Raw genomic sequence first — 57,671 nt, 5'->3', positions numbered from 1 at the left:
CTGCTCGTTCTGCGTTAACTGCGGGGCAAAGCCGCCGCTGGTTGGTGGCGCCAGATGCAACGTGCGTGGCAAACGCCATTGATCCCAGGCGCAACGATGATGTTCTTCTGACCAGTCTGTGGCATGAGGCTGTACCACCTCCACGTTCAGCCACAGCTCGCCTGGGCGGTGGATCATCGGCAACTTATCCAGCAGGGTGACCGTGGTGCTGCCCTGTGGCGGCAGGTTGAGCAGCAGGCTACCGCTGGCTCGTTCTACGCCGTCCAACTCCAGACGCCAGTTAAGCTGTTCATTGTCGGTTGCCCGGAACAGGTATTCGCTGGTGATGGTGAGTGCCAGTTGCTGGGCATCAAACTGGAACTGGAAAAACTGCTGTGCGCGTTGCGCTTCGAACAATGCTGGGTGGGGGCTGCGATCGGGGAAGACCAATCCGTTGAGGCAGAACTGACGATCGTTGGGGGTATCGCCAAAGTCGCCTCCGTAGGCCCAATAAGCTTGGCCGCTGTCATCTGTGCGGGTTAAGGCCTGATCGACCCAGTCCCAGACAAAGCCGCCTTGCAGGCGCGGATGCTTGCGAAAAGCCTGCCAGTAGCGATCGAAGCCGCCAAAACTGTTGCCCATAGCATGCGCATATTCACACAGGATTAACGGGCGGTGTTCATCGGGCATGCCGATCCACTTTTTGATCGACCATTTGGGCACCGCCGGGAAAGGCTGATCCTGATCGACGCGGGCATACATCGGGCACACAATATCCGTGGCCGCCGAATTGGCACCACCCCCCTCATACTGCACTGGACGAGTAGGATCCTGGCTTTTCACCCAGCGGTACAGTGCATCATGATTGCAACCGTGGCCGGACTCGTTGCCCAAGGACCAGATGATGATGCAGGCATGGTTGCGATCGCGCTGCACCATGCGCGTAACGCGCTCGCTCATGGCGGGCAGCCAGAGTGGATCGTTCGAAAGCCGGTTCATTGGCTGCATGCCGTGGGTTTCAATATTGGCTTCGTCGACCACATACAAGCCGTAACGATCGCACAGTTTGTACCACAGCGGATGGTTTGGGTAATGGGAACAGCGCACTGCGTTGAAGTTATGCTGCTTCATCAGCAGGATATCCTGGCGCATGGTGGCTTCATCCATCACCTGGCCATGTTCTGGATGGTGCTCGTGGCGGTTGGTGCCCCTGATCAACAAGGGTTGACCGTTGAGCTTCAGCAACCCATTGCTGATGGCAACCTGGCGGAACCCGACGTCATAGGCTTCCGCCTCTATCAGTTCACCGGTTGTGGAAAGTAACAGGATCACAGCACGATACAGCTCCGGCGTTTCCGCGCTCCATAGTGCGGGTTGTTCCACGGGCAAACGCAGAGTCGTGCGATCGTCATAAGCGCCGCGCTCATCAATAATTTCACTGCCGAACCTCTGCGTCTGCTCGACAATCAGGGTTTCATTGCGCCACAGCTGTACCTGAACTTGATGTTGCTGGGGCTGATTGGTTTGCACCTCCACCACCAATTCCCCACGGCGGAAGCTGTCGCTCAGTGGCGTGGTGATATGGATATCGCTCAGGTGAGCGGCGGGTTTATGCAGCAGGCTGACGTCGCGGAAAATCCCGCTCATCCGCCACATGTCCTGATCTTCCAGATAGCTGCCGTCGCACCAGCGCAGCACCATCACCGCCAGCCGGTTTTCCCCGGGTTGCAGCACAGCACTGAGGTCAAATTCGGCAGGCAGACGGCTGTCTTGCGAATAGCCGACCCAGTGGCCATTGCACCACAGGTAAAACGCCGAGTTAACGCCGTCGAAAATAATGCGGGTTTGACCACTGGCCAGCCACTCGGCATCCACGCTAAAGCTGCGGGAATAGCAGCCGGTCGGATTATCTTCGGGTACCAGCGGCGGATTTACCGGGATTGGATATTTGACGTTGGTGTAAATCGGGGCGTCGTAACCCGCTAGCTGCCAGTTGGCAGGGACAGCTAACCTGTCGGCATCCGGCAGATCCTGTTCCAACCAGCTTTCTGGTACTGCCTGAGGCCGCCCGAAATAGTTGAACTGCCACTCGCCGTTGAGCAGTTGTTGGCTCGGGCTGGCAGCATCTTCCCGGGCCGCAGTGGCATCACGCCAACTGGCAAACGGAGGATGTGCCGGTAGACGTTGGTAATGAGTGCAGGCAGGGTTTTGCCAATCGCGGCGGGCGAGGATTTCCGCCAGGGTAAAACGGGAGTTAGCATGCATGTGGGCATTTCCTGAGCCGGTTCAAGCCAAAAGGTTAAGCGTTTACATTGCTGACAGCATTACCCGACGGCGCGCGTTTGCAAAGCGATAGAAGAGAAGAAGCAGAGCGAGATCACATCAGTGCCGTAAATGCAGTGATATCGAGATAGGAGTAAGGGATGGACATCGAAAAATACCCCGCCCGTAACGACGAGCGGGGGGCAATTCAGCTTACTCGTCGGCGAGGACAAACATGCCGAACGGATGGATTTGCAGGAAATAGCTGTCGCCCGGTTCGGGCTGTAACTGCGTAGCGTTTACCTGCAGCAGCAGCGACTGATCGTGCCAGTTCACCAGCACCTCATACTGAGGCCCCATGTAAGCCACTTTACTGATGGTGCAGCGCTGGCTCGGTTCCCCATGTTGGCTGAGGGTAATCGCTTCCGGGCGCACGCCCACGGTACATTGCTGCAAACCGGGGGCAAACCCTTGCGGGCGCGGCACCGGGTAGCCAAAGATCTCTACGCCGCTGCTGGTTACCTTGGCTGGGAAGATGTTGGCATCGCCCATGAATCCGGCCATAAAGCGCGAGGCCGGGTAACGGTACAGCGTTTGCGGCGCGCCAATCTGCATGATTTCTCCTTTGTTCATCACCAGCACGGTGTCGGAAACCGCAAAGGCTTCGCTTTGATCGTGGGTGACGTAGAGTGAGGTGATGTTGAACTGCTGCTGCAACTCGCGGATCTTCTCACGCATGCTGCGGCGCAGGTTGGCATCCAGGTTACTCAGCGGCTCATCGAACAGCAGCACCTTGGGTTTGAGGATTAGCGCACGTGCCAGAGCGACGCGTTGCTGCTGGCCGCCGGAGATCTGATCGACATAGCGCTCTTCAAACCCCTCCAGATCGACCAGCATCAGGGCTTCACGTACCCGATCGCGGATCTCCGCCTTGGGTCTTCCCAGCATTTTCAGGCCATAGCCGATGTTATCCCCCAGCGACATGTGGGGGAACAGCGCGTAGGACTGGAATACCATGCAGATGTCCCGCTGCTGAATGGAGCGATCGGTCACGTCCTCGCCGTCGATAAAGATCTGCCCGCCACTGGGTTTCTCCAGCCCGGCGACCAGACGTAGGACCGTGGTTTTACCGCAGCCGGAAGGGCCAAGCAGCGTCACCATATCCCCACGGGGGATTGCCAGGCTCAGGTTTTCAATCACGGTGTTGTTGCCAAACCGCTTGGCGACGTTTTTCAGTTCAACAAAGTGCTTTTTATCTTGAATGTCAGACATGTTGTTCATCCTTCTCCGCCGGGTATCAGGCCGCATTCCGGGCTTTGGAACGCGCGACCCGCGCTTCGCCAACCAGGGCATCAAACAGGAAAATAATCGCCAGCATCACTACGATCAGGATCGATCCGTAGGCAATGGCCACGCCATACTCGCCGTCCTCGACCCGGTTAAGGATGTAGGACGTCGCGACGCGCGTATCTGGCGTAACCAGGAAAACAATGGCGCTCACGGTGGTCATGGCACGGACAAAGCTGTAGACCAACGCCGAGAGGATCGCCGGGCGCAGCAAGGGCAGCAGGATATACACTATGGTGCGTAGGGAACCGGCACGCAGGCTTAGAGAGGCCTCATCCAGCGACTTGTCCAGTTGCCCCAAACCTGCGATACCCGCGCGGATCCCCACTGGCACGTTGCGCATCACCATCGAAATGATCACGATGGCTGCCGTTCCGGTCAGGTAAACCGGCGCGCTGTTAAACGCCAGAATGTAGGAAACACCGGCCACGGTTCCTGGCACCGCGAAACACAGCATGGTGCTGAACTCGATCACCTTCTTGCCTTGGAATTGCTGGCGTACCACGATGTAGGCAATCAGCAGGCCGAAAATGGCAGTGATCGGTGCGGCAATCCCGGCATACAGCAAGGTGTCGATCAGGGAAGGCCATGCGCCGTCGCTGAAGCCTTGGCCGAACAGCTTGCTGAAGTTGTCCAGCGTCAGCGTGTAGTCCACGCCCCAGTTAACGGTAAAGCTGCCGTAGAAAATGCTGCCGTACAGCAAGATGTTGAAGGCGATCCAGACATACAGCATCAGCGAGACGCCCCACACCAGCGTCACCGGCAGCGGCTGAACGTCGCCGTGGTTGGATTTGCCGGAAATGGTCACGTAGGAACGCTTGCCGATCCACATGTATTGTACGCAGAACACCAGCAGCGAGAACATCAGCAGCACCACGCCCAGCGTACTGGCTGCCTGATAATCAAGCTGCGCACCGGTAATGTAGAAGTAGATCTGCGTGGCCAATACGTCGAAGTTGCCGCCGAGAACCAAGGGGTTACTGAAGTCCGCCAACGATTGAACAATGACGATCAGGAACGAGTTGGCCAGTGCCGGTTTCAGCAGCGGCATAAACACCTGGGTAAAGGTCTGGAAGCGGTTGGCGCGCAACGTGTAGGACGCCTCTTCCAGCGACGGATGGATGGTCTTGATAGCCCCATCAAGGATCATAAATGACATGGGCGTAAAGGCCAGCACCTGGGCCAACCAGATCCCGGTAAAGCCGTAGAGCCAGTTGGTATTGGTCAGGCCAAACCAGGTCACCATCAGCTCGGTGATGTAACCGGAGCGGCCCATCATCAGGGTGACGCCCAAGCCAACCACAAACGGCGGTGTGACGATTGGCAGGATCGAGAAGATACGGCCAATCACCGCCGAACGGCGGGCGATACGCGTGGTATAAATCGCCAGCACCATGCCGAAGAAGGTACAGCCAATCCCGACGGCCACGGACAGCAGGAAGGAGTTCCAGATCACCTGCAGGATATGCGCCTGCCCGAGCGTTTGCATAAACGCCAACGGGGCGAAGGCACCGGCCTCATCGGTGAACATTGGGATAAAGATGGCGATGCTGGGGTAAATGATAAACAGCACGATCAGGGCGATCACTGCCACCAGTGAACCGAGTACGAAGCGATCGCCACCCAGCCATTCCAGCCTTGAGAGCGCAAGGGTGATCACTGCGCCCATTGCCACCAGCAGCGGCAAGGTAGCGAACCCCATCCCGGTACCGGTCGCGGCGGCGCTGATAAATACTAATAACCCACAGGCCAGGGCGTAACCGGCATCAAACAGGTGGCGGTTGCGTTGCTCGCGGCCAGTGGCAATCTGCGGGCGCACAGCCAGCAGCAGCGGGGCGGCAAACCACAGCACAGCCAGGCCTGCATGTGACCATCCGTAGGCCGCCAGCAGCTCTTCGCTGGTCGCCTCCAGCAGCCCGTAGTCCAGGCTGTAGGAAGGCAGTAGGGCGAAACCTGCCAGCGCCAGCAGCAACCAGTAGAAAATGTGATCCCGCCCCTGCGCCGTGCGCAAGGTGATGGTTTCAGACATGATATTCCCCGGAATAAACGAAAATGAAGCGGGCGTAGAGCCTACGCCCGATAGATGCTGGATGGGATCAGTGGCCCATCTTCACGTCGTTAACCCATTTGGTGATCAGCTTTTTACGCATGTCGGAAGCGCCGTAGGTATCCATGTCGTAATCGATCAGTTTCAGTTGATCCAGCTTCAGCGAGTTAGGGGAGGTCTCTGCCGTGGTATTGGTCAGGATCTGGTAAGACTGACCCTTCTTCCAGGAAAGCTCCTGAGCTTCTTTTGACAGTGCCCAATCCACGAACAGCTTGGCGTTTTCCATATTGCGGGCGTTCTTGAGGATGCTGATGCCGCCGATTTCATAGCCAGAACCTTCGCACGGGGAAACTAGAGTCAGAGGGGCGCCTTTCTCTTTTTCCAGCGAATAGTCGTGTAGGAAGCCAATGCCGATCGTAGTTTCACCGCGCGCGGCGTTACGGGCCGGGGCGATGCCGGACTTGGTGTACTGTGAGATATTGCCGTTCAGCTGTTTCAGGTAATCAAAGGCGGCTTCTTCGCCCCACAGCTGCGCAAAGGTGGCCAGCGCGGTGTAGGCCGTGCCGGAGCTTTGTGGATCGGCGATTTGGATCTCCCCTTTGTAGATCGGGTTGGTCAAATCCTTCCAGCACTTGGGTTCAGGCAGGTTTTTCTCTTTCAGACGATCGGTGTTGACGCCAAAACCGAGAATGCCGATATACACCGCAGAGGAGTAGTTGCCTTTACGTTTGGCCGGATCGCGGAACTGCGGCATGATTTGCGCCAGGTTCGGCGAGGCGTAAGCCTCCAGTAAATCCATTTCGCCAGCCTGCGATTGAGGATCCAGCGTGCCGCCATACCAGACGTCAGCCTGTGGGTTTTTCTTCTCCGCGTCTACCTTGGCCAGGGTGCTGCCAGAGCCGTTGCGGATAAAGCTGGTCTTAACGTCGTATTTCTCCCCGAAGACTTTGGCTTCTTCCTCGCACATGGCGTTGGTGGCGCTGCAATAGATCACCAGACGGCCTTTGGCCTGCACGGTTCCGGCCAGGGCAGTCAGCGCCAGCGTGGTGGCCAGCAGGGTGTTGAGAGGTGTCAATTTCATGGTGTTGTCCTTTTTGTTGTTGTCTTTGTAGGGTAAAGCAAACCAATTTCCCCTCACCCCAACCCTCTCCCACAGGGAGAGGGAGCTGATCCGGTGTTGCTATTGGGTGCGAGGATCAATCTGTGGCATTTTTTTCCTCTGGCTCCAGTCCCTCCGATCTGACGTCAGACGCAGAAGATAATATGTTGCACACACGGTCCCCTCTCCCTGTGGGAGGGGGTTAGGGTGAGGGGGATTGCACCGACTAAAATCCCTCATCACCCTGTAAAAATCATGTCTTACTGTTGTCGTATCTGCCCGGCCATCAACAGCGGCATCAACAGCAGGCCGACGCAGGTGGCCGCCAGTGCCAGCAGGGCAAAAAAGCCATACCAGCCGTAATGCTGTAACACCTGCGCCAGCGGCCAACCGGCCAGCGCGGCCCCCAGGTAGGCGAACAGACCAAGAAACCCGGTCACGGTACCGGCCGCGTCCTTGTGGCAGTGCTCCGTGGCGGCCAGCCCGATCAGCATCTGCGGCCCAAACACAAAAAAGCCGAGGCCGAAAAAGCAGGCTGAAAGCAGCCCGTAATGGTGCAGCGGGGCCAGCCACAGAGCGGTCGTCGTCACAAACAATCCGATGGAGAACAGCAGGATCATCGGTGCTCGCAGGCCGCGAAACAGCAGATCCGATCCCCAACCGGCAAACAGCGCGCCAAACAGCCCACCCAGTTCAAACAGTGACAACGTGGCGTTGGCCTTCATCAGGTTGACGCCGTGGCTCTCCGCCAGCCAGATGTTGCCCCAATCGTTCAGCGCAATACGTATCAGGTACACCAGGATGTAAGACACACCGAGCAACCAGATGGTCGGATTGCGCAATATGGTGTCAAACAACATCCGCCGCATCGGCATCGCGGGGCTTTGCTGCTCTTGCCACAGCTCCAGCGGATCGCGTCGCCAGTGGCCTACGCTGGGTAATCCTTGCTGCTGCGGTTTGCCGCACAGTTGCCAGCACAACCACAGCCCAATCAGCATCCCGATGGCTCCCGGCAGCAACAGCGCAGCTTGCCAACCGTAGTGCGAAGCCATATATCCGGACAGCAATGGCACGGCCGCACCGCCCAGGCTGATCGATGTATTCCAGGTGCCCCACCAGAAGCCACGCTCGTTGCGCGAATACCAACTGGTGAGCATCTTGGCGCAGGGCGGCCAGCCCCAGCCCTGAAAGAAACCGTTTAACGTCCAGACCACCAGCAACGCCGTCAGCGAATGGCAAAAGGCAAACACGATGTTCAGCACGCCGGTGATAAATAGCCCGACGCCCATAAACCAGCGCGCCTGACTGCGATCGCTGACGATGCCGGAGACAAACTTCGAGCCGCCGTAGGCCAGGTAAAACAGCGTACCCAGCAGACCGATATCCCCTTTGTCCAACCCCAGTTCGAGCTGCATCACCGGCATCGCATAGCTGACGCTTTTGCGTGTCAGATAAAATGCGCCGTAGCCGACGATCATCGAAAACATCAGGCGTGGTCGCCAGTAGCGGTAACGTGCGCTGATTTGCTCTGCGGTTAACGTGGCCGATGCCATGAGGTCCTCCAGACAGTGAGAGCAGTGTAGGGTGCTGAAAATAGAATTGGATGAGACAAGGTTTTAGGCACCTAAGACTAAGTCCTAGTCAGACGGGGTTTTTGTTCAGTTTTGTGGGCAGGTTAACAATTATGCGCGTGCCATTACGCCGATGGAGCCGCCAATCGCCCCCCAGTGCGCGCACCCGCTCTTCGATACCGCGCAGGCCAAAACCGCTGGTGGGTTGCAATGGCATGCCCTGGCCGTCGTCACGGACTTCCAGGGTGATCGTTTGGTGGGTTTGCGTCAGGCTTAAATGCACATGACTGGCGCAGGCATGTTTGCTGATGTTATTGAGCAACTCCTGTGCCACGCGGTAGAGGGTAAATACCAGGGTTTCATCATCTGGCGTGGCTGGCAGGCGGTAATCCAGCTGGAAGCTGATCCCCTGTTCGGCAAAGGAAAACTCATCGGCCAGGTGGTGCAGGGCTTTGTCCAGCTCCATCTCTTCCAACACCGGTGGGCGCAGTTGCCGTAGCAGGGTGCGGGTCGTGTGGTGGATGCGTTGTGACAACGAATCAATCTGCTCCGCAGCCAGGCGGGTGGCTGGGGCGGTGGCGCTGCGGTTCACCAACATCGCCTGGATCTGAATGGCGGTAATATTCTGGCCGATTTCATCATGTAACTCGCGTGCGATGGCTTTGCGCACCTCTTCTTCGGTTCCCACCAGCCGCTCCATCAGGTGTCTTTTGGCCGCCAGTTCTTGCTCCAACTGCTGGCGATAGCGCTGCAGCTTTTGCGCCAATTGCTGCTGACGGCTGATGGCAATCCCCAACCCAATCCCCAACAGCGCCTGGGTAGAAAGGAATAACTCCAACTCTTGCAGATCCTGAAACGCGCCACCGGCCTGACGGGTTAGGGTGATCATCACGCTGCCAAACAGCGCCGCCAGTACGCCCCCTTGCCAGCCAAAGCGATAAGCCATAAACACGTTGGGCAGAAAGATAAAGATCAACAGCAGCCGCTCCATCTCCGGGGCGATCGCCAGTTGCACGCAAATCCCCATGGTGAGAAACAGTGAACACCACAGCAGTAGCGAGGTACGTAGCTGTGGTGTTGAGGGGCGCGGAACGGGCATCGACGTCACCAGTTGCTGGCGCAGGTAGGTATAAATCAGATAGACGAAAGGCACCAGCAGCACGCCGCCGGTAAAGCTGGTCAGCAAGGTTTGGCTGATACTGGATGGCAGCCAGAGCCCCGCCAATAACCCACACAGCAGCGCATTGGCAGCGATGGCCGCCAGCAATAGCGATAACCGTTGCCAGTACAGGTGATAGCGATACCACAGCCGCTGAGTGGCCCAGGCTGGTAGCAGGCTTAGCAACGGCAGCAACAGCACCGAGCGATCGCTCAGCAATTGCTGGTCATGCAGCCATAACAGCGTGGCGGCTTCCGCCAGTAACAGCGTGAGCCAGTAACGCCGGGGTAGCAGGATCAGCAGCGCCAGCCGCAGCCCTTGAGGAAACAGCAGCACGGCCTGTTGGCCGTCATGGCTCAGGTGCAGGCTAATGGTCCACAGGGCCAGCCAACTGAGGGCAAAAAACAGCGCCAGAAACAGCGAAAGCGCCAGGCGGCGCACCATTGGCGGCACCGGTTAACTCCCGGCAAGCAGTTGATGTTGCAGTGCGAAATGCACCAGTTCCACGGTAGTATCGCAATGCAGTTTGCCGAGGATATTGGCGCGGTGCACCTGTACGGTCTTATGGCTTAAGGTCAACTGTTGGGCAATGGTTTTAACGCTCAGGCCGTTGACCAGCAGATCGAAGATCTCTCTTTCGCGCGGGGTGAGTACCTGCAATTCTTTCGGTGGCTGCGGAGTATGGCGCAGTGCTCGTAAGGCATCCGCGCACAGGTAAAGCCCGCCGCTGCTGACGGCGCGCACCGCCTGCACCAATTCATGGGGGCCACAGCGTTTGGTGAGATAACCACCGGCCCCGGCATCAATCGCGCTTTGCACGAAGGCATTGGTGTCATAGATGCTGAGAATGATGGCGCGAAAGGTGGGGCGCTGTTGGCGTAAACGCTGGAGCAGGCTGAGGCCGCTTTCATCCGGCATGGCGATGTCCAGCACCGCTACGTCGATCGGATCGCGTAGCAAGTGCGGCCATGCCTGTGCTGCCGAGTCGAACTGACCGACGATACGGATATCCTCTTCCAACGACAGTAACTGGGCAAACCCGGATCGAACCACCACGTGGTCGTCTATCAGCGCAACGTTAATCATAAGCCTGTAACAAAGTGTGAGATTTTCCGCATCATGCGCAGGAAAACTCTGGCTGGCAACTGTTGCGCTGCAAAATGGAAGGGAGTTAACAGATTGGCATTAAAATGGTCTGCCGCATCGACCCAGAGTATCCCTGTAACCAGCACTGTTATTACCCTCCTGACGGCTATTTTTACGTAATTCGCTTCGTTTCTCCCCTCTGGAGCATGACACCCGTCGCAAACCGGGAAGGTTGCAAGTTTGTCCATATAAATAGCATTCAAAGATATGGGGGAAATCGCTATCGAGGCTGTAGAGTCCCTCTACGGGAATGTTGTGCAGATGTAAAATCGGCATCCCGGTAAATCGTCACTAACAATAAAATATAAATAATACCAATGTGTTATCTCGCTATTGGGCTGTTATGCCTCAACCTACATTAGATCCGGGAGTGTTAGATGAAAAAATTGAGTGTGAAAACGTTATTGGCGGCTAGCCTGTTCAGCATGCTGGTGGGCTCGGGCGGTGCATTGGCGCAAGAAGTGGAAGTCGTCAATATCTCGAAAATCGCCGGAATGCCCTGGTTCAACCGCATGGGTGAAGGTGTGGAACGTGCCGGTAAAGACTTGGGGATCAAGGCCTATCAGGTTGGCCCATCCAGTACCGACGCCCCACAACAGGTTAAGATTATTGAAGATTTAATCGCCAAGAAAGTCAGTGCCATCAGTATCGTGCCGAACGATGCCGATGTCTTGGAGCCCGTATTCAAGAAAGCGCGTGACGCCGGTATCGTGGTATTAACCAACGAATCACCAGGACAGCCTAGCGCTAACTGGGATATTGAAATTATCGATAACGCCAAATTTGCCGCCGACAACGTGGAAGAAATGGCAAAAGCGATGGGGGGAAAAGGGGGTTATGTCATTTATGTCGGTAGCCTGACCGTGCCGCAACATAACCTGTGGGCAGATTTGTTTGTTAAATATCAGAAAGAGCATTATCCGGAAATGTTTGAAGTGACCAGCCGTATGCCTGTCGCCGAGAGCATTGATGACTCACGCCGCACTACACTGGATCTGATGAAAGCACATAGCGACCTGAAAGGTATTGTGGCCTTCGGTTCACAAGGCCCAATTGGCGCCGGGCGCGCAGTGAAAGAGAAACGCGCGAAAAATAATGTTCACGTGTTCGGCATGATGATCCCCTCTCAGGCAGCCTCGCTGGTTAAAAGCGGAGATATCGCCATGGGCGTCACGTATGACCCAGGTTCTGCCGGTTATGCACTGACTGCCGTTGCTGACAAAGTGCTTAAAGGTGAGAAGATCGAAACAGGCATGGAGATCCCAGGGGTAGGTAAAGCGGAGGTTGATCAGGATAAACACCTGATTCAGTTCCACAATGTATTGCGAGTTACCAAAGACAACGTGGATTCCCTGTATTAATTCCCCCGCATGACCGCAGAGCCGGATATCTTGTTCGGCTCTGCAATCAATGCCCGCCTGGAGTAAGAGGATGTATGCAGCCATTTATTACCCTGGAAAATATCAGTAAAACCTTTTATGGCGTCAAGGCGCTGAATAAGGTGGCCATGACCCTGTTACCGGGTGAGGTACATTGCCTCGCTGGGCAGAACGGTTGTGGCAAATCAACACTGATCAAGATTATCTCCGGTGTTTACCAACCCGATAGGGATGCCGCCATTATTATTGATGGCAAAACCTATTCTACCCTGACGCCTATTGAGTCTGTCCGCCTGGGGATCCAGGTCATTTATCAGGATTTATCATTATTCCCGAACCTGACCGTGGCTGAGAATATCGCCATGAACCATTATCACCATCAGCTGTGGGTGAATAAACGTCAGATGCGGGAGACAGCCGAACGCGTCATTAACAGCATTGATGCCCACCTTAATCTGGACGAATTGGTTGAGAATTTATCTATCGCCCAGAAACAATTAGTCGCTATCTGCCGTGCGCTTGCGCAAGATGCCCGCCTTATTGTGATGGACGAGCCAACCGCGTCGCTGACCCGGCAAGAAGTTAACGGCTTGCTACGGGTGGTGCATGAACTGAAATCACGTAATATCTGCGTGGTATTTGTGAGTCACCGGTTGAGCGAAGTACTGGAGATTTCAGACCGTATTACCGTGCTGAAAGATGGCCAGTGGGTTGGAACCTACCCCGCTGCTGAAGTGGATAATCAACGGCTGGCCTGGTTGATGACGGATATGAAATTTGATTTTCAGGTGCTACCGCCTTACAGCGCAGCGCGCCCGGTCGTGTTGGCAGTAGAAGCGCTTTCCCGCGGCAACGAATACCAGAATATCTCACTGGCTTTGCATCCTGGCGAAATTGTCGCGCTGGTTGGTTTGCTGGGGTCTGGCCGCACAGAGCTGTGCCTCAGCCTATTTGGTTTAACGAAACCCGAGTCGGGCAGCATTCGTATCAATGATAAGCCAGTGCGGTTCGCCAGTAACCGCGACGCTATTGCCGCCGGTGTGGGCTATGTCTCGGAAGACCGAATGAGCACCGGGCTGATTATGGAGCAATCAATCCGCGACAATATCAGTGCCACGGTATTACACCGGCTTAAAAATGCCTTTCACCTGATGCGGGCCGAGCGAGTCGACACCCTGGTCGAAGACATGGTGAAACACCTGTCGATCAAAATCGGTAATAGCGACTTGCCGGTCAATACGTTATCCGGTGGAAATGCACAGCGCATAGCCATCGCCAAATGGCTGGCAACCGACCCGAAAATACTGATCCTCGACTCGCCGACCGTTGGGGTCGATATCGCCAACAAGGCAGGCATCTATAATATTATCAATGCGTTGGCGGCTCGTGGGATTGCGGTGTTAATGGTTTGTGATGAGATTGATGAAGCTTACTTTAATAGCCACCGTATTATCGTTATGCGGTCTGGGCGGCTTGTGCAGGAGTTCTTGCCAAGTAACAGCAGCGAAGCTGCCATTGCGGAGGTAGTCAATGGCTAATCCCCATGTACTCAATAAATCTGATGTAGGAAAAACAGGCTTATTCAATAAAGAGCATCTGAAACGCCATGAAGTTATGTTGGCTTTTACCATATTGATTATTTCGACTTATCTTGCTTTCACCAGCCCAGAATTTCTGACGCTCGCCAATATTTATGACTTGATAAATAACTACGCCATGCTAACTATTTTGGCGTGTGGTTTTTTTATCGTTTTGATTTCTGGCGGTATTGACATTTCATTCCCGGCAATGACCATTATCTCGCAATATGTCATGGTGACATTCATTGTGAAGTTTGGTGGTAATTTCCCGGTGGCTTTCGCACTGGCGGGAGGCATCGGCTTGTTGCTGGGGGTGATCAATGCGCTATTGGTTAATCGCCTGCGGGTGCCGTCCATCATTATTACCATTTCCACGCTGAATATCTTCTACGGATTGCTGCTGTATCTCAGCCGGGGTGTCTGGCTGTATACCTATCCAGAATGGTTCGAACATGGGCCTATGCTGTTCTCTTTCACCGCCGCTGATGGCTATGACTATGGCCTTTCTCTGCCCATTTTGACCTTGCTGGCGACGATTATCATCACTGCCTTGGTGATGACTCGCACCAGCATTGGCCGGCAAATTTATGCGTTGGGCGGTAATCAGGAAGCGGCATCCCGCATGGGGTTCAGCATTGTTAAGCTGCAACTGTTTGTTTATGGCTATATGGGGTTTTTATCCGGTATTGCCGGTGTGGTGCAGTCCTATACCGTCTTGACGGTGGCACCGGACTCGTTGCTCGGTTATGAACTCACCGTGCTGGCGGCGGTGGTGTTGGGCGGGACCAGTATTGTCGGCGGGCGGGGTACCCTAACCGGTACTCTGCTCGGGGTGATCCTGCTGGCAATATTACAAAATGGTTTGAATTTACTGGGTATTTCGTCGTACTGGCATAGCGTGGTGATCGGTCTGGTGATCGTCATCAGCATCAGTGTGACAGCCTGGGGCCAACGTCATAAGGTAGGGATATAACCATGTCGAAAACAACTCAACGTGATCATACCGAGCGCTGGTTAGTGGCACTGCTGGCGCTGGTGGCGGGCGTGTTCAGTGTGCTGATCCCACAGGTATTCTGGTCTGCGGCCAATTTTCAATCCATCGCCTCACAGATCCCCGTCGCGGGGATATTGACGCTGGCGATGGCGATCACCATGCTGACCGGTGGCATCAACTTATCCATTATTGCCACTGCGAACGCCAGTGCGTTGGTGATGGCCTGGGTGTGTACCCATCTTGAGCCAACGTTCAGTTCATTGATAGTGATGCTGTTGGCGGGAGGGTCGGTTGCCTTGGCGGTGGGGATCATCAATGGGGTGCTTATCTCGGTGGTTCGGGTATCCCCAATTCTGGCGACACTGGGCATCATGACCTTGCTCAAAGGGGTGAACGTGCTGATCTCCAAAGGCTCGGCGATTTCTAACTTTCCGAGCTATGTGCTGGCATTGGATCGCAGCTATTTCCTTGGGGTTCCAGTCCCGCTTTATCTGTTTGCCGTGGTGGCGTTGCTGCTTTGGCTTATGTTGGCCAAAACCCCGCTGGGCCGACAGATATACCTGTCCGGCTCCAACGAAAAAGCCACCTTTTTCTCTGGGATTAATACCCGCCGCACGCTGATTTGGGTCTATGTCATTTCCTCGTTACTGTGTGCCGTCGCGGCGTTGCTGATGATGTCCAAACTCAACTCGGCCAAAGCCTCCTACGGTGAGTCACTATTGCTTATCACTATCCTGGCGACGGTATTAGGCGGGGTAAATCCTGATGGTGGATTTGGCAAGGTGTTCGGCATTGTGCTAGCGCTGTTCCTGTTACAAATGCTGGAGAGCGGGCTAAATATCATGGGAGTCAGTAGCTATATCACCATGGCACTGTGGGGATCGCTACTGCTGGCGTTTATCTTTGTCAAAGGGGCAAAAGTCCCAGCATTGCGTTTCTTAAGGCAGAACAAGCCGTTGCAGTGATAGTGCAAGTTCACCAAACTGGTTCGACAGCCCCAGGAGCAGCCCACTACATCACGGTATGTTGGGCGCTCCTGTTTAGCCATTGCTTGCAGAACGATAGATCCGCTGGGGCCTGCCCACTTTGCCGTAAATAATCTCCGCCACTAATTGATCGTTGGCGCTGAAAAACTCCAGATAACGCCGGGCAGTGGTGCGGCTCAGCCCGATCTGTTGTGCCACGCTTTCCGCCGTATGGCGCACCTGCGGATCTTCGAACAAAGCGCGGATCTTCATCAGCGTCAGCTCATCAATGCCGGTGGGCAACGCGGTCTGATCGCCACCGCGGGCGTAGGTATTGAACATCTCATCGATACGGCGTTGGTTGACCCGCGCGGTGTCTTTCAGCGCTTCGCGCCGTTGGCTAAAGCGTTGCAGGGTTTGCGCCAGGCGGTCATAGGCCAGGGGTTTGATCAGGTAATCGAACACGCCATAGCGCAGCGCTTCGGCCACGGTGTCCATATCGCTGGCGGCGGTGATAAACACAATGCCACCGCCGTAGCCTTGTAGCGTCAGCTCGCGCAGCAGTTCTATGCCCTGACCGTCCGGCAGGAAATTATCCAGCAGGATCAGGTCGGGTTTAAAACGTTCGGTCATCGTACGTGCCTGTGCCAGGGTGCCCGCCAGCCAAATCTGCCGGCACCCGCCATTCTGCTTGATGAATTCCGCATGCATTTCTGCCAACGGCGTTTCATCCTCAACAATCAGAATATTTAGCCATTCCATGTTAATTCCCCGTAGCTTAATTACGCTGCTAATTAAATGTCATCGAGATGGTTATTTAATTAAACACTATGTCGCTAATAAAAACTATAAAAATAATTAAGTAAATAAAAACCATTAAACAACTTATTTACTGCGGGTAGATTGTGAAATAGGTCAATAATCAGAGCGTTATTTGTGTTTAACATGGCGCCATTAAATACCCCGTTCGCGTTATAGACCATTTCAACTTGATGGTTTTTAAGGTTTTTATTACGCCTTGATGTTAACTCTAATGGGATTTTGTATTTCAAATGTTATTGATAAGTTATTTTAGAGAGACTGACATGTTGGGCGATGCCGTATTTAATCGGGTGAAAAGATCGGATCACAAAAATATAGCGGCAATTAATGCTTTTTTGCGAAGTAACGATCTGAATATTGATACCACGGTCGAGGTTTTTATCACCGTGACCCAGGGCGAGCAATTGGTTGCCTGCGGAGGTATCGCCGAAAATATTATCAAATGCGTGGCCATCAGCCCGCAAATGCGCGGTGAAGGCTTGGCGTTATCATTGGCGACCGAACTGGTGAATCTGGCCTATGAGCGCCATCACACCCAGCTGTTTATCTACACCAAAGTGCAGAATGAGGCGCTGTTTCGCCAGTGTGGTTTCTACCCGATTGCCAGCGTGCCGGGCATCGTGGTGCTGATGGAAAACAGCCCGTGCCGCCTGAAGCGTTACGCCGCACAACTGGCCAGCGAGCGCCAGCCGGGCGACACCATTGGCAGCATCGTGATGAATGCCAACCCCTTTACCCGCGGCCATCAATATCTGGTGCGGGAAGCTGCCGCCCGCTGTGACTGGCTGCATCTGTTCCTGGTGAAAGAAAACACCTCGCGCTTCCCGTATGAAGATCGCCGCAATCTGGTACTGAAGGGCACCGAGGGGATCACCAATCTGACGGTGCATGAGGGGTCTCAATACGTGATCTCCCGCGCCACTTTCCCTTGCTACTTCATTAAAGAGCAGGGGGTTGCCGACGACTGTTACACCGAGATCGATCTGAAAATTTTCCGCCAGTATCTGGCCCCCGCGTTGGGCATCACGCATCGATTTGTCGGCAACGAACCGTTCTGCGCCGTCACGGCGAAATACAACCGCGACATGCGCTACTGGCTGGAAACTCCGGCGTTGCCTAGCCCACCGATCGATCTGGTGGAAATTGAGCGCTTGCAGTATCAGGGCACGGCGATCTCTGCCTCCTGGGTGCGCAAGCTGCTGGCTGCGGGAGACTTCCATGCCGCCGCGCCTTTGGTGCCGAAAGACACGCTGTACTACCTGCAGGATCTGCAGGCACAGCGCCGGGCCAAGCCAATACCGCAAGAATTTGAGTCCGCACAATCAGGTGAACAATGAAAATAATCCGAGAAGCAATGGCCGGCACGCTGGAATCCAGCGATGTCATGGTCCGTATCGCGCCAGCAGAAGGCCCGGAACACGATCTGCTGATTGCCAGCAGCGTGGAAAAACAGTTCGGCGATGCCATCCGCCACACCCTGTTGCAGGTTTTGCAGCAGTACGACGTGCCGCCGGTGCAGGTGATCGTCGACGATAAAGGCGCACTGGACTGTGTGCTGCGTGCACGGCTGGAAACCGCGCTGATGCGTGCCAGCGAATCCGCCACGTTGCCTTGGGAGGAACGCCGTGAAAACGCTGAATAAACACCGCATGCGCCGCAGCATGCTATTCGTGCCGGGGGCGAATGCCGCCATGGTCAGCAACGCCTTTATCTATCAGGCCGATGCGCTGATGTTCGATCTGGAAGACTCGGTGATCCTGCGTGAGAAAGACGCGGCCCGTCGCCTGGTGTATCACGCACTGCAACACCCGCTGTATCAGGAAGTAGAAACTATTGTGCGCGTTAACGCCTTGGATTCGGCCTATGGCCTGGCGGATCTGCAAGCGGTGGTGCGTGGCGGAGCGGATATCGTCCGTCTGCCAAAAACCGACACCGCGCAGGACGTGGTGGATATGGAGCGTGAAATCGCCGCCATTGAACGTGCCTGTGGGCGTCCGGTCGGCAGCACTGGCCTGCTGGCGGCGATCGAGTCCGCACAGGGCATCACCAACGCGGTGGCGATTGCGCAGGCTTCCCCAAGGTTGATTGGGATTGCGCTGGGTGCCGAAGACTATGTACGCAATCTGCGTACCGAGCGCTCGCCGGAAGGCATTGAACTGCTGTTTGCCCGTTGCTCACTGTTGCAGGCCGCCCGCGCCGCCGGGATCCAGGCGTTCGATACCGTCTATTCCGATGCCAACAACGAAGCGGGTTTCCTACAGGAAGCGGCGCTGATCAAACAACTCGGCTTTGACGGTAAATCCCTGATTAACCCGCGTCAGATCGAACTGCTGCACAACCTGTATGCCCCAACCGCCAAAGAAGTGGCTCATGCCCAGCGAGTGGTCGATGCGGCAGAAGCGGCAGAAAAAGAGGGGCGTGGCGTGGTTTCGCTGAACGGCAAGATGGTCGATAGCCCGGTGATTGAACGGGCCCGTCTGGTACTGCAACGCGCAGCGCTTTCCGGCGTGCGTGAAGAACCGAACCACAGCGAGGAAGCATGATGAAACGCCAACAACGCCTGATGACCTTGAACAATCACGCCGAGATGCGGCTTTATCAGGAAGCCTCCAAGGCCAACCTGCAGGCGCGTAAACCGCGCGATCTCAAACGCTGCGAGTCGCTGGAAGTGGCGATCCGCCGCAGCGGCCTGCAGGACGGCATGACCATCTCTTTCCACCACGCATTCCGTGGTGGCGATCTGGCCCTCAACCAGGTGATGGATGTGCTGGCGAAGATGGGCTTTCGCAACCTGACGCTGGCCTCCAGTTCATTGACCGATTGCCATGCGCCACTGGTCGGTCATATCCGCAATGGTGTGGTGAGCCGTATTTATACCTCCGGCCTGCGTGGGCCTTTGGCGGACGCCATTTCGCGCGGCTTGTTGAAAGAGCCGGTGCAGGTTCACTCGCACGGTGGCCGGGTCAACCTGGTCGAGTCGGGTGAGTTGCAGATCGACGTAGCCTTCCTCGGGGTACCTACCTGCGATGAGTTCGGCAATGCCAATGGCTACACCGGCGATGCCTGTTGCGGTTCGCTCGGCTATGCCAAGGTGGATGCCGCCGCGGCCCGTAGCGTAGTGCTATTGACCGAAGCGATCGTGCCTTATCCGCATCATCCCGCCAGTCTGGCACAGGATCAGGTCGATCTGATCGTGCAGTTGGAGCGAGTAGGGGATGCGGACAAGATCGGTGCCGATGCCACGCGTATGACCTCCAACCCGCGTGAGCTGCTGATTGCCCGCCGTGCTGCCGAGGTGATCGTTGACTCTGGTTACTTCACCGAAGGCTTTTCCTTACAGACCGGCACCGGCGGCGCTTCGCTGGCCGTAACGCGCTTCCTGGAAGACAAGATGCGTGCCCGTGGCGTCCGCGCCGGTTTTGCGCTGGGCGGCATCACTTCCACCATGGTGGATCTGCATGAGAAAGGCCTGATCGGCAAACTGCTGGACGTGCAGAGCTTTGACCGCGCGGCGGCCATGTCATTGGCTCGCAACCCAAACCATATCGAGATCAGCGCCAATCAGTACGCCAACTTCAGCTCCAAGGGCGCGTCGGTTGATCGCCTGGACGTAGTGGTGCTGAGTGCGTTGGAAATTGACACCGGCTTTAACGTCAACGTGCTGACCGGGTCCGACGGGGTGATCCGTGGCGCTTCAGGTGGCCACTGTGATACCGCAGCGGCGGCGCGGTTGGCAATTATTGTCGCGCCGTTGGTGCGTGGTCGTATTCCTACGCTGGTTGAGCAGGTGACTACCTGCGTGACGCCGGGTTCCAGCATCGACATTCTGGTGACCGACCACGGTATTGCCGTTAACCCGGCCCGCCCAGAGTTGGCGCAGAGGTTACGCGATGCTGGTCTGCAGGTGGTCACCATCGAATGGCTACGTGAGCGTGCGCTGGTACTGACCGGCGAACCAAAACCGATCGCCTTTACCGATAACGTGGTGGCCGTGGTGCGCTATCGCGACGGTTCGGTGATTGACGTCGTACATCAGGTCGCGGAGTAACGCCATGGCTTACATCTCCCCCGAATTGGCCGCTAGCCGCGCCGTAAGTTTGCCCGAACTGCTTTCCAGCCGTGAATGCCGGCAGGCACGGCAACAGGCGTGGCTGGCGCGCCATCCTACCGCCACGCTGGTGGTGCTCACTCTGGTGGTGCCGGGGGCGGTGAAAGACAGCCCCATGACGCGGCGCGTGTTCAACCTGGGTAGGCAGGCCTTGCAGCAGATGTATCGCCAGCAAGGCTGGCTTTGTTTGCAGCAGAAGACCTTGGGGCTGCCCACTGGCTGCGAAGGCTATCTGGCGCTGCAAGCCGATGCCCGTGCGGTGAAAGAGGCGGCCATTCAGCTGGAAATCCAGCAGCCGATTGGCCGCCTGTGGGATATCGATGTGCTGACCCCGCAAGGGAAGATCCTGTCGCGGCGCGAACTTGGTCTGCCTGAACGCAGCTGTCTGCTGTGCAATCAGCCAGCCAAGATTTGCGCCCGCCAACAGAGCCACAGCACCGAACAACTGCTCAATGCAATGGAAAGGATGCTCAATGATGCACTCCCAGCCTGATTGGCAGCCGACGGTTACAGATCTTTCGCACAGCCAGCGCTTTGCCCGCAACGCCTATCGAGCGCTGTTGGTGGAGGTCAACTTGACGCCGAAACCGGGGTTGGTCGATCGCCACAACAACGGCGCGCATCGCGACATGGATATTGGCCACTTCTACCGCAGCTCGCGGGCGATTGGTCGATGGCTGCCCTATTTTATCCGCCAGGGTATGGCTGATGCCGGTTTGTCCGTCGAGCAGCAGCTTGCGCGCCTGCGCCCATTGGGTATGGCCTGTGAACAACAGATGTTCCGTGCTACCGGCGGCATCAACACCCATAAAGGCAGCGTGTTCTCGCTAGGGCTGTTGTGCTGCGCCTTTGGCCGTTTACAGCAACAACAACGGCAGACTGACGCCCAAAGCCTGTGTGGCGAAGTGGCCCAGATGTGCCGCGGGTTGGTTAGCCGAGAGCTGCAACGCAACAACGCGGGCCAGACGGCAGGGCAACGGTTATTTGCCGAATTTGGCCTGAGCGGTGCCCGTGGTGAGGCTGAATCCGGCTTTCAGCGGGTGATTGGCGGCTCGTTGCCGCTCTACCGCCAGAGGATCGCCAGTGGGTGTGGCGAGCAGGTCGCGCTGCTGGACAGCCTGCTGTGGCTGATGGCGCATAACGATGATACCAACGTCGCCTCGCGGGGCGGCATCAAGGGGCTGCGCTGGTTACAACACTATGCCAGCCAGTTATTGGCACAGGGAGGGGCTGGTGCTGCACAGGGTATTGCCCGTTTGCGGCAGTTCGACGTCGCGTGCATCGCCCGCAATCTCAGCCCCGGCGGCAGTGCCGATTTATTGATAGTCACCTGGCTGTTGGCGCAGTTGCCGCAGACGGGGGCTTAAAAAAATAACGAAGCCTTCAGGAGAAGTGTCCATGTCCGAAACCAAAGAGAAAATCTGGAAAGCGATCGCCCCGTTGGTGGTGCTTGCCGTCCTGTTAATGATACCCACGCCGGAGGGCATGCCACCGCAAGCCTGGCGTTATTTTGCCATCTTTGTGGCGATGATCGTCGGTATGATCCTGGAGCCGATCCCGGCCACGGCGATCAGCTTTATTGCCGTGACCGTCAGCGTGCTCAGTTCCAACTGGGTGCTGTTTGGCGCCGAAGAGCTGGCCAATCCCAGCTTTAAAGCCGGTAAAGAGGCGCTCAAATGGGGGCTGGCCGGATTCTCCAGTACCACCGTCTGGCTGGTGTTTGGGGCCTTTATCTTTGCGCTGGGCTATGAAGCCACTGGGTTAGGGCGACGCATCGCGCTGTTCCTGGTGAAGTTCATGGGCAAACGCACCCTGACGCTGGGCTACGCGGTGGTGATCATCGATATCATGTTGGCGCCGTTTACCCCGTCCAACACCGCGCGTACCGGTGGCACCGTCTTCCCGGTGGTGAAGAACCTGCCACCGCTGTTTGATTCCTTCCCGAACGATCCTTCTTCGCGCCGCATCGGTGGTTATCTGATGTGGATGATGGTGGTGGGGACCAGCATCAGCTCCTCCATGTTTGTGACCGGTGCGGCACCTAACGTGTTGGGCATCGAGTTCGTCAACAAGATTGCCGGGATCAATATCACCTGGATGCAATGGTTCCTGGCCTTCCTGCCGGTTGGGCTGCTGCTGCTGATCGTTGCGCCGTTGATTTCCTACTACCTGTACAAGCCAGGCGTTACCCACAGCGATGAAGTGGCTGGCTGGGCCAATAAGGCACTGGGGGAGATGGGGAAACTGACCCGCAAAGAATATACCCTGATCGGCCTGGTGTTACTCAGCCTGTGTCTGTGGGTGTTCGGCGGTAAAATTTTGGATGCGACAACGGTGTGCTTGCTGGCGGTATCGCTGATGCTTGCCCTGCACGTGGTCAGTTGGAAAGACATCACCAAATACTCCAGTGCCTGGAATACCCTGGTTAACCTGGCAACGTTGGTGGTGATGGCCAGTGGCCTGAGCCGCTCCGGCTTTATCGATTGGTTTGCCACCACCATGAGCACCCATCTGGACGGTTTCTCACCGAAGATGACGGTCGTTCTGCTGGTGTTGGTGTTCTACTACGCGCACTACCTGTTTGCCAGCCTGTCGGCCCACACCGCGACCATGCTGCCGATGATCCTGGCGGTAGGTAAAGGCTTGCCAGGCGTGCCGATGGAGCACCTTTCCATCCTGCTGGTGCTGTCTATCGGTATCATGGGGGTATTGACCCCGTATGCCACTGGCCCAGGGGTGATCATCTATGGCTGCGGCTATGTGAAGTCGAAAGACTACTGGCGTCTTGGCGGTATCCTCGGCGTGGTGTATATCGCGGCGCTGCTGTTGATCGGCTGGCCAATTCTTAGCCTGTGGTATTAAGTTAATCGGCGGCCATCCACGGATGGCCGCTGTTGCAATCCCTTCGCCCGTGACGCCCGTCACACACTTTCATGTCGAACGCCGTCATTATACAAAACCAACGTTAACCTATTCAAAATAATCATATTTAGGGAACCTCTGCGGATGAGAAAAAAAACGTTACTCCTTTGCCTGCCTTTACTGTTCAGCGGCACCGCCTTTGCCGAGAACGACGGTTATCAACTGGAACAGGTGCTGGTGATGAGCCGCCATAACCTGCGCGCACCGCTGGCGAACAACGGTAGCGTGCTGGCCCAGTCCACGCCGAAAGCCTGGCCACAGTGGGATACGCCAGGTGGCTTGCTGACCACCAAGGGCGGCGTGCTGGAAGTGTATATGGGCCACTATTTCAACGCGTGGCTCAAGCAAGCGGGCATTTTGCCGCAGGAAGGTTGCCCAGCCGCTGACAGCGTTTACGTGTATGCCAACAGCCTGCAACGCACGGTAGCCACCGCGCAGTTCTTTACCAACGGTGCATTCCCAGGCTGCGACATCAGCGTGCATCATCAGGAGAAAATGGGGGAGATGGATCCGACCTTCAACCCGATTATCACCAACAGCAGCGAAACCTTTAACCAGCAGGCGTTGAGCGCCATGAATGCCGAGCTGGCATCGCTGAAGCTGGACGCCTCCTACAAACAGCTCGAGCAGATCATCGACTACAAAGACTCCCCCGCCTGCAAGACTGACAAGCAGTGCAACCTGGCCACTGAACCGAACAAAATGAGCGCGGTGCCGGGGAAAGAGCCAGGCGTTTCTGGCCCGCTGAAAGTGGGTAACTCGCTGGTGGATGCCTTTATGCTGCAGTATTACGAAGGCTTCCCGATGAAAGACGTGGCCTGGGGCAAGATTGTGACGCCGCACCAGTGGCAGCAGTTGGCCAAGCTGAAAGATGGCTATCAGGATTCGCTGTTCACCTCGTCGGTCGTCGCCCAGAACGTTGCCAAACCGCTGCTGACCTATATCAACTCGGCGCTGATTAGTGAGCGCAAGGCGGATTCACCGAAGCTGACCGTGCTGGTAGGGCATGATTCCAACATCGCTTCGTTGCTGTCAGCGATGAAGTTCAAGCCGTATGCGTTGCCGAAGCAGTATGAGAAGACCCCGATTGGCGGCAAGCTGGTGTTCCAACGTTGGCACGATGGCAAAGGCGATCGCGATCTGTTGAAGATTGAGTATGTCTACCAATCAACCGAACAGTTGCGTAATGCCGAACCGCTGACGCTGAACACCCCTCCGCAGCGCGTCACACTGGCGCTGGAAGGCTGCCCGGTCGATAAAGATGGCTTCTGTGCCTGGAGCGACTTTGAAAAAACCATGAAGGACGTCTTGCATTAACAGTGCTGCCGGGGCGAACCGTTTCGCCCCGGCCAGCCGCGCGGTATATACTGTCTCAACGGACCCCTTATCACGGATGAAACGTGCTCTCTTCTTTTATTCTCAATGCTGAATTATTGCCGGTTGACGGCTTTGCTGGCCTGATCGCGCAATGTCACTTCTCTGTCGCGGATTACCACGACGATCTGTTTGCTGCCGTCGGTATCGATTTCCCTGAACATGTCGCACCAGCAGTCGCCAAACGTAAGGCCGAATATCTGGCCGGGCGCTATCTGGCACGCTGGGTGCTGGCAGAGTTGGGGCATCAGGATTTTACTTTATTGCGCGGGGAGAAGCGTGAACCGCTCTGGCCCGCTGGGATTGCCGGGGCGATCAGTCACAACAGCGATACAGCGCTGTGCGCAGCTCAGCATGAGAGTGGGGCAGGTGGCGTGGGTATTGACGTGGAAACGCAGATCCCGCCTGCACGAGCAGAAGAGTTGTGGAGCGGCATCGTCAATGAGGACGAATGCCAGTGGTTACGCCAACGGCCACAACCCTTTAATCTGCTGTTGACGCTGGTATTTTCCGCCAAGGAAAGCCTGTTCAAGGCGCTTTACCCGCAGGTGCGCTGCTACTTTGATTTTATGGATGCGCGGGTGACCCAGCTGGATATGCAGGCGCAGACCTTCGAGCTGGAATTGCAAAAGACGCTGACGCCGCTTTGCCACTCAGGCCGCCGCTTTAGCGGGCGTTTCTGGCTGCAAGGTGACGCTGTCACAACATTGATTTATTTTTAAAATCAGTGTTTTACTTCCTTCGGTGTCGTAGCAGATGGCGTGCACCTTCCAGTACCAGCAGCATGACCGCCAGCCAGATCGGGAGATAGGTCAGCCACTGGTTGGCGTTAATGGTTTCACCCAACAGCAGTGCGACGATCACCAACAATACCGGCTCTACATAGCTCAACAGGCCAAACAGGCTGAAAGGGAGCAGGCGACTGGCCAGGATATAGCACACAAGCGCCAGCGCGCTGATAATGCCCAACAGCGGGATTTGCAAATATAGCAGCGGTTTGGCCGTTAGCGCCGCCAGCGGTTCTGAGCCACCAAGGGCAAACAGCGCGGCAACCGGCAGCATCAGCGTCAGCTCACACCACAGTCCGCCCAAATGATCGGTGCCCAAGCGGCGGCGCAGAATAAAGTAAACGGGATAGCCTAACGCGACTACCAGCGTTGACCAGGAAACCCCGCCCACCTGGATCAGCTCATTACCTACGCCAACCAGTGCACATAGGGCCGCCATCTTTTGCAGCACAGACAGGCGATCGCGGAAAAACACTCGCCCTGCCAACACCATGGTCAGCGGCAACAGGAAATAGCCGAGTGAGACATCCAGCGCCATACCGTGCAGCGGTGCCCACAGGAATAGCCACAACTGAACTCCTAGTATTGAGGTGGTGAGCAGTAACAACAGCACGCGATGCGGGCGCTGCCGTAGCCAGTTCAGCATCTCTTTCACCCGCACCCAGTCGCCGGAAAGCAGCATAAACAGCGTCAGAAACGGCAGCGTCAGCAAGGTGCGCCAACCATAGATTTCCTCGCCGTCGAGTGGGGTTAGCATTGAGGTGTAGTAATACATCACGCCGAACAGCAGGGAAGCGACGACGGAAAGTATGATGCCCTTGATCACCAGCGTTCCTGATTATTAATGGAATTTCCTGTGGCTACTCTAAGGTTATTTAGCTCTAACAACAATGAATTACGCCGGACTGGACAACAACGGCCAAGCGGTTAGAATTACACCTGTGTATTTATCCAGGTAAAGGCGATGACAATCGATCTGTTTGAAGATGCGCTGCCACCGCCCTGGCGTGAGGAAATCGCGCCGGGGGCGGTGGTATTGCACGGTTTTGTTCGCGATCACGGGCCGGAACTGCTGGCGGCGGTCAACGGCGTGGTGGCACAGGTGCCTTGGCGGCATATGACCACGCCGGGCGGTTTCACCATGTCGGTGGCCATGAGCTGGTGCGGCAACGGCTGGAACAGCGACAGTAATGGCTACCGCTATTCGCAGCGCGATCCCGGAACCGGCAAAAGTTGGCCAGAAATCCCGGCAATTTTGCTGGCTTTGGCCGATGAAGCGGCTTTGCAAGCCGGGTTTGGTCATTACGTCCCGGATTCCTGCCTGATGAATCGCTACGATCCGGGCAGCAAGCTTTCGCTGCATCAAGATATTGACGAGCATGATTTTACGGCACCGATCGTTTCGGTATCGCTGGGGCTACCGGCCGTTTTTCAGTTTGGTGGCCTGCAACGTAGCGACAGAACGCAGCGCATCCCCCTGGCCCACGGTGACGTGGTGGTCTGGGGCGGCCCGTCGCGATTGTGTTTCCACGGCATCATGCCGGTGAAAGAGGGTTATCATTCACTGGTGGGGTCACACCGCATCAATATCACCCTGCGCAAGGCGCTTTAACGCGGGTTCCTGGCCTAAACTGGCCACCAGATAATCAATAAACACCCGCAGCTTGGGGGGCAGATGCTGAGTTGGGGCATACAGCAGCCACAGATCGCCATGATAGCTGCTGAGGAAATCCCATTCTGGCAACACCTGCACAATCTCACCGCTGGCCAGCGCCTGGTGGGCGGTAAAGTAGGGCAGGCTGCCGATACCAATATGCTGTTTCACCGCGTCCAACCGAACCCCTGTGTGGTTGGCGGCATAGCGCCCCCGGACATTGACCGAAACCGTCTTGCCGTTGCGGCGAAAACGCCAGCGTGCGTCGCTGGGCGTCTCCCCCAGATATATGCAGCTATGCTCCGTCAGGTCTCTTGGGTGACGCGGCGTGCCCTGCTGGGCCAGGTAATGCGGAGTGGCGCAGAGCAAATGTTCGATGGTCATCAACGGGCGACCGATCAGGCCCGGTGACGGGCGGTCGGTGATGCGCAGTGCCAGATCGACCCGATCGTCGATCAAATCCATGTAGCGGTCTTCCAACCGTAGATGAACATCCACCTGCGGATAGCGCTGCAAGAACGCCGGCATGTGAGGATGCAGAACAAAGTGCCCGACGGCCTTCGGCACGCTGACGCTGATCGTCCCTTCCGGCTCTGAGCTGCCCTGGCCGCTGATGGTCAACACTGAGTTGGCGGCATCCAGCATGGTGCGGCAGCGCTGAAACACGGCCTCCCCTTGCTCACTTAGGCGCAGTTTGCGGGTGGTACGGTGCAACAGCCGTACGTTCAGCGCTTGTTCCAACCTGGCAACGCTGCGGCTGGTGGCAGAAGGGGAGCTGCCCAACTGGCGGGCGGCGGCGGAGAAGCTGCCGCTTTCCACCACCTGAACAAAAACGGCCATTTCAACCAGCAGTGCGCTGGAAAGATTTGTGCTCATGGCGCAAAGGTCCATTGTAGTGAAGACGGATTATCAGCCGATTATGGCACGAATATAATAACGGCGTTAACCAGGAGAGAACCCCATGACCGAACGACTTTATTATTATCACGATGATTTGCAGCTCCAGGCACGGGTATTGTCCTGCACGGCGCAAGAGGATGGCAGCTATGCGGTGCAGTTGGATGCCACACTGTTTCACCCACAGGGCGGCGGGCAGCCAAGCGATAGCGGCACGATCGGCGGCGTAGCGGTGTTACGAGTTGCCGCGCAGGGCGATCAATTACTCCATTATCTGGCCGAGCCGTTGCCTTGTGGCCTGGTCACGCTGGAGATCGACGGTGAACAACGTCACCTGCATACCCGTTGGCATTCTGCCGGGCATTTGATTGGCTGGCTGGGGGAGGGCCAAGGCTGGCAGCCGGTGAAAGCCCACCACTGGCCGGGGGAAGGGCGTATCACCTTTGCGCCGGGTGCGCAGACAACAGTGTTGGAACAGGAATACTTGCAGCAACGGTTGATGGATTTGATCGCCGCCGATTTGCCACGAAGGCAGCAAGAGCAGCAAGGCGTCCGTCAGGTCGGGTTTGGCGATCTGCCAGCTTATGGCTGCGGTGGCACCCATGTTCGTTCGCTGGCGGAGTTGGGCAAGGTGCAAATCACCGCCGTCAAGATGAAGAAAGGGCAGTTGATTGTGCAGTATCAGGTGGAGTAAATCGGAGGGCAAATATTGCCCTCCGCAGGGCATTAAATCAGAACTTGATCTGTACTTTGCAAGATAACGTTTTATCTGCGGCGGCGATCAGGGCATCTTCGATTGCTTCGGGAGCATATTCCCCGCTGAGTAAGGGGAGTGGGTTGATGCGGCCATCTTGCAACCAGGCCACTGCGGTGGCGAACTCATCGATAAAGCGGAAGGAACCGACCCAGCGGATTTCTTTCACCAGCATTGGCATAACCGGGTATTCTACGCTGGCGGCCCCCATACCAACCTGAACTACCTTGCCTGCCGGGCGAGTCAAGGCAACGGTTGAGGCAATTGCCGCCGGGCTACCTGAGGCCTCAAACACTACGTCAAAATACCCTCTGTTGGCTTGATAGAGCTCACTGCTACCGTTCTCCAGCGGGTTGAAAGTGGCGCTTGCCCCCATGGCCAAGGCCAGTTCCAGACAACGGGGGCTGACGTCGGAGGCGACGATCTCTGTTGCTCCCGCAGTGCGGGCTGCAGCCATGATCAGGCAACCTATCGGGCCAGCTCCGATCACCAGCACTTTCTTGCCAACCAGCGGCCCAGCCACGTTCACCGCATGGATAGCCACCGCTGTCGGTTCAGCGAATGCCATCACCTGGGGAGTAACCTTATCGTAAGGGATGCACTGCGCCTCGGTTGCCGTCACGTATTCAGAGAAGCCACCGTTAACGTGTGGATTAAATTGAGCGCTGCCCATAAAACGCATGGATGAGCAGAGGTTTTGCTGGCCGGAGAGGCAATATTCGCAGGCGTTACAAGGCTGTGATGGATTGACCGCCACCCGTTGACCAACGCGCAATGCAGAACCGGTAGGGGCTTTTGTCACCACGCCAACAAATTCGTGCCCTACTACCATAGGGTGCTTAAGCACTGACATTCCGGCGCGGCCATGCTGATAGTAATGAATATCGGAACCGCAAATCCCCCCACACTCGACTTTGACCAGAACCTCGCGATCGCTATATTCCAGTTCACGCTGTGCGACACGGACATCTTTTTCACCGAATGCGAAGCAGGCTTTGCAGGTGATTTTCTGTTGGTTACTCATGTTTTTGGCCTCAATTAGAGTTCTTGCGCGGTGCGCTGTGGGAGGTTTTTTTCAGCTTTGGGCGGAACGATCACTTCGATTTTTCCCACCAGGAAGGTGTAGGCCAGCAGGCCAGCCAGCGCGACGGCGGAGATATACCACATCGCATACTGGAAGTTGTTGGTACGTTGCAAGATCACACCGATCACGATTGGACTGACGATACCGGAGAGATTGCCGCAGATATTCAGACAGCCGCCCATGGTGCCGATAAAGTTACGGGGTATTACATCGCTCCATACCACCCAGCCAAGATTGGAGAAGGCATTGGCGAAGAAGGCAATAGACAGGATAGCGATAGCGATAACCGGCCGATCCTCAAAGAAATTGACCAGGCAGATCACCATGGTCAGGCATAAACCGCTCATTACCGGCAACTTACGGGCAAAAGTCCGTGACTTGCCTTTTTTCAATAGCATATCGCTCAGCGTTCCGCCGCACAGTACCCCGGCCATCGCCATCAGGTATGGGAAGGAAGCACCCAGACCGGCTTTGGCAATGGACAGGTTCAGGCCTTTTTCCAGATAGACGATAAACCAGGTCAGGAAGAAATAAAGGGTAGACGAGCAGGCGAACTGGGCGATAAACAGGCCCCAGATGGTACGATTCTTCAGGAAGAAGCTGATATCGCTCCAACGGACTTTCTCACTGACGTTGGCCTGGTTTTTCGAGCCGTAGCCACCCCCTTCGCGAATGTAATCCAGCTCCTGTTGGTTGGTGCCATGACTATGCTGAGGATCGCGATATTTCAGTAACCAATAAATACCGAACAGAATGCCGACGCCGCCAGACAGATAGAACGACATTTCCCAGCCATATTCCGCAACGATAAACGACAGTGCTGGGGTTAACAGCGCCAGGCCGATGTATTGTGCGCTGGAGTAAATTGCCGTTGCCCGTGCCCGTTCATGATCGGGGAACCAGGTGGCGATAATTTTGGTGTTGGAAGGGAAGGAGGGCGCTTCAGCAATACCGATTAATGCCCTACAGGCCAGCAACATCAGGAAGGACGCCGTTGCCGTAGCGAATAGGTGATGCGAGGCAAACCCCATCAGGAAGGTGAAGACGCTCCACAGAATAATGGCACTACCGTACAGAATACGTGAGCCGATACGATCCAGCACGTAGCCTACCGGGATCTGGCTGGCGGCATAGAACCAGGTAAACATGGAAAATAGCAGGCCAAGCTGGGTGGAGCTCAAATCAAATTCGGACTGAATTTTACTGCCAGCGACGGACAGGTTGGCCCGGTCCATATAATTTATCGCCGTTACAATAAACAACAGCGACAGAATAAAGAATCGCGACTTTGTTGCTTTCATTTTATTGTCCTGGTCAGTTGTTGATTCTACAAACAGCCGGATACAGCAGTGCTACCCACAACCTTGAGTTGTGGGTAAAAGCACTTACAAGTCGAATGTAGAACGGTTACAGCACGGCTAACCAACCGCCATCGACGTAGATGATCTGGCCGTTGATATAGTCGGAAGCGGCAGAAGAGAGGAATACGGCGGTGCCAATCAGTTCTTCCGGCTTGCCCCAGCGTTGAGACGGGTTGCTGGCTTTGACCCAGGCATCGAACGTTTTATTTTCAATCAGCGCGGTATTCATGTCGGTGAGGATATAACCTGGGCCTATCGCGTTGGTCTGAATATTGAATTCGGCCCATTCGGCGGCCATGGCGCAGGTCAGCATTTTGATGCCCCCCTTGGCCGCGGTGTATGGGGCAACGGTAGGGCGTGCTGCCTGGCTGGTGAGTGAGCCGATATTGATGATTTTACCGCCTTTGCCTCGGGCGATCATACGTTTTGCCGCCGCGCGGGACACGATAAATGCGCTGGTCAGATTAGTGTCGATCACCCGTTGCCACTGTTCGAGTTCCAGCTCAACCATGGGCTTACGGTATTGGATACCAGCGTTGTTGATCAGGATATCCACCCGCAATCCCTGTTGTTCCAGAGCGGCAAAGGCGTTTTCTACCGCCTCTTCATTGGTGACGTCAAATGCCACACCGTGCGCCTGGTAACCTTTGTCGCGTAACTTGGCGACCGAGCCTTGCAGCAACTCTTCGCGTATATCGTTCAGGATCACGCTGGCTCCCGAGGCCGCCAGACCTTCCGCATAGGCAAATCCCAAACCTCGGGCGGACCCCGTTACCAGTGCCGTTTTCCCAGTCAAATCAAATAGTGCAGCAGACATAGCAAATCCTCATTAGTGGTCTTATCAATGGACAGTGTTAACTTGTATGACATCATTCATATTTAAACTGGGTTATGGCGGAGTTTAAATCAATGCGCTTGAGTGTTTTTTGCCATGAAGATCACAAAACATTATTTTAGTGGACTATTTTTCTATTATAAAACAGTTATATGATGGTTTTTTGACGAGCTTTGTGTGCTAGCGCACAAAATCAAATCTGTTTGGTTTGGTAAAAAAATATTCGGTGATATAAGTGAAATAACTTGTAGGACAACCATTGAGTTGGTAGATCTGACTGGTCTTAGTGGTTCGCCGTAAAGCATTGGCGGCCAGTTATGAATGATGAAGTTAACAGCTCAGGCTTTTAAATTAAGGAGTTACTGTGAGTAATCTAAGAATCACTGCGGTGAAAACCATTCTGACGGCACCGGGCGGCATTGATTTGGCCGTGGTTAAAGTAGAAACCAACCAACCGGGGCTTTATGGCCTGGGATGCGCTACCTTTACCCAGCGTATTCACGCGGTGAAAACTGCCATTGATGAATACATGGCACCGTTTTTGATTGGCAAAGATCCGGCGCGAATCGAAGATATCTGGCAGTCTGCCTGCGTGAGCGGCTATTGGCGCAGTGGCCCGATCATGAACAACGCACTATCCGGTGTGGATATGGCATTGTGGGATATCAAGGGCAAATTGGCAGGCATGCCAGTGTATGAGTTGCTGGGGGGGCAATGCCGTGACGGCATCCCGCTGTATGTGCATACCGACGGCAGTGACGAATTTGAGGTGGAAGATAACATTCGTGCCCGTATGGAAGAGGGTTATCAATACGTACGTTGCCAGATGGGCATGTATGGTGGGGCGGGAACAGACGATCTGAAACTGATCGCTACTCAGTTGGCTCGGGCCAAAAACATCCAGCCCAAACGTTCGCCACGTTCCAGCACGCCGGGGATTTATTTCGATCCGGAAGCCTATGTGAAAAGCGTGCCACGCCTGTTTGACCACCTGCGCAACAAGCTAGGTTTCGGCATCGAGTTTATCCATGACGTTCACGAGCGCGTGACGCCAATCGCTTCCATTCAACTGGCAAAAACCTTAGAGCAATACCAGCTGTTCTATCTTGAAGATCCGGTGGCACCCGAAAATATCGACTGGCTTAAAATCATGCGCCAGCAAACCTCTACGCCGATCTCAATGGGGGAATTGTTTACCAATATCAATGACTGGAGGCCGCTGATCACCAATAATCTGATTGATTATATCCGCTGCCACGTCAGCACCATTGGCGGTATTACGCCAGCGAAAAAACTGGCGACTCTCAGTGAGATCCATGGTGTACGTACCGCCTGGCATGGCCCTGGAGATATCTCTCCAGTGGGCGTTTGCGCCAACCTGCACCTTGATATGAGCATAACCAACTTCGGCATCCAGGAATATACGCCGGTGAATGACGCGTTGCGTGAAGTGTTCCCAGGCTGCCCGGAAATCGAGCAGGGTTATGCCTATCTGAGCGATCGCCCAGGGCTGGGGATTGATATTGATGAGAAGAAAGCGGCGCAGTATCCCTGCGTTGGCGGTATTCCTTCCTGGACCATGGCGCGCACGCCAGACGGCACGGCTTCCCGGCCATAAGCTCAGGGGCCGACCTGGAAACGACATTTGTCATCCGTGAAAGGTGATGCCCCTCCTCAATTTGGGGGAGGGGGTGAAACGTCACTCGGCATCTGGTGTTGACTGTTTCAGCTTTTCAATTGCCGTCACGTTTTCTGACATGGCTTCATTCAGCACTGCAACGGCGGTGGTCGAGTCACGGTTTTTGATCGCCATAAAGACTTTGATGTGTGCTTCAACGCTTTCCAGCGAGATGCCCAAGGCGCGATTCAGCTCTTCCAGATAGTAATAATAGGTATCTTTGATGGAGTTCATCACGCTGTAGAACACCTTGTTTTGTGATGCTTTGGCGATCGCCAGATGAAAGTCAAAGTCGGCCTGGGAATATTTCTTATAGTCATCCTTGTTGACCAGCATGCGGTTTAGCGCTTGTTCCAGCGCGGTAATGTCTTCTGGCGTGGCGTTTAGCACCGCCAGTTCCATGCATTTGAATTCAACCGTCTGGCGAAACACCATCATGTCGTGAAACTCTTCGCGGCTGAGGTGCATGATGGGTTGCTGTTCATTGAGCAGGCTTTGCTGGTTGAGGTTTTTGCTGACAAAACTGCCTTTGCCTTGCTGAGTGACCACAATCCCCAAATCACGCAGGCGTTGTACTGCACTGCGGATACTGACGCGGCTAACGTTGAAGGAGACTGTCAGCTCAGCTTCAGAGGGGAGTTTACTCCCCGGAGGCCAACTGCCATCAAGCAGTTTTTCTTTGATCTGCTCGTAAACCGCATTGACCACATTGTGTTTTTGGATCGATTGAATGCTCATAAGCTCCGTCATCAGGTTGTCCTACAACATGCCTGTGGTATAGCACGCTCGGCCTTGGGTGTGAAGCGGTGGCGACTGAATTTGTGTCTTGGCTCTGACGTAACGGCAGAAAATTAATTTTGTGATCGAGATTTAAAATTGCTGTATTGGCTATTGATCAAGGTGGACATGTGTCGCATTTTTATACATGAATGATGTCATACAGGTTAATGTATGACAGGTTCTTAATCACATGGATTAGCAACGAACGCGGCCAATGGATGAACAGGCTGCTGAACATTAATCACCGTTGGGAAAAGAATTATGAGCTTGAGTTTGCCAAAAAAATTGGCCCCGATTCGCTGGCGAAAACTGATCCCGCTGGCATTTATCACCTACAGTCTGGCCTATCTGGATCGCGCCAACTATGGTTTTGGTGCCGCTTCCGGGTTGGCGCAGGATCTGAATATCACGCCAGGTATGTCTTCGCTATTAGGGGCGCTATTCTTCCTGGGCTATTTCTTTTTCCAGGTGCCTGGCGGCATCTATGCGGAAAAGCGCAGTGCGAAAAAGTTGATCTTCTGGAGCCTGATACTGTGGGGGATTTTGGCGACCGCGACCGGTATGGTGCACAGCGTAGCCGCATTGGCGGTTATCCGCTTTTTGTTAGGGGTTGCAGAAAGTGTGGTGATGCCTGCGATGCTGGTATTCCTTAGTCACTGGTTTACCAAGCAGGAACGCTCGAAGGCCAACACCTTCTTGTTCCTGGGGAACCCAATCACCGTGCTGTGGATGTCGATTCTCTCCGGCTATTTGGTGGATGCCTTCGGCTGGCGTGGCATGTTTATTATCGAAGGTGTGCCTGCCATTATCTGGGCGGCGATCTGGTGGGTGATCTTTGTGGATCGTCCAGCCGACGCTAAATGGCTCAGTGAACAGGAGAAGATCGATCTGGAAGCGGCATTATTGGCTGAGCAGGCCGAGATGAAACCGATCAAGAACTATGGTGAAGCGTTCCGTTCTCGTAAAGTGTTGTCACTGTCATTTATCCACTTCTTCTGGAATATTGGCATGTACGGTTTCATCATGTGGTTGCCGTCGATCCTGAAAACCGCATCCGGTATGGGCATTGTCGCCACCGGTTGGTTGTCTGCCGCACCGTACCTGTTGGCGGTACCGCTGATGCTCACGGCCTCTTACTTTTCTGATAAATACCAACAGCGTAAATTGATTGTGCTGTTATTCCTCGGGCTGGGGGCGGTGTGTTTCTGCGCTTCATTTACGTTGGGATCCAACCACTTCTGGCTGTCCTATATTCTTCTGGTTATCGCCGGTGGGGCGATGTATACGCCTTATGGGCCATTCTTTGCCGCTATCCCAGAGTTGTTGCCACGTAACGTGATGGCAGGAGCCATGGCGTTCATTGTCAGCTTTGGGGCGTTGGGTTCCTTCGTTGGGGCATGGATAGTCGGGTATCTGAATGGGATTTTCCATGGACCGCAGGCGTCATACGTCTTTATGGGAACCTCGCTGGTAATTGCAGTGGTGTTGACGGCGTTCACCCGCTTTAGCAATAAACCTTCGGCGACTGGCGTATCAAGAGCAGTAGCAATATCTTGATTCATGCAGGGCCGGTTATCCACCCGGCCCTGCATGGAGTGGCTGCCAGCGACTTGCCCTTGTGCGTTTTCCATCATTAGTTAGCGAAATTAGTTCGTTCAACTCCGTGCCATTTTGGTTTGTTATCTACCCCATAACAAACCGACATAAAGAAGGCACGGCACCCATGTTTAATTTTCCTTTCAAGACGTTAACCAGCGGACTGGCAGTGGTCTTAGGCGCTGCGGCTGCGGCGAGCCCGGCCATCGCGGCGGTGCAGGGCGGCACTCTGATCTATCTGGAGCAGCAGGCCCATACCAATCTGTATCCCCCTTCCGGCGGGTTTTATCCCAACGGCGGTATCCTTAACCAGATCACCGACAAGCTGACCTACCAGAACCCCAAGACGCTGGAGATCGAACCCTGGATCGCCGAGTCCTGGTCCAGCAACCCCGATAAAACGGAATATACCTTCAAACTCCGCCCCGGCGTGACGTTTTCCGACGGGACGCCGCTGGATGCCAACGCGGTAGCGAAGAACTTTGATACCTACGGTTTGGGCAATAAATCGCTGCGCTTGCCGGTTTCCGAGGTGATCAATAACTATGACCACAGTGAGGTCATCGATCCGCTGACGGTCAAATTCTATTTCAAACGCTCATCCCCAGGCTTCCTGCAAGGTACGGCGACCATCGGTTCCGGGCTGGTGTCGCTCAGCACGCTGAACCGCCAATACGATGAACTGGGTGATGCGCGCCATATTATCGGCTCTGGCCCGTTTGTGGTGAGCGGTGAAACCCTGGGGCGCGAGGTCGATCTCAGCGTACGTAAAGACTATCACTGGGGACCGGCCAAGCTGGCTCAGCAAGGGCGGGCCAATCTGGATGCCATCAAGGTGATCGTCACTCCGGAAGACAGCGTGCGAATTGGTGCGTTGCAGGCCGGACAGGCGGACTTTATTCGCCAGATCCAGGCTTACGATGAGAAGCAAACCCAGGATCAGGGCTTTACGATCTATGCCGCGCCAACCCGTGGCGTCAACGACAGCATTGCCTTCAGACCAGACAATCCGCTGGTGGCCGACATTCGCGTGCGGCAAGCGCTGCTGCATGCCACCGACAGCAAACAGATCGTCGATACGCTGTTCTCTGCTAACTACCCACAAGCCAAATCGGTGATTGCCTCCTCGGCAGCCGGTTTTGTCGATCTCTCCGACAAATTGACTTTCGATCTGGCGAAGGCCAACCGCCTGCTGGATGACGCCGGTTGGCAAAAGGGCAGCGACGGCCTGCGCCAGAAGGATGGTAAGAAGCTGTTGTTAACGGTGTACGAGTCGCTGCCACAGCCGCAAAACAAGGCGGTGCTGCAATTGGTCTCGCAGCAGTGGGGCAAGGTGGGGGCGCGGTTGAATATCTTGGCAGGCGATGCAGGTAGCCGGGTGGCGGATAACCTCGATCCGCAAAAGACTCCAGCTTCGGTGGTAGAAGTGGGCCGTGCCGATCCCGATGTGATTAAAAGCCAGTTTTATCCCACCAATCGTGATGGCCTGTTGCAGCAGGGTGGCACCAGCCAGAACAGTAAATTTATCGACAACTCGCTGAACCAACTGCTGCTGGGGATCGCCTCTGAAGTGGACCCGGCCAAGCGCTTACAGATTGCCGGTGAGGCTCAAAAGTATCTGCTGGATCAGGCCTATGTGATCCCGTTCTTTGAAGAGCCGCAGGTCTTTGCCGGTGCTCCCTATCTGAAAGGCGTCAACTTTGAAGCCGTGGGTCGGCCAAGTTTCTATGGCGCGTGGTTAGAGAAACGGTAACGCCATATTCGAGGAGATAAAGATGCTGAAATATCTGAGTGGCGGAACCGGGCAGGCGTTGCTGGTGCTGTGGGCGGCATTTACGCTGTCGTTTATCTTGCTGCAGGTACTGCCAGGCGATGCGATCCTGATTAAATTTCAGAACCCGGATATGGGCCTTAGTCCGGCGCAGATTGCCGACATGCGTGCCGCCTACGGTGCCGATATCCCCCTGTGGCAGCAATATCTGCATACGCTGGGGAATTTCCTGCGCGGTGATTTGGGCTATTCGATTCAGAACGGCGTGCCGGTGAGTGCCTTGCTGGCTGCCAACCTGCCTGCCACCCTGCAACTGGCGGTGCTGGGTTTCACCCTGGCCTTGCTGTTGGCACTGGTCATTGCCTTTGTCTCCAATCTGATCGGTTTTGGCTGGCTGAAATCGACGCTGCAATCGCTGCCTGCGCTGTTTGTGTCGGTTCCCACCTTCTGGCTTGGCATCGTGTTGATCCAGATCTTCTCATTCCGGCTGAAGCTGGTGCCGATCATTAATCCAGGCGAGTGGGTTGGCCTACTGTTGCCGATCGCCACCTTGGCAATCCCAATTTCTGCACCGCTGGCGCAGATCCTGATCCGCAGCATTGATAGCGTGCAAACTCAGCCGTTTGTGGCGGTGGCGCGTGCCAAAGGGGCTAGCCGTAGCGGAGTGCTGTGGCGACATGTGGCGCGCAACGCCATGCTGCCGGTGCTGACTATCGCGGGCATTTTGTTTGGCGAACTGATCGCCGGAGCGCTGATCACCGAAACCGTATTTGGCCGCAGTGGCCTGGGACAACTGACACAGCAGGCGGTCGTGAACCAGGATGTGGCGGTGCTACAGGCGGTGGTGATGATCTCTGCCGCCGCCTTTGTCTTCCTCAATCTGCTGGTCGATCTGCTGTTCCCGTTGCTCGATCCCAGACTGAAAACCTATGCAGGAGCGACCCGATGAGCAGTATTCCGTTGGAAAAATCCGTGATGCCGGAACGCGATCTGTCCGGTGGGGAAGCCGAAGGGAGTGTACGCACAGCCAGGCCTGCTCAGCGGCGTTATCCGCTTAGCCTGTGGCTAGCCTGGATCGTGCTTGGGATCGCTGTGCTATGGGCGATCGCCCCAGAACTCTTTACTGCGTACAGCGGCACGGAAGGGATTGCCGGAGCACAACGTCTGGCACCCGGTGGTGAACACAGGCTAGGCACCGATCCGCTGGGGCGCGATCTCTACGCCCGGATCGTGTATGGCGCATCGCACACTTTATCCGCAGCGCTAGTTGCCGTAGCGCTGGGGCTGGTTGTGGGGACGTCGTTGGGCCTGGTCGCGGGGGCTTTAGGCGGCATCGTCGATGATGTTGTGATGCGCTTGGTTGATGTTTTGCTGTCGATCCCTGGGCTGCTGCTTTCTTTGAGCGTAATTATCCTGCTGGGCTTCGGCACGGTGAATGCGGCGCTGGCGGTGGGGATCTCGTCGGTGGCCAACTTTGCGCGTCTGGCACGTGCGGAGGTGCTGAGGGTGCGGCACAGCGACTACGTTGAAGCGGCCTACGGCAGCGGCGGACACTTTTGGGCGGTGCTATGGCGGCATATTTTGCCTAATTCGCTGACCTCGGTGATTGCATTCTCTGCCCTACAGTTTGGCAATGCCATTCTGGCGATTGCCACCCTCAGTTTTCTGGGATACGGCACGCCACCGCCCACGCCGGAATGGGGCTTACTGATCGCCGAAGGGCGTAACTACATCTCAACGGCCTGGTGGCTGACTACCTTCCCCGGCCTGATGGTGGTTGCCGTGGTGCTGGCCGCCAACCGAATCAGCCATGCATTAGGGAGCGCGCGCCGATGAACCCACAGACAACCGTTTCACCTGTGCCCTTGCTGGAGCTGGATAACGTTTCTATCGCCTATCAGCAGGGCAACAGCAGCCAGCGGGTAGTGCACAACGTTTCTTTTACCATTCAGCCGGGGGAAGTCGTTGCCCTGGTTGGGGAGTCTGGATCGGGGAAAACCACCACGGCCCAGGCGATTATCGGCCTGCTGGCGGAAAATGGCCGCCTGGAGCAGGGGGCTATCCGGCTTAATGGCACCGATATTGCGGACTGGTCACCGCGCCAGTTGGATGCGGTGCGTGGTGCGCAGATAAGCCTGATCCCGCAAGATCCCGCCAGTTCGCTGAACCCGGTTAAAACCATCGGTGAGCAGGTTGCCGAGATCATCAATATTCACCAACGCCTGCCACGCAAGCGGGTACAGCTTCGGGTAGTGGAGTTACTCACTCGCGTGGGGTTGACTCACCCGGAATTGCGGGCGCGTCAGTATCCGCATGAGCTTTCCGGCGGCATGAAGCAGCGGGTGCTGATTGCTATCGCCATGGCGTTACGGCCCGCGTTGATCATTGCCGATGAACCGACCAGCGCGCTAGACGTAACGGTGCAAAAACGCATTCTCGATCTGATCGACGAACTGCGTCAGGAGTTTGGCACGGCGGTGCTGTTCGTCACCCATGATTTGGGCGTGGCGGCGGAACGGGCCGATCGGCTGCTGGTATTTCGTCATGGCAGGGTACAAGAACAGGGGCAAACGGCGGCGGTATTGCAGGCACCGGCGCATGAATATACCCGCCGCTTGTTTGCCGATGTGCCTTCGCTGGCCTCCGTCGCTCCGCCAGCGATCGCCCGTAAGGTAGAACCGGCTATCGTCGTCAACGAACTGGTGAAGGATTTCCGTTTTGCTGGCAGAGGCGGGCAGGCGTTCCGCGCTTTGGATCGGGTGTCGTTCAGCGTGCAGCGCGGCACCACGCATGCGCTTGTCGGCGAGTCTGGCTCCGGTAAAACCACCTTGGCCCGCTGCCTGCTGGGTTTTCAGCGGCCGGATGCTGGGCAAATCATCATCGACGGCGTCGATTTTACCCGGCTAAAGGGCGAGGCGCTGCGCCAGTTTCGGCGGCGTATCCAACTGGTCTATCAAAACCCCTTTGCTTCGCTCGATCCGGCGCAAACCTTGTATCAGGCGATCGAAGAGCCGTTGCTCAACTTTGAGCCTGTCGCCAAGGCTGAGCGTTACCGGCGGGTGCGGGAACTGTTCGAGCGAGTTGCTCTGCCTGCCGAGCTCTTGACGCGCAAACCGCGTGAGCTTTCCGGTGGCCAACGCCAACGGGTCGCCATCGCCCGTGCTCTGATACTGCAACCTCGGGTGTTGGTATTGGATGAGGCCACTTCGGCACTAGACGTGACCGTGCAGGCGCAAATCCTGCGCTTATTGCAGCAGCTACAGCAGGAGCTGGGGCTGACCTACCTGTTTATTTCACACGATCTGGCGACGGTGCGACAAATCTCGCACAGCGTCTCGGTGCTGTGCCGTGGGGAGCAGGTAGATGTGGGCACTACCGCCGAGATATTTGCCCGGCCGGGCAGTGACTATACCCGCCAATTGATTACGGCCATTCCTGGCCGTGGGATGTATCAAACTTTGAAGGATGCCTCATGAGCGCTAAACGTCTCGGCTTTTTTACCCGCCTGCTGGATAACGGCAGTGCTCAGGAACGTTACCGGCTGGCCACCGAGCAGATTGTCCATGCCGAACGCGCCGGGTTCGACACCGCATGGGTTGCGCAGCACCATTTTCATCAGGATGAGGGCGGGCTGCCTTCACCCCTGGTTTTTTTGGCTCAGGCTGCGGCGCACACCCGGCATATTCGTTTGGGGACTGGAGTGATCACCCTGCCGATGGAGTCTGCCGTTCGCGTGGCGGAAGATACGGCAGTGCTGGATCTGCTATCTGGTGGCCGGTTGGAAGTGGGGCTGGCGGCAGGAGGAACACCGTCTTCGTTTAGCGCTTTTGGTATTGATGCCGAGCGGCGTAATGCGGCGTTTAACGATAATTTACGCATTCTGCTGGATGCCTGGGGCGGCGAAGCGCTCGGCAACGCGGCCAACCGTCTCTATCCGGCCGCTCCCCAATTGAAAAAACGCGTTTGGCAAGCCACCTTCTCGGTTGAAGGTGGGATCCGGGCTGGTAAGGCTGGGGATGGGCTGATGCTGTCACGCACTCAACCCAGGCCACTAACTGCCCCGGATACGCCACTTGATGAGCTGCAAAATCCGATTATTGACGCCTATCTTGCCGCGCTGCCGCCTGGGGTGGAGCCCCGCATCATGGGATCGCGTACCGCTTTTGTGACTGAAGATCAGAGCCGTGCACGGGATTTTGCTGCACAGGGGCTTAGCCGTGGATTGGAGCGTTTACGCGCCAGTGGGCATCAGGTGCAGGATGAGTCGCTCGACGGTCTGATCCGCGCTTTTGACGTGCATCTCGGTACGCCAGAACAGGTGATCGCCTCGTTGCAACGCGATAGCGCGCTGGCCCGCGTCACCGATTTGGCATTTCAGGTGCACTCTATCGATCCGCCACACGCCTATATTTTGCGCTCCATTGAGCTGATTGCTCGCGACGTTGCACCGGCACTGGGCTGGCAGCGGCGCAATCCTGCCACGTTGGCTTATTCACATCACGCAGAGGAAAACGTATGACCGATACCCAGGATCACCTGACCAGACTGGCTGAAATCGCCCCAGACTCTCCTTTGGCACAGGCCAGAGCAACACGTCAGGCGGCCACCGACGGGATTGAGGCCAGCTATCAGCGGCTGTTTGCGCCACAGGATGTGGGCGATTTCGGGATTGCGGAGCGCCTGCTGTTGGCACAACGTATCAGTGAATGGCACGGCGATCGGCAGTTGGCGGCGCATTATGCCCAACTGCAGCAAGCTCAGCCCGCAGACGGCCCACGTTTGCAGGCTGCATTGGATCATGCAGAACGCCTGGCCTTCAAGCCTGCCGGGGCCGAAGCCAAACACTTACAGGCTCTGCAACAGGCGGGGTGGTCGTTGGATGACATTGTCACGCTTTCACAACTGATCGCCTTTGTCAGTTTCCAGAGCCGTCTGTTGTTCGGCTACCGCTTGCTGGCAGGATTACCGGTAGCGACCAGCGGTCGTGCTCCTGTCCGAGCCTCGGCCTGGCGCACCGCGAGTCATACAGCCAGTGGTCGCAATGCACCGCCAGCGTTCACCAGACAGGAGTTGGGATGGGAACCCTGGATTGCGGCTAAATCCTTGGAGGCGTTTGACGAGCCGGGAAAAGCCTTGCTGAGCAAGTTCGGCCACGCGGATTCCGACTATTTCCGTTTGCTGGCTCGCGATCATGCGGTGTTGGAACAGAGAACCATCACGGATCGGGCCATTTTCTACACCGCTGGCGGTTTGGCCCGCCAGGATCGGGAGTTGGCTGCGGCGGTGGCCAGCAAGGTGAACGGCTGTATTTACTGTGCCTCGGTGCATGCGCGTAAAGCGGCGCAGTTATCCAAAAGGGCAGAAGAGGTGCAGCGCCTGCTGGATATCGCACCGGGAGGGAACTTGAGCGAAGGGCAGGGTGAGGATTGGCGTACGCAAATAGACTTTGCCGCCGCGCTTTCGGCTACGCCACCGCAGGCCAATGCGGCTCAGTTGGCTGCGTTACGTGAACAAGGGTTGGGCGAACTGGAACTGTTGGACCTGGTGCAGGCTACGGCCTTCTTTGCCTGGGCCAACCGCTTGATGCTCACGCTCGGCGAACCTTATGACGATTGAGTCACACGGTGTTTAAACAGCAAAAAGCCCGCTTAGTTGCCTAAGCGGGCTTTTCTAAATATGGCTCCTCTGACTGGACTCGAACCAGTGACATACGGATTAACAGTCCGCCGTTCTACCGACTGAACTACAGAGGAATCGTGTGAACGGGGCGAATAATAGCGGTGCCGATGGGGCTTGTAAAGCATGAAAATGCACAAAAGTTCCGTTTGTCGAGGTTATGAGCAAATCGGCTTATTTTCCAGCAGCTTAAACTTTATCACTGGCAGGCAGTCCACTATCAATGTAGGCCGAACACATTTTGTGAGTTAATCCCGAATTTTTGCGAGGTGTGGATATTTTAAAGAGCAAGACCGAGAAAATTCCTAATAATAAAGCGAGGAAATGAGATTTTTTGCTAAGATATTTCCTGTAATTTGCGGGGATTGTTCCTAATAATCGATGGGGGAGCCAGCTTAAGGATTATCATCAAACCCCGTATTTTTAACACAACAATCAGAATGCCTCGGATAAATCTTTGGTTCGTGCTGTCGTTATAGAAAATCATCCGGGCACGTGTGGAGTAAATCGCCAAAAAATGCATTTTTAATAATATAAACATCTATTTTTTATCATGGTTAATAGTCATCTTTATTCGGAAAAATGACGGGCAGAAGCATAGCGGCGGATATCGTCATTAATTAATCTATCTAATTGTTTTTAATGTATATTATTTTGATTTTTTGCGGTTTTCTTTACCGGGGGATCAGAGTGGATGCTGTTGCATACCGGAGCGTATCCTTATCCTTCCTGGCGACTAACGCCGTTTTTGCCCCGCAACTCGGCGTTCAGGCTCGCTTGTAGAGTTGCTGGATATACAAAATACCAGTATTATTTTGCACTTCATAAACGTCGTGGGTAGGTTAAATCGCTGGCAAGTTGCGGCGCATTATTGCGCTATGCAGGTCATCGAGGAAACCCGGCTCAGTATTCGTTAAGTCAATAGACCATGGCGAACGTTGCAAGAGTAGGGCAATGAGCGGCCATAGTATAGCTCCAGTGAATGTTTGCTACTGAAGAGCCTCCCCTATATCATTGCTGAAAAGTGCACATATTATTTATCCAGGATATAACCGATCTTGTCTGAGTTGACCTATCGGTAACGGAATTTTTTGAAAGGAATTTTCGATGATAAGCACCCAAAAGAACCTCTGTTTAGGCGTAATACTGTGCAGTGGTTTATTGCTGGCAGGATGCCAGAAAACCGCACAGACCCGTTCGCAAGAAGACTCGCCAGCGACCACCGTACAAGCTCCCCCTCAGCAGATCAGCGTGTCCCCGCCACCACAACCGGTTGCCGCAGAAACCAAAACCAGCAAGATTGGCCTTTGCCAAAGCGAGTTGGCCTCACTCAAGCAGGTTAATCCGAAGGCTTACGCGGTCAAACAGGCCAACTTTAACCGTCTGGTGAACAATGCCTCGGTTTATAGCGCGGTGCGCGGCGATGTCAATTCGACAACCAAAGACACTCTTGATGCGTTGTACAAATACAAGACCAATCAGTTATGTGCCGAGATCGAACGTGATGTCCTGCAAGGCCTGATCCAGAGAGGGGAAAGCGTGAAATGAAACGCAGGATATATTGCGGTGCCTTGTTGACGTTGGCGTTGCCGCTAGGAGTCGTAAGGGCTGAGGAGGCGGTTAATCCCGATGCCCATGCGTTGAATTCACTGGACGCGATCACACGCCAGGTGGATGAGGCTCCGGCACTCCTGTTTCTGACGCCTTCCCAACTGGATACAGCAGAACCTGCAAGACCCAAAAGTAGTAAGCCTGCCGGCAGCAAACCTAACGCACTGGTAAAGTCGGCGGATGAGAGGGGCAGTGAGCGTATTCGCGAGATGAAGACGCTGCAGGCAACCATCAATCAGCTGAAAGCCAAAGTCACCAGCCAGGAAGCGGCTCTTGAACAGTTGCGTAAAGCGCAATCTCAGTCAGCGGGTTCTTCAGCAGAGTTGGCGCGTCTGCAACAGGCCATTGAGCAAAGCCAACGTGAAAATGCGCGGCTGCAGCAGCAGCTTGCCGCACAGGCCAAGGAAAGCGAGCGTCAGATGCAGCAAATGAAGCTGCAACAGCAGGAGCAACGTAACAGTTCGCAATTGCAGCAACAATTGGCAGCGCAAACCAAAGATAACGAACAAAAAGCGCAACAGATCAAGCAACTGCAGCAAACGTTACAGCAAAATCAACAGGCCATTGCCCAACTGCAGAACCAGTTGTCAGCCCGTAGCAAAGAGAATGAACAGAAGTCCCAGCAGGCGATGGCGAAGCTGCAGGAGCAACTGGCTGCCCAGACCAAAGACAGCCAGCAGAAAGCTGAGCAGGTGAAACAGTTGCAGCAGGCTGGTGCCAAGTTGCAAGAGCAACTGACGGCGTATGCTAAAACTGGCGATGAAAAAGCCCAGCAGGCCAAGCAACTGCAGCAAAATCAGCAGGCGTTGGCGAAGCTGCAAGAGCAGTTAGCCACCCAGACCAAAGACAGTGAATACAAAGCCCAACTGGTCAAACAGCTGCAAGATCAACTGACGACGCGCAACAAAGAATCGGCGCAAAAAAACCAGCAGGCGATGGCGAAGCTGCAAGAACAGCTGGCTGCCCAAACCAAAGACAGCGAGCAGAAAGCCCAACAAATTAAGCAGTTGCAGCAGGCCAGCGCCAAGCTGCAAGAGCAACAGATCGCGGCTCAAACCAAAACTACCGATGAAAAAGCCCAGTTGGCTGCACAGCTACAGCAAAACCAGCAGGCGTTGGCGAAGCTGCAAGAACAGTTGTCTGCCCAGACCAAAGAGCGTGAGCAAAAGGCCCTGCAGGTAACACAGCTGCAAGATCAACTGGCTGCGCGCAGCAAAGAGAACGAGCAGAAGACCCAACAGGCGATGGCGAAACTGCAAGAACAGCTGGCTGCCCAGACCAAAGACAGCGAGCAGAAAGCCGAACAGGTGAAGCAACTGCAACAGGCGAGCGCCAAGCTGCAAGAGCAACAGATCGCGGCTCAAACCAAAACTACCGATGAAAAAGCCCAGTTGGCTGCACAGCTACAGCAAAACCAGCAGGCGTTGGCGAAGCTGCAGGAACAATTGTCTGCCCAGATCAAAGAGCGTGAGCAAAAGGCCCTGCAGGTAACACAGCTGCAAGATCAACTGGCTGCGCGCAGCAAAGAGAACGAGCAGAAGACCCAACAGGCGATGGCGAAGCTGCAAGAACAGCTGGCTGCCCAGACCAAAGACAGCGAGCAGAAAGCCGAACAGGTGAAGCAACTGCAACAGGCGAGCGCCAAGTTGCAGGAGCAGTTGACGGCACAAGCCAAAGTTAACGATGAAAAAGCCCAGTTGGCTACACAGCTACAGCAAAACCAGCAGGCGTTGGCGAAGTTGCAGGAACAGTTGGCTGCCCAGACCAAAGAGCGTGAGCAAAAGGCCCTGCAGGTAACACAACTGCAAGATCAGTTAGCGGCTCGCAGCAAAGAGAACGAGCAGAAGACCCAACAGGCGATGGCGAAACAGCAAGAACAGCTGGCTGCCCAGACCAAAGACAGCGAGCATAAAGCTGAACAGGTGAAGCAGTTGCAACAGGCGAGCGCCAAGTTGCAGGAGCAGTTGACGGCACAAGCCAAAGTTAACGATGAAAAAGCCCAGTTGGCTACACAGCTACAGCAAAACCAGCAGGCGTTGGCGAAGCTGCAGGAACAGTTGGCTGCCCAGACCAAAGAGCGTGAGCAAAAGGCCCTGCAGGTTACACAGTTGCAAGATCAGTTAGCGGCGCGCAGCAAAGAGAACGAGCAGAAGACCCAACAGGCGATGGCGAAACTGCAAGAACAGTTGGCTGCCCAGACCAAAGACAGCGAGCAGAAAGCCGAACAGGTGAAGCAACTGCAACAGGCGAGCGCCAAGTTGCAGGAGCAACTGACCGCGCAAACCCAGAACCTTGACGAAAAAGTCCAGCAGTTGAAACAGCTGCAGCAAAACCAACAGTCGTTGGCAAAACTGCAAGAACAGCTTGCCGCTCAGACCAAAGACAGTGAGTTGAAAGCCGAACAGGTGAAGCAACTGCAGCAGACCAGCGCCAGGCTGCAGGAGCAGTTGACCGCGCAAACCAAAGATAATGAGCAGAAAGCGCAGCAAGTGATGCAGCTGCAACAAAATAAGCAAACCGTCGCAGAGTTGCAGGCACAGCTAGTTATCCAGACCAAAGACAGCGAGCAAAAAGCCGAGCAGGTGAAACAGTTGCAACAGGCCAGTAGCAAGCTGCAAGAGCAACTAGCCGCACAAACCAAAGCCAATGATGAGAAAGCGCAACAGCTGAAACAGCTGCAACAAAACCAGCAAGAGCTGGTCAAGCTGCAGGCTCAGTTAGCTACTCAGGCCAAGGACAGCGAGCAGAAAGTGCAGCAGGTCAAACAACTGCAGGAACAGTTAGCCGCTTCCAGTAAGGATAATGAGCAGAAAGCCCTGCAGGTGAAGCAACTCCAGCAAGGCCAGCAAGAGTTGGCCAAGTTGCAGGCTCAACTGGCTGCAAAGGCCAAGGATAGCGAACAAAAAGCGCTACAGGCCAAGCAGTTGCAGGAGCAATTGGCGCTGAATAACAAAGATTTCGTGCAACAAGCTCAGCAAATGAAGAAATTGCAGCAAGAGCTGCTAACGTTGGCGAAACTGCAAGACCAACTGACCGTGCAGACCAAAGACAGTGAACAGAAAGCGCAGCAGATAAAGCAGCTGCAAGAACAGTTGACGGTTTATGGCAAAGATAACGATCAGAAGGCTCAGCAGGTTAAACAACTCCAGCAAAGCCAGCAGGAATTGGTGAAGTTGCAGGAGCAGTTAGCCGCTCAAACCAAAGACAGTGAGCAGAAAGCCCAGCAGATTGCTCAGTTGCAGCAGGCGAGTCAGCAGGAGAGAGCCAAGCTGCAAGAGCAGTTAGCTGCTCAGACTAAAGACAGCGAGCAGAAAGCGCAGCAGATCGCCAAGTTGCAACTGGCGAGTCAACAGGAGAGCGCCAAGCTGCAGGAGCAGTTAGCTGCTCAGACTAAAGACAGCGAGCAGAAAGCCCAGCAGATAGCCCAGTTGCAGCAGGCGAGTCAGCAGGAGAGTGCGAAGCTGCAAGAACAGTTGGCAACTCAGACCAAAGACAGCGAGCAGAAAGCCCAGCAGATCGCCCAGTTGCAGCAGGCAAGTCAGCAGGAGAGCGCCAAGCTGCAAGAGCAGTTGGCGGCACAAACCAAAGATAATGAGCAGAAGGCGCAGGATCTCGCCCAACTGCAGCAAAAGCTGACTGCAGCCGAGAAAAAGCAAACGGCTGGCACGTCCGTGGTCACGGAGCCTAAAACGCAGGTGGAAAAACGCGATTATGCGATCGGTACCGCGTTGGGTAATGACATCCTGGATTTGCTCAACAGCAAAAAGACGCAGGGTGTAGACGTGAACCGCCAACTGGCACTGGCAGGGGTAACCGATGTGATCAATGGCCAGACCAAACTGGCCAAAGAACAGATTGCCAAAGCCTTGTATGAAAGTGAGTTGGAGCTGAACGATCAGCATAAAAAGATCAAACAGCAGAACGAAAAGCAAGGCAGCAGCTATATCGATAAGTTCAAGAAGCAGCCACGCGTTGTTCAGTCTAAGCAAGGCTTCTATTACCGCATCGACTATGTTGGCGATAGCGTGATTGGTGAGGGGGATACCGTCGCCGTGGTGGTTAAAGAGAGCTTGACCGACGGTAAAGTGATCAAGGATATGGATCTGGCCGGGACGTCAATTTCGCAGCCGCTGAGCGCCTATCCACCGCTGTTCCGTGAAGCGCTAGGCAAGTTGAAGAACCACGGTAACATGACGCTGGTGGTGCCACCTGAACTGGCCTATGGCGAGAAAGGCATGGCACCGGATATTCCACCGGGCGCGACCATGGTCTATAACGTACGCATCCTGGATGTAATACCGGCCTCCGAGCAAAAAGCTCCATAACCCTATAACAAACCCGCCAGATGATTGGCGGGTTTTTTTCTATCTGAACCATGCTGGGGACTGGCAATGCCCCAGTGTGGTGCAGAACCCGGTTTTACCTCTTCATCCATTCCCATCTTATCGTTAACTTTCATTATTTTTTAATCAATTAGACTGATAACACACCGCTTGTTCTGCCTGGCCCGTTTTTTGCTGTAGTTGCAGTAGTTGATATTGAACGCAGTTAACCGCAGGTAGGAGCCACGATGAATTTCAGACGCTTGAAGTATTTCGTAAAGATCGTCGATATCGGCAGCCTGACTCAGGCGGCGGAGGTGTTACATATTGCGCAGCCTGCGCTGAGCCAGCAAGTTGCCACCCTGGAAGGGGAACTGAAACAGCAATTGCTGATCCGAACCAAACGAGGAGTGATGCCCACGGAGGCCGGCAATATTCTTTATGCGCATGCGCAAACCATTCTTCAGCAGTGCGAGCAGGCCCAACAAGCGGTGATCAGCAGTGGGGAAACGCTGGCTGGGCAGGTGGCGGTCGGCCTGGTGCAAGGTAGTGCGGCCTCGCAGTTGGCGCTGCCGCTGTTGCAAGCGGTACGCGATCGGCACCCTGGGATTTTGCTGAGCCTGCATGAAAATATCGGCAATACGTTGAGCCAACAGGTGGCGACGCAGGCTCTGGATATGGCGGTCATGTACGGGCAGAACATGCCGCCGAACCTTAGCGTCACTGCGTTGGCAAAAGAAGATTTGTATCTGGTCGCAGCAAGAAGCATCCCTCATCCGGGCAACAGCATCGATTTATCGGCGGTGAGCCGGTTTAATCTGTTCTTGCCGCGGGAGGGGGACGTGATGCGCGACCTGGTTGATGAGGCTCTGGCGCTGCGCCAACTCACGGCGAATGTCATTGGTGAGATCGAATCCCACAGTATGCTTTGCGCCGCTATCGCTAGTGGAATGGGGGCGACGATCCTGCCAGAGTCGCTTGCCAGGGCGACGATCGGCCCAGCCAAGGCTTGGATGATCCGTCTCAATGCGCCAGCGCTTTCGGTACCGCTGGCGTTGGTGGTTTGCGGCCAAAAGCCGCTCACTGCGGCGGCGGGAGCGGTGAGGGAAATCCTGCTGGAAATTACCGCCAGCCATCATCAGCCGACGCGAGTGCTGGCTTTGGCGCTGTAGGGGCGCCGCATGCGGCGCCAGTCCTTTGTATCAGCGGAACGGAGGCTCGTTGAAGGTGCGCAGTTTGCGTGAGTGCAGATGTTCACCTTCAGCCCGCAGCAGGTCGATGGCACAAATCCCGATCTGCAAGTGTTCAGAAATCGCGCCTTCGTAGAAACGGTTGGCCTGGCCTGGCAGTTTGATCTCTCCGTGTAGCGGTTTATCAGATACGCACAGCAACGTGCCATAAGGCACCCGGAAGCGATAACCCTGTGCCGCGATGGTGGCGCTTTCCATATCGACGGCGACGGCGCGGCTGAGGTTAAAGCGCAGCGCGGAAGCCGAATAGCGCAGCTCCCAGTTGCGATCGTCGGTGGTGACCACCGTACCGGTGCGTAACCGCTGTTTTACCGCTTCTCCCGGCATACCGCTTACCGTTTTGGTGGCGTCATACAGCGCGCGCTGAACTTCCGCGATGCTTGGGATTGGGATATCCGGTGGCAGAACTGAATCTAAGACATGATCGTCACGCAGGTAGGCGTGGGCCAACACGTAATCGCCAATCGACTGGCTTTCTCGCAGGCCGCCGCAGTGGCCAATCATCAGCCAGGCATGGGGCCGCAGCACTGCCAGGTGATCGCAGATGGTTTTGGCATTGGAAGGGCCAACACCGATATTGACCAGCGTGATCCCCTGGCCATCGTTGGCGATCAGGTGATAGGCGGGCATCTGGTGGTTCTTCCAGGCCAGATCGGACACTGTCTGCTCTGGATTTGGCGTTTCTGCCGTCACAAAGTTCCCGCCAGCGCAAGACAGTGCGATATAGGGGCTGGCCGGATCGGCGATCTGGCTACACGCCCAGCGGACAAACTCATCAACATAGCGTGTGTAGTTGGTAAACAACACAAAGTGCTGAAAATGTTCCACTGGCGTGCCGGTGTAATGCCGCAGGCGGGCCAGTGAGAAATCGGTCCGCAGTGCGTCGAAATGGGAGAGTGGAAAATGGTTGGCAAAAGGAGACAGGCCGTCTGCATTTTCATCGCCAATCTGCGCCAGTTCGGTGGTGGGGAAATGCTTGGTAAGCCCGGCACTCATGGTTCTGTCCAAGGCCAGATCGGAGCCGTCAATCACATAAGGGAAGGGGATCTCTTGTTGAGAGGGAACGACTTCGATCACGGCGGCATATTCACTGGTCAGCATTGCTAGCTGTTCGGCAAGATAAGGGCGGAACAGCTGCGGCCGGGTGATGGTGGTGGTGTAGCTGCCAGGCCGGGTAAAACGGCCATAGGCGCGAGTTCTTGGATGATCGGGGTGTTCACCATCCCAGCGTACACGTAGTTCCGGGTAGGAAAACAGCCCCGAGGCACGGGCCTGCGCCTCGGGTAGGGTACCATCCGCGATAAATTGTTTGATGGCAGCGCGCAAGGCGTTGACCGATGCGTCATACAGAACTTCGAGTTGGTCGAGGGCTTGCAGGGCAGTCAGCGACGTATTGTTAGGGGTATTCATTGTTTTTCCTCGGTTCTTGCGATACCCCAGCATAGCGTAAAGCGTTGGCCGAATGAATCTATCTGCAACTGCACTTGTGTGAAGTCGCTATAAGTCTCAGGGACCTTTATTGCTGACAAAACCGTAATCGGCTCGTGGCGTTGGGGCGTTGCATACTGCGCCCGCTTGGATAATAAATGGAGCAGATTGGGTGCCAGGATAGCGTTTATCTCCATGAGGTTTCTGTTGTTAAAGCTGATTGTGTCCAGCTATGATGGAGCGCTGAGTCTGCAAAGGGCGGGCTCAGAAGTAGGCATGGCGTCTGGTTGATGGGCGCGGTGCGTTTGACCTAGGGAGACATAGGGATATGGAGCAGGGAGCTTCCAGCCAGACACCTGGCTATTTACGTTTTACGCCAGGGCAGCCACTCTCGCTTTGGCACCGCTGTGTTGCCCGCTTGCTAGTGCACTTCTACTATTCTTCCCTGAAATTCATGACGCCGAACGGGCAACGTATCGATCCGTTGGACGGCAAGATACCAACGCTGCTGCTAGCCAGCCATCGCAACGGAGCGACGGACGGTTGGGTATTCAACCAACTTTTGCCCGTCGCGCAGTTTCTCACCTCGGTTCAACTGCTGCGCTCGCGCTTTCTGCGGTTAATGTTCGCAGGGATCCCAGTCGTTCGTGATAAGGATCGCCAGCGTTATGGTTATAGCCGCGCTCAGGCGGGGAACCCTATTGTGCATGCTATCGCTCATCTTAAGCAGGGAGGCAGTGTGATCGTCTTCCCCGAAGGTACCAGCGAATGGGGGCCAGGGCCGCAACCCTATTATCCTGGAGCGGCGAAAATTATCCGGCGGCTGATGCAGGATAAATGTCGTTTTCAGGTAGTGGTTGCCGGTTGCTTCTATCGGGCTCCGGATCGCGTTGGCTCTGGCGTCGAACTGATGGTGGGTGAACCTCTGGTTCTGCCTGAGCAGGGCGATGTCAGCGCAGTAGAGTGGGAGCAGAGTATTCAACAGTGCCTGAGCCAGGCGTTGGACAGCGTCTCTGTTAACTGCCGTGATGAACATATGCTGGCTCAGGTGGAAGCGCAGGCCTGGAATTCTCTCCGTGATGGGGATTCTTTCGCACGGGCGTTTAAGCAGGCAGAGCAGCAGACGTTAAGTGAGCCTGTTGTCGCTGCCCCGCAGGTAACTCATTCTTTATGGGATCAGCTGTTATGGCGGCTGTTCATCCTCACTCTGTTACCGGTGTGGCTTGCTGGCTGGTTGACAGGGCGCCGCGCCGATGGCCGCAATACCACCACCTTTTTCCGCCTTGCTGGTGGTTTCGCCATGGCGCTGGTTTGGCTCCCCTGTTTGTTGATAGCCGTGATGTTTTATCCTTGGTTGTTGCTGCTTTATGGTGCGGCCGCGTTAGGATGGCTGCGGCGGGGTAAATTTGCAGGAGGCAAAGCTTGAATAGTCGTATCGAACCTTATCCAGGGGCAGCCAAGCATGGCGTGAGGTTCAGCTATCGCTGCTACCTTGGGGTGATTGCTCTGATCTTGATGGCCGGGATAGTTAGCGCCATCCGCCTGGGGGACCGCCAGTTTATTATCCCCGGTGCGTTTGGCCTGTTTGCCCTGTGTTTGCTGTTCAAAGCCACCTATTCCCGTTCGGAACGTTGGAAAAGTTGGCTTGGGGTGATCCAGTTTGCCTGCAGTTGGCTGGTTTTTCCGCTATTCAAGGCGATCCACCTGGTGACACAGAGATCCTTTGATACCGAGTTACTGGCGTTAGACCGCGCACTGTTTGCAGGCGTTGGCGCGACTGAGCGAGTCCGCGTGCTCGAAAATTACTGGCTTTCGGAAATCCTGAGCCTGTGTTATCTCGCCTTTTACCTGCTGATACTGGTGCCAGTGATCGTTTATGCCGTTAAGCGTAAAACGCAGGCCAGCCGTGGCTTCTTCTATGGTTTGATGCTGATGTATCTGTTTGGTTTTATCGGCTATGGCCTGATCCCTGCCGCTGGCCCTTACCTGCAATTCCCCGAACTCTTTACCTATCCGCCGCTTGGGGGCGCGATCACTGGTTTTCTGGTGGGCCTGGTTGCACAGGGAGGGACCGGGATGGATGTGTTCCCCAGCCTGCACTGCGGTATCAGCCTGTATATTCTCGGCTATCTGCTATTGCAGCGGCACTGCTGGATAGCCTTGCTGATCTTCCCCGTTGTTGCCGGACTGGTCTTGGCAACGCTCTATCTGCGCTACCACTATGGCATCGATCTGATGGCGGGGACATTACTCGCCAGCTCGGTGCTGGCGTGGTTGCGCAACTGCGGTTATTTTCGTCACGATGCCACGCTAAGGATATAGCACATGCACGTAGCAACAGATTTTACGTTGGTCTTTTCCGATGTCCGTGCCACCGAGCTGCAACTGAGCGGGGGGAAAGGTGCCTGTCTGGCACGCCTTACCGCTGGTGGTTTACCGGTCCCCCCAGGGTTTATCGTTACCAGCGGGGCATACCGCCAGTTTCTCGCCCCTCTAAAATCACAGATCGCCGCTATTTTGCAGCAGAGTGACAATGTCGCCGCGCAGAGTCAGAGTATTCAGCAACTGATTCGCGCACAACCTATTGATGAGGCGCTGTCGCAGCCGATTGTCGAACGGTTGCAGGCAATGGGGGAGGAGCACTGGGCAGTTGCCGTACGCTCGTCTTCCACCTTTGAGGATTTGCCAGGCGCCGCCTTTGCCGGGCAGCACGATACTTTCCTCAATATACATGGAATGGCAGAAACCCTCACAGCGCTACGGGATTGTTACGCCTCCTTGTGGCATGAGCATGCGATGCTTTATCGCTCTCGCCTGGGTCTTGCCCACCTGGATGCCTCAATGGCGGTGGTGGTACAGAAGATGGTGGAGATGACGGCAGCAGACAGTGCGGGGGTCGCTTTCTCGATCGATCCTGTGCAGGGCGATCTGAACCGGGTGCTGATTAATGCCTGCTTTGGGCTGGGCGAATCGGTGGTCGGGGGAGAGCAGGAAATCGATGAGTTCCGCGTAGCGCTACCAGACTTTACTGTGGTGGAGCGCAATATCGGGCACAAACGCGAGATTATCCTCAAGGATACTCAAGGGGTTAAGCATCTGGCACTCTCTGCCGAGCAGATGGGGCAACCCTCGCTGACCGATGCCCAGTGCCAGATGGTGGCAAAAATGGCCCGGCAGGCGCAGACATTCTTTGGTTTTCCACAGGACATCGAGTGGGCGTTTTCTGCCGGAGACTGCTATCTGCTGCAATCACGGCCAGTGACCTATGTACCTGAACGCTGGACGCGTGATGAGTCCGCAGAGCGCTTCCCCAATGCGGTGACCCCGCTGACCTGGGATCTGGCCGAAGAGGGTTTCCATGAATCGCTGAACTTTTCCTTTGAGTTGATGGGCCTGCCGCACTTTGGTGGTAAGTGGTTTGCTATCAAGAATTTCTATATTTATGGCAATCAAAATGCGGTAGAGCTCTATGCGGGCGGCATGCCGGGGGGCATCAGCTCTATCGAACAACTGCAGGTGGCACTCCCTGAGCTGGCCAGGCGCTACTCTTGGGTTCAGGAGTTACCTGTTTTCTGGATGCGCGATCTGGATACCTACCTGTTAGAGATCGGTGCACTGCTACGTGAAGACCTTTCTGCCCGCAAACTGGATGAGTGTTGGCAATACGTACTGAACGTGCGCGATGCTGGTAAACGCTACTTCCTGCCTAATATTGCCATTTCACTAACTCAGCGCACATTGTATGCCGTGCTCTACCAGATCCTGAACATGTCGCTGGCGCCAACGGAGGCCAAAGCGATGTTTGACCTGCTGCTGTCGGTTTCCGATACCAAAACCGGGCAGGTGAATGCGGAGCTTTGGGAGCTTTCCCGGCAGATACGCAATGACGTGGCCTTGCAGCAGGCGTTTGAACAGTTGCCTTCAAGAGAGTTGGTCAATCAACTGCACGCCTACCCGGTATTTGAGGCACAGCTGACGCAGTTCCTGCAGCGCCATGGTCACCGTGAGCTGGACTTTGATGCCTACTATCCAACCTGGCTGGAGGCACCGCATATCGTGCTCGATCAGTTGAATATGCTGGTGGAGCTGGCCGATGAAGATTTGGCTGGACAGGCGTTGAATGCCAAGTTGGCGGCCTCGGCGGCACAGCACCAGTTTTTGAGCCAGGCCCCGGAAGGGATGCGTTATTTTATTGAAGAAGTGATCCGTCTGGCCCGAGTTTATACCTACCTGGACGATCTGGAGCATTACCAGACCACGCGCCTGACGTTGCCGTTCCGCAAAGGGATCAAAGAGGTGGGGGAAAGACTGGTGGCGCGTGGGGTATTGAGCGAGGCCAGCGACATCTACTTCGCACCGTTCAACGTGATTGATGAAGCGGTGAGGCAGGATCGGTTTGAACCACTGGCACACGCGGTGCGAGATAACAAGGTGGGCTGGCAACAGGCTAAGCGGCAAAGCCCAGCGTGGAATTTCGGCGAGCAGGCCAATCCGGAAGACATCCCGACCGGCAACGAGTTGAAAGGCTTGGCGGGTAGCCCCGGCACCATTGAGGGCGACGTGTTCCTGATCCACAGCCCGGAAGATTTTGCCCTATTCCCCAAAGGGGCGATCCTGGTGGCGCGCACCACCAACCCGGCCTGGACGACGCTGTTTTATCGTGCCAGTGGCGTCATTACCGAAAGCGGCGGGCCGCTATCTCACGGGGCAGTAACGGCACGTGAGCTGCAACTGCCCGCCGTAATGAGCGTCAAGGGCGTGATGACCCGTTTGGAAAACGGCATGCGTGTTCGGCTGGATGGTAAGACCGGAACGGTCAGTGTGTTGTAAGTTGCTCGAAAGAAAGCCCATTTAAATGAGTAAATGGGCCTTTTTCTACCCGCCATAAATCCCCGGTTATTAAAAACTAAAGCGTAACCAGGCAAACAGCACGTTGCCGTTGTTGTAGGTTCCGGGGATATAGGTGAACTGAACGGTTGCCTGCTTATAGCCAGCGGAGAACAGTGGCAGCACGATAGGCAATGGAATGTAGTTACCGAAATCCCGGCGTGCGGTGATCCCCGCCGTCACTCCAAGCCCAAGGCGGAAATCTTGATTCTGATCCAGATACCAGCCCTTTTCCCAGCCATAGCCGGCAATCGGCTGCCATTCATTATGGGAGTCTTTAAACATCATGGCATACAGGGCGCTCCAGTCTCCCTCTTCGTTATAGCGGGAGATCCCAAAGCCACCGCCCCACGGCATCTCATTGTAGTTATCCGTTTTTTCCTTGTCGTACATAAAGCGGGCGTGCCAACTGATAAAGGGGAGATACAAATCGTGGTATTGCGGATCCTCCCAGGTTTGTGCGACTCCGCTGGTTAAAGAATTCCACCAACCCGAGACCCTCCCGGTACTGGGTTCCGGTTCTGCTGCATGAGTTGGCATGGTTA

At 55.4% G+C, this 57,671-nt stretch carries 45 protein-coding genes and 1 tRNA gene (1 of these 46 cut by a window edge); 29 read left to right on the top strand and 17 right to left on the bottom strand.

Going from position 1 to position 57,671, the window contains the following annotated elements:
* The 7 genes from JHD74_RS05410 to JHD74_RS05380 form a co-directional block, all read right to left on the bottom strand.
* On the bottom strand, positions 1-2,244 hold the 5' portion of the coding sequence (locus JHD74_RS05410; protein ID WP_199061964.1) for a beta-galactosidase. Its footprint begins 846 nt before the window's first position; 2,244 of the gene's 3,090 nt are visible here — the first part of the coding sequence; the start codon lies at positions 2,242-2,244; its stop codon lies beyond the left edge, outside the window.
* A 210-nt stretch (positions 2,245-2,454) separates the two neighbouring features.
* Complete coding sequence (gene fbpC / locus JHD74_RS05405; protein WP_037375424.1) at positions 2,455-3,513, bottom strand: ferric ABC transporter ATP-binding protein; 1,059 nt, start codon at positions 3,511-3,513, stop codon at positions 2,455-2,457.
* A gap of 25 nt (positions 3,514-3,538) precedes the next feature.
* A complete protein-coding gene (locus tag JHD74_RS05400) occupies positions 3,539-5,617 on the bottom strand; it encodes an iron ABC transporter permease (protein WP_199061962.1) in 2,079 nt (692 codons plus the stop codon).
* 67 nt (positions 5,618-5,684) lie between these two features.
* The gene (locus tag JHD74_RS05395; RefSeq protein WP_024528123.1) at positions 5,685-6,716 is read right to left on the bottom strand and encodes an ABC transporter substrate-binding protein; all 1,032 of its coding nucleotides are present in this window, start codon (positions 6,714-6,716) and stop codon (positions 5,685-5,687) included.
* A 278-nt stretch (positions 6,717-6,994) separates the two neighbouring features.
* Positions 6,995-8,287: an MFS transporter family glucose-6-phosphate receptor UhpC gene (gene uhpC, locus JHD74_RS05390; protein ID WP_024528124.1), complete on the bottom strand. Its 1,293-nt coding sequence runs from the start codon at positions 8,285-8,287 to the stop codon at positions 6,995-6,997.
* 88 nt (positions 8,288-8,375) lie between these two features.
* Positions 8,376-9,908, bottom strand: coding sequence for an MASE1 domain-containing protein (locus tag JHD74_RS05385; protein ID WP_199061976.1), 1,533 nt, complete (start codon positions 9,906-9,908; stop codon positions 8,376-8,378).
* A gap of 12 nt (positions 9,909-9,920) precedes the next feature.
* The gene (locus tag JHD74_RS05380) at positions 9,921-10,550 is read right to left on the bottom strand and encodes a response regulator transcription factor (protein ID WP_199061960.1); all 630 of its coding nucleotides are present in this window, start codon (positions 10,548-10,550) and stop codon (positions 9,921-9,923) included.
* 485 nt (positions 10,551-11,035) lie between these two features.
* Here JHD74_RS05380 and JHD74_RS05375 point away from each other — a divergent pair, with 485 nt between their 5' ends.
* The 4 genes from JHD74_RS05375 to JHD74_RS05360 all read left to right on the top strand — a co-directional run bounded on the left by JHD74_RS05375 (position 11,036) and on the right by JHD74_RS05360 (position 15,528).
* On the top strand, positions 11,036-11,971 hold the full coding sequence (locus tag JHD74_RS05375) for an autoinducer 2 ABC transporter substrate-binding protein (protein WP_226906712.1): 936 nt from the start codon (positions 11,036-11,038) through the stop codon (positions 11,969-11,971).
* 74 nt (positions 11,972-12,045) lie between these two features.
* Positions 12,046-13,527, top strand: a complete 1,482-nt coding sequence (locus JHD74_RS05370; protein ID WP_074031941.1) for a sugar ABC transporter ATP-binding protein — start codon at positions 12,046-12,048, stop codon at positions 13,525-13,527.
* A 76-nt stretch (positions 13,528-13,603) separates the two neighbouring features.
* Positions 13,604-14,542, top strand: a complete 939-nt coding sequence (locus JHD74_RS05365) for an ABC transporter permease (RefSeq protein ID WP_233169450.1) — start codon at positions 13,604-13,606, stop codon at positions 14,540-14,542.
* Positions 14,543-14,544: 2 nt separating this feature from the next.
* The gene (locus JHD74_RS05360; protein ID WP_199061956.1) at positions 14,545-15,528 is read left to right on the top strand and encodes an ABC transporter permease; all 984 of its coding nucleotides are present in this window, start codon (positions 14,545-14,547) and stop codon (positions 15,526-15,528) included.
* 75 nt (positions 15,529-15,603) lie between these two features.
* Here JHD74_RS05360 and dpiA read toward each other — a convergent pair whose 3' ends face one another.
* Positions 15,604-16,290 (bottom strand): two-component response regulator DpiA, encoded by a 687-nt coding sequence (dpiA, locus tag JHD74_RS05355; RefSeq protein WP_024528132.1) that lies wholly within the window; start codon positions 16,288-16,290, stop codon positions 15,604-15,606.
* A 323-nt stretch (positions 16,291-16,613) separates the two neighbouring features.
* On the opposite strand from dpiA, the gene citC reads away from it, so the two are divergent.
* The 9 genes from citC to JHD74_RS05310 all read left to right on the top strand — a co-directional run bounded on the left by citC (position 16,614) and on the right by JHD74_RS05310 (position 25,476).
* Entirely contained in the window at positions 16,614-17,687 is a 1,074-nt protein-coding gene (gene citC, locus JHD74_RS05350) for a [citrate (pro-3S)-lyase] ligase (protein ID WP_065683284.1), read from the top strand.
* A complete protein-coding gene (gene citD / locus JHD74_RS05345; protein WP_024528134.1) occupies positions 17,684-17,992 on the top strand; it encodes a citrate lyase acyl carrier protein in 309 nt (102 codons plus the stop codon). The genes citC and citD overlap by 4 nt, the downstream gene beginning before the upstream one ends.
* Before the next feature lie 7 nt (positions 17,993-17,999).
* Entirely contained in the window at positions 18,000-18,893 is an 894-nt protein-coding gene (citE, locus tag JHD74_RS05340; protein WP_115650749.1) for a citrate (pro-3S)-lyase subunit beta, read from the top strand.
* Positions 18,893-20,398: a citrate lyase subunit alpha gene (gene citF, locus JHD74_RS05335; protein WP_074031944.1), complete on the top strand. Its 1,506-nt coding sequence runs from the start codon at positions 18,893-18,895 to the stop codon at positions 20,396-20,398. Before citE ends, citF begins: the two co-directional genes overlap by 1 nt.
* Before the next feature lie 4 nt (positions 20,399-20,402).
* Positions 20,403-20,951: a citrate lyase holo-[acyl-carrier protein] synthase gene (citX, locus tag JHD74_RS05330; protein ID WP_024528136.1), complete on the top strand. Its 549-nt coding sequence runs from the start codon at positions 20,403-20,405 to the stop codon at positions 20,949-20,951.
* Positions 20,932-21,825: a triphosphoribosyl-dephospho-CoA synthase CitG gene (gene citG / locus JHD74_RS05325; RefSeq protein ID WP_074031945.1), complete on the top strand. Its 894-nt coding sequence runs from the start codon at positions 20,932-20,934 to the stop codon at positions 21,823-21,825. The genes citX and citG overlap by 20 nt, the downstream gene beginning before the upstream one ends.
* 31 nt (positions 21,826-21,856) lie before the next feature.
* A complete protein-coding gene (locus JHD74_RS05320; RefSeq protein WP_199061954.1) occupies positions 21,857-23,320 on the top strand; it encodes an anion permease in 1,464 nt (487 codons plus the stop codon).
* A gap of 144 nt (positions 23,321-23,464) precedes the next feature.
* Entirely contained in the window at positions 23,465-24,697 is a 1,233-nt protein-coding gene (gene agp, locus JHD74_RS05315) for a bifunctional glucose-1-phosphatase/inositol phosphatase (RefSeq protein ID WP_098930584.1), read from the top strand.
* Positions 24,698-24,780: 83 nt separating this feature from the next.
* Positions 24,781-25,476 carry a 4'-phosphopantetheinyl transferase superfamily protein gene (locus JHD74_RS05310; protein ID WP_199061952.1) on the top strand — a complete coding sequence of 232 codons (696 nt, stop codon included), beginning with the start codon at positions 24,781-24,783 and terminating at the stop codon, positions 25,474-25,476.
* A 10-nt stretch (positions 25,477-25,486) separates the two neighbouring features.
* Here JHD74_RS05310 and rarD read toward each other — a convergent pair whose 3' ends face one another.
* The gene (gene rarD, locus JHD74_RS05305; protein WP_199061950.1) at positions 25,487-26,368 is read right to left on the bottom strand and encodes an EamA family transporter RarD; all 882 of its coding nucleotides are present in this window, start codon (positions 26,366-26,368) and stop codon (positions 25,487-25,489) included.
* Positions 26,369-26,506: 138 nt separating this feature from the next.
* On the opposite strand from rarD, the gene alkB reads away from it, so the two are divergent.
* On the top strand, positions 26,507-27,154 hold the full coding sequence (alkB, locus tag JHD74_RS05300; RefSeq protein WP_024528142.1) for a DNA oxidative demethylase AlkB: 648 nt from the start codon (positions 26,507-26,509) through the stop codon (positions 27,152-27,154).
* Here alkB and JHD74_RS05295 read toward each other — a convergent pair.
* A complete protein-coding gene (locus tag JHD74_RS05295; RefSeq protein ID WP_081375903.1) occupies positions 27,116-28,072 on the bottom strand; it encodes a LysR family transcriptional regulator in 957 nt (318 codons plus the stop codon). The two genes, alkB and JHD74_RS05295, sit on opposite strands and share 39 nt — an antisense overlap.
* Before the next feature lie 85 nt (positions 28,073-28,157).
* Here JHD74_RS05295 and JHD74_RS05290 point away from each other — a divergent pair, with 85 nt between their 5' ends.
* Positions 28,158-28,787, top strand: a complete 630-nt coding sequence (locus JHD74_RS05290; protein ID WP_024528144.1) for an alanyl-tRNA synthetase — start codon at positions 28,158-28,160, stop codon at positions 28,785-28,787.
* Positions 28,788-28,824: 37 nt separating this feature from the next.
* Here JHD74_RS05290 and idnD read toward each other — a convergent pair whose 3' ends face one another.
* From idnD to JHD74_RS05275, 3 genes are all read right to left on the bottom strand, one after another.
* Positions 28,825-29,871, bottom strand: coding sequence for an L-idonate 5-dehydrogenase (gene idnD / locus JHD74_RS05285; RefSeq protein WP_024528145.1), 1,047 nt, complete (start codon positions 29,869-29,871; stop codon positions 28,825-28,827).
* Between the two features lie 14 nt (positions 29,872-29,885).
* The gene (locus JHD74_RS05280) at positions 29,886-31,232 is read right to left on the bottom strand and encodes an MFS transporter (protein ID WP_199061948.1); all 1,347 of its coding nucleotides are present in this window, start codon (positions 31,230-31,232) and stop codon (positions 29,886-29,888) included.
* A 106-nt stretch (positions 31,233-31,338) separates the two neighbouring features.
* The gene (locus tag JHD74_RS05275) at positions 31,339-32,109 is read right to left on the bottom strand and encodes an SDR family oxidoreductase (RefSeq protein WP_024528147.1); all 771 of its coding nucleotides are present in this window, start codon (positions 32,107-32,109) and stop codon (positions 31,339-31,341) included.
* A 382-nt stretch (positions 32,110-32,491) separates the two neighbouring features.
* Between JHD74_RS05275 and JHD74_RS05270 the strand changes: the two genes are divergently transcribed.
* Complete coding sequence (locus JHD74_RS05270; RefSeq protein ID WP_024528148.1) at positions 32,492-33,745, top strand: enolase C-terminal domain-like protein; 1,254 nt, start codon at positions 32,492-32,494, stop codon at positions 33,743-33,745.
* 81 nt (positions 33,746-33,826) lie between these two features.
* Here JHD74_RS05270 and JHD74_RS05265 read toward each other — a convergent pair whose 3' ends face one another.
* Positions 33,827-34,543, bottom strand: a complete 717-nt coding sequence (locus JHD74_RS05265; protein ID WP_024528149.1) for a FadR/GntR family transcriptional regulator — start codon at positions 34,541-34,543, stop codon at positions 33,827-33,829.
* 303 nt (positions 34,544-34,846) lie between these two features.
* Between JHD74_RS05265 and JHD74_RS05260 the strand changes: the two genes are divergently transcribed.
* The 7 genes from JHD74_RS05260 (at position 34,847) to JHD74_RS05230 (ending at position 43,568) form a co-directional block, all read left to right on the top strand.
* The gene (locus JHD74_RS05260) at positions 34,847-36,142 is read left to right on the top strand and encodes an MFS transporter (RefSeq protein ID WP_024528150.1); all 1,296 of its coding nucleotides are present in this window, start codon (positions 34,847-34,849) and stop codon (positions 36,140-36,142) included.
* A 166-nt stretch (positions 36,143-36,308) separates the two neighbouring features.
* Positions 36,309-37,934: a TIGR04028 family ABC transporter substrate-binding protein gene (locus JHD74_RS05255; RefSeq protein ID WP_199061946.1), complete on the top strand. Its 1,626-nt coding sequence runs from the start codon at positions 36,309-36,311 to the stop codon at positions 37,932-37,934.
* A gap of 22 nt (positions 37,935-37,956) precedes the next feature.
* Positions 37,957-38,901, top strand: coding sequence for an ABC transporter permease (locus tag JHD74_RS05250; RefSeq protein WP_199061944.1), 945 nt, complete (start codon positions 37,957-37,959; stop codon positions 38,899-38,901).
* Positions 38,898-39,788, top strand: a complete 891-nt coding sequence (locus tag JHD74_RS05245) for an ABC transporter permease (RefSeq protein ID WP_199061942.1) — start codon at positions 38,898-38,900, stop codon at positions 39,786-39,788. Before JHD74_RS05250 ends, JHD74_RS05245 begins: the two co-directional genes overlap by 4 nt.
* Positions 39,785-41,428, top strand: a complete 1,644-nt coding sequence (locus JHD74_RS05240) for an ABC transporter ATP-binding protein (RefSeq protein ID WP_199061940.1) — start codon at positions 39,785-39,787, stop codon at positions 41,426-41,428. The genes JHD74_RS05245 and JHD74_RS05240 overlap by 4 nt, the downstream gene beginning before the upstream one ends.
* The gene (locus JHD74_RS05235; RefSeq protein ID WP_199061938.1) at positions 41,425-42,471 is read left to right on the top strand and encodes a putative FMN-dependent luciferase-like monooxygenase; all 1,047 of its coding nucleotides are present in this window, start codon (positions 41,425-41,427) and stop codon (positions 42,469-42,471) included. Before JHD74_RS05240 ends, JHD74_RS05235 begins: the two co-directional genes overlap by 4 nt.
* Positions 42,468-43,568: an alkylhydroperoxidase domain protein gene (locus JHD74_RS05230; RefSeq protein WP_024528156.1), complete on the top strand. Its 1,101-nt coding sequence runs from the start codon at positions 42,468-42,470 to the stop codon at positions 43,566-43,568. Before JHD74_RS05235 ends, JHD74_RS05230 begins: the two co-directional genes overlap by 4 nt.
* A 61-nt stretch (positions 43,569-43,629) precedes the next feature.
* Here JHD74_RS05230 and JHD74_RS05225 read toward each other — a convergent pair.
* A tRNA-Asn gene (locus JHD74_RS05225) sits at positions 43,630-43,705 on the bottom strand.
* Between the two features lie 1,030 nt (positions 43,706-44,735).
* Between JHD74_RS05225 and JHD74_RS05220 the strand changes: the two genes are divergently transcribed.
* The 3 genes from JHD74_RS05220 (at position 44,736) to nac (ending at position 50,733) form a co-directional block, all read left to right on the top strand.
* Positions 44,736-45,176, top strand: a complete 441-nt coding sequence (locus tag JHD74_RS05220) for a hypothetical protein (protein WP_024528157.1) — start codon at positions 44,736-44,738, stop codon at positions 45,174-45,176.
* Positions 45,173-49,564, top strand: coding sequence for an FKBP-type peptidyl-prolyl cis-trans isomerase N-terminal domain-containing protein (locus JHD74_RS05215; protein ID WP_199061936.1), 4,392 nt, complete (start codon positions 45,173-45,175; stop codon positions 49,562-49,564). Before JHD74_RS05220 ends, JHD74_RS05215 begins: the two co-directional genes overlap by 4 nt.
* 245 nt (positions 49,565-49,809) lie before the next feature.
* Positions 49,810-50,733 (top strand): nitrogen assimilation transcriptional regulator NAC, encoded by a 924-nt coding sequence (gene nac, locus JHD74_RS05210; protein WP_199061934.1) that lies wholly within the window; start codon positions 49,810-49,812, stop codon positions 50,731-50,733.
* Positions 50,734-50,763: 30 nt separating this feature from the next.
* Here the strand turns inward: nac and JHD74_RS05205 are convergent, their stop codons facing one another.
* Positions 50,764-52,221, bottom strand: coding sequence for an AMP nucleosidase (locus JHD74_RS05205; protein WP_024530891.1), 1,458 nt, complete (start codon positions 52,219-52,221; stop codon positions 50,764-50,766).
* Positions 52,222-52,567: 346 nt separating this feature from the next.
* Between JHD74_RS05205 and JHD74_RS05200 the strand changes: the two genes are divergently transcribed.
* The 3 genes from JHD74_RS05200 to JHD74_RS05190 are packed head-to-tail and all read left to right on the top strand — an operon-like array spanning position 52,568 to position 57,069.
* Positions 52,568-53,665: a hypothetical protein gene (locus JHD74_RS05200; RefSeq protein ID WP_074031555.1), complete on the top strand. Its 1,098-nt coding sequence runs from the start codon at positions 52,568-52,570 to the stop codon at positions 53,663-53,665.
* Positions 53,662-54,561, top strand: a complete 900-nt coding sequence (locus JHD74_RS05195) for a phosphatase PAP2 family protein (protein WP_199061932.1) — start codon at positions 53,662-53,664, stop codon at positions 54,559-54,561. Before JHD74_RS05200 ends, JHD74_RS05195 begins: the two co-directional genes overlap by 4 nt.
* 3 nt (positions 54,562-54,564) lie before the next feature.
* Positions 54,565-57,069, top strand: coding sequence for a PEP/pyruvate-binding domain-containing protein (locus JHD74_RS05190; protein WP_199061930.1), 2,505 nt, complete (start codon positions 54,565-54,567; stop codon positions 57,067-57,069).
* Positions 57,070-57,138: 69 nt separating this feature from the next.
* Here JHD74_RS05190 and pagP read toward each other — a convergent pair whose 3' ends face one another.
* Positions 57,139-57,666, bottom strand: coding sequence for a lipid IV(A) palmitoyltransferase PagP (gene pagP, locus JHD74_RS05185; RefSeq protein WP_051372450.1), 528 nt, complete (start codon positions 57,664-57,666; stop codon positions 57,139-57,141).
* Positions 57,667-57,671: the final 5 nt, after the last annotated feature.

Origin of the sequence: Serratia sp. ASV30 (genome assembly GCF_016428815.1) — a bacterium.
GTDB lineage: Bacteria > Pseudomonadota > Gammaproteobacteria > Enterobacterales > Enterobacteriaceae > Chania > Chania fonticola_C.
The sequence above is the reverse complement of the archived record's forward strand: the minus strand, read 5'-3'. Positions and strand labels throughout refer to the sequence as shown.

Excerpts from the sequence above, each read along its gene's own strand:
- citC (WP_065683284.1), top strand. The coding sequence starts at position 16,614 with ATGTTGGGCGATGCCGTATTTAATCGGGTGAAAAGATCGGATCACAAA.
- JHD74_RS05360 (WP_199061956.1), top strand. The coding sequence starts at position 14,545 with ATGTCGAAAACAACTCAACGTGATCATACCGAGCGCTGGTTAGTGGCA.
- JHD74_RS05240 (WP_199061940.1), top strand. The coding sequence starts at position 39,785 with ATGAACCCACAGACAACCGTTTCACCTGTGCCCTTGCTGGAGCTGGAT.
- citE (WP_115650749.1), top strand. The coding sequence starts at position 18,000 with ATGCGCCGCAGCATGCTATTCGTGCCGGGGGCGAATGCCGCCATGGTC.
- JHD74_RS05245 (WP_199061942.1), top strand. The coding sequence starts at position 38,898 with ATGAGCAGTATTCCGTTGGAAAAATCCGTGATGCCGGAACGCGATCTG.
- JHD74_RS05230 (WP_024528156.1), top strand. The coding sequence starts at position 42,468 with ATGACCGATACCCAGGATCACCTGACCAGACTGGCTGAAATCGCCCCA.
- JHD74_RS05365 (WP_233169450.1), top strand. The coding sequence starts at position 13,604 with ATGTTGGCTTTTACCATATTGATTATTTCGACTTATCTTGCTTTCACC.
- JHD74_RS05235 (WP_199061938.1), top strand. The coding sequence starts at position 41,425 with ATGAGCGCTAAACGTCTCGGCTTTTTTACCCGCCTGCTGGATAACGGC.
- idnD (WP_024528145.1), bottom strand. The coding sequence starts at position 29,871 with ATGAGTAACCAACAGAAAATCACCTGCAAAGCCTGCTTCGCATTCGGT.
- citX (WP_024528136.1), top strand. The coding sequence starts at position 20,403 with ATGGCTTACATCTCCCCCGAATTGGCCGCTAGCCGCGCCGTAAGTTTG.
- citD (WP_024528134.1), top strand. The coding sequence starts at position 17,684 with ATGAAAATAATCCGAGAAGCAATGGCCGGCACGCTGGAATCCAGCGAT.
- JHD74_RS05295 (WP_081375903.1), bottom strand. The coding sequence starts at position 28,072 with ATGAGCACAAATCTTTCCAGCGCACTGCTGGTTGAAATGGCCGTTTTT.
- citG (WP_074031945.1), top strand. The coding sequence starts at position 20,932 with ATGATGCACTCCCAGCCTGATTGGCAGCCGACGGTTACAGATCTTTCG.
- JHD74_RS05205 (WP_024530891.1), bottom strand. The coding sequence starts at position 52,221 with ATGAATACCCCTAACAATACGTCGCTGACTGCCCTGCAAGCCCTCGAC.
- JHD74_RS05290 (WP_024528144.1), top strand. The coding sequence starts at position 28,158 with ATGACCGAACGACTTTATTATTATCACGATGATTTGCAGCTCCAGGCA.
- dpiA (WP_024528132.1), bottom strand. The coding sequence starts at position 16,290 with ATGGAATGGCTAAATATTCTGATTGTTGAGGATGAAACGCCGTTGGCA.
- nac (WP_199061934.1), top strand. The coding sequence starts at position 49,810 with ATGAATTTCAGACGCTTGAAGTATTTCGTAAAGATCGTCGATATCGGC.
- JHD74_RS05385 (WP_199061976.1), bottom strand. The coding sequence starts at position 9,908 with ATGGTGCGCCGCCTGGCGCTTTCGCTGTTTCTGGCGCTGTTTTTTGCC.
- uhpC (WP_024528124.1), bottom strand. The coding sequence starts at position 8,287 with ATGGCATCGGCCACGTTAACCGCAGAGCAAATCAGCGCACGTTACCGC.
- JHD74_RS05275 (WP_024528147.1), bottom strand. The coding sequence starts at position 32,109 with ATGTCTGCTGCACTATTTGATTTGACTGGGAAAACGGCACTGGTAACG.
- JHD74_RS05255 (WP_199061946.1), top strand. The coding sequence starts at position 36,309 with ATGTTTAATTTTCCTTTCAAGACGTTAACCAGCGGACTGGCAGTGGTC.
- JHD74_RS05265 (WP_024528149.1), bottom strand. The coding sequence starts at position 34,543 with ATGAGCATTCAATCGATCCAAAAACACAATGTGGTCAATGCGGTTTAC.
- JHD74_RS05370 (WP_074031941.1), top strand. The coding sequence starts at position 12,046 with ATGCAGCCATTTATTACCCTGGAAAATATCAGTAAAACCTTTTATGGC.
- JHD74_RS05200 (WP_074031555.1), top strand. The coding sequence starts at position 52,568 with ATGGAGCAGGGAGCTTCCAGCCAGACACCTGGCTATTTACGTTTTACG.
- JHD74_RS05320 (WP_199061954.1), top strand. The coding sequence starts at position 21,857 with ATGTCCGAAACCAAAGAGAAAATCTGGAAAGCGATCGCCCCGTTGGTG.
- JHD74_RS05215 (WP_199061936.1), top strand. The coding sequence starts at position 45,173 with ATGAAACGCAGGATATATTGCGGTGCCTTGTTGACGTTGGCGTTGCCG.
- JHD74_RS05280 (WP_199061948.1), bottom strand. The coding sequence starts at position 31,232 with ATGAAAGCAACAAAGTCGCGATTCTTTATTCTGTCGCTGTTGTTTATT.
- JHD74_RS05250 (WP_199061944.1), top strand. The coding sequence starts at position 37,957 with ATGCTGAAATATCTGAGTGGCGGAACCGGGCAGGCGTTGCTGGTGCTG.
- JHD74_RS05375 (WP_226906712.1), top strand. The coding sequence starts at position 11,036 with ATGCTGGTGGGCTCGGGCGGTGCATTGGCGCAAGAAGTGGAAGTCGTC.
- fbpC (WP_037375424.1), bottom strand. The coding sequence starts at position 3,513 with ATGTCTGACATTCAAGATAAAAAGCACTTTGTTGAACTGAAAAACGTC.
- pagP (WP_051372450.1), bottom strand. The coding sequence starts at position 57,666 with ATGCCAACTCATGCAGCAGAACCGGAACCCAGTACCGGGAGGGTCTCG.
- JHD74_RS05400 (WP_199061962.1), bottom strand. The coding sequence starts at position 5,617 with ATGTCTGAAACCATCACCTTGCGCACGGCGCAGGGGCGGGATCACATT.
- JHD74_RS05260 (WP_024528150.1), top strand. The coding sequence starts at position 34,847 with ATGAGCTTGAGTTTGCCAAAAAAATTGGCCCCGATTCGCTGGCGAAAA.
- citF (WP_074031944.1), top strand. The coding sequence starts at position 18,893 with ATGAAACGCCAACAACGCCTGATGACCTTGAACAATCACGCCGAGATG.
- JHD74_RS05395 (WP_024528123.1), bottom strand. The coding sequence starts at position 6,716 with ATGAAATTGACACCTCTCAACACCCTGCTGGCCACCACGCTGGCGCTG.
- JHD74_RS05190 (WP_199061930.1), top strand. The coding sequence starts at position 54,565 with ATGCACGTAGCAACAGATTTTACGTTGGTCTTTTCCGATGTCCGTGCC.
- alkB (WP_024528142.1), top strand. The coding sequence starts at position 26,507 with ATGACAATCGATCTGTTTGAAGATGCGCTGCCACCGCCCTGGCGTGAG.
- agp (WP_098930584.1), top strand. The coding sequence starts at position 23,465 with ATGAGAAAAAAAACGTTACTCCTTTGCCTGCCTTTACTGTTCAGCGGC.
- JHD74_RS05380 (WP_199061960.1), bottom strand. The coding sequence starts at position 10,550 with ATGATTAACGTTGCGCTGATAGACGACCACGTGGTGGTTCGATCCGGG.
- JHD74_RS05220 (WP_024528157.1), top strand. The coding sequence starts at position 44,736 with ATGATAAGCACCCAAAAGAACCTCTGTTTAGGCGTAATACTGTGCAGT.